The following is a 57,671-nucleotide window of genomic DNA, read 5'->3' on the forward strand; positions in this document are numbered from 1 at the left end:
AACTCTTTACCAACATAGTTTTGATCATGTCAAGACAGTTCTTCATGACAACAGACAAAACGCCTAATTGCCAAGCAACCGATACGAAAAACGACGAGAGCTGTTTTTGCATCAATCGTGACAGTATGGTATATCATCGGACACTCGATGTGCCTGCGAAGATGAATCCTTGTTTCACACAAAAACAGTCAAAAGGACATTTTTTATGAAATGGACCAGAAAAGAAAACGATTATCGGGTACCGCTCAAATCCTGGTGTGAGGACATGGAAACCGAGGCCATGAAGCAGGCCGAAGATCTTGCCCGGCATCCCTCGGTCTTTCGCCATGTGGCCCTGATGCCCGACTGCCATCCCGGTTACGGCATGCCCATCGGCGGGGTGATCGCCTGTACGGACGACATCATCCCCAACGCCGTGGGCGTGGATATCGGCTGCGGCATGGGGGCGGTCAGGACCTCGATTCATGTTTCCGAGGCCGACCGTTTAAGACTGAGGGAACTGATCACGCGCATCCGCTCGGTGATTCCCTGCGGAGAAGGCCGGTCCCACCGGAGCAGTCAGAGCTGGAAGAATCTCGATGAAACGATTGACGATTTCGAGAAACGCGGGTGGTATTCCGGCCATGTCAAAGACCTGGCCGGAAAAAACCTGGGCACCCTGGGCGGGGGCAACCATTTTATCGAGGTCCAGGCCGGAGACGACGAGATGATCTGGCTGATGATCCATTCCGGCTCCCGCCATCTGGGCAACGTGATCGCCAAGTATTATCACCAGACGGCCCTTTTGCTGAACCACAGATCCGGCATCGCCCTGCCCTCCCCCGACCTGGCCTTTCTTCCGGTCAAAAGTCCCGAGGGTAAAAACTACATCCATGACATGAATTTCGCCCTGGCCTATGCCCGGGAAAACCGTCGGCAAATCATGGACCGCTTTATGGATGCCTTTTCATCGCTGTTCCCCCGGGCCGATTTCGATGCGCCCGTCAACATCCACCACAACTACGCGGCCCTTGAAAACCATTTCGGCCGGAACGTCTGGGTCCATCGCAAAGGCGCCACCTCTGCCCGCATCAACGAAACCGGCATCATCCCCGGGTCCATGGGCACCCCGTCCTACATCGTCCAGGGCCTGGGGAACCCCGAATCCTTCATGTCCTGCTCCCACGGCGCCGGCCGGGTCATGGGCCGCAAACAGGCCTCCCGCACCCTGTCCATCCAGGACTGCGACAAGGCCATGGGTAAGGTGGTCTTCGACCGCTGGAGCAAGGCCCGAAAAGGCCGGGGCAAGGGCGAATTCGACCTGGGCGAGGCCCCCCAGGCCTACAAAAACATCGACGACGTCATCACCGCCGAACTCGACCTGATCCGCCCCTTAACCCGCCTCCAGCCGCTTGCGGTGGTGAAGGGGTGATAACATAATTCTTCCTCAACAAGTGCTTCATACATTATGAAAAATATGAGAGCTAAATTTTTTCCGGTATCATCGGCCAAGCATTTCCATTTCCAAGCTGCCCATAACCGTTCGATCCCCAGGCGTATATTGAACCATCTTTTTTTATTGCCAAGGTGTGATATTGACCTGCAGAAATTGATTCCCAGTCCGTATCAGACCCAACTTGAGCCGGAGCCCTCAAACTCGTTGCGGTACCGAGTTGCCCATACGTATTACTTCCCCAGGTATAAATTGAACCATTTGATTTTTGTGCTATGGCATGATCGAATCCAGCGGAAATATCAACCCAGTCATTATCTGTGCCAACGCGGATCGGGACATAATTTTCATTGGTCCATGTACCGATCTGACATCCCCACGTATAAAGAGAACCATCAGTTTTAATCGCTATGGTATAAGCATATCCAGCAGAGACAGATGCCCAGTTCGTATCCGTTCCAATTCTCGTCGGGGAATGTTTGTCATCGGTCGTCCCATCTCCGAGCTGACCGTGATCATTTTTTCCCCAGGCATAAAGGGATCCATCCGTTTTTAAGGCAAAGGTGCAATCAGATACGACAGCGACCGACATCCAGTCATTGTCTGAACCGATGCGAGTGGGGCTATATTTACTTGTTGTTGTCCCATCACCCAACTGACCGCAATAATTATATCCCCAAGAATAAATAGATCCGTCCGATTTTATGGCTGCGGTGTGATCACTCCCGGCGGATACAGCTTTCCAGTCCGTATCCGTTCCGATACGGACCGGAGTGTACCGACTCTCTCTCGTGCCGTCACCGATTTGCCCCAATCCATTATCACCCCATCCGTAAAGAGACCCATCGGTTTTGATGGCGCTGATGTGATGGTAAGCGGCTGAAAGATAAGCCCAGTTGATGTCGGAAACCATAAGCGTCGGTACATGCTTGTCCTCCGTTGTTCCGTTACCAAGCTGTCCATAACCGTTTGCACCCCATGTATAAAAAGACCCGTTCTGTTTGATGGCTCCAGAGTAACAATAATCAGCCGAGACAGATTCCCAGTCGTTATCTTCTCCGATTCGCGTGGGGACATGCAGGTCAAGGGTCGGCCCATTTCCCAGTTGGCCGTACCAGTTATCCCCCCACCCATACAGAGAACCATCGTCTTTTATGGCCAGAGCTCGGTTGATGTAGACTGAAACAAAATGCCAGTCAGTATCCAGTCCTATTTGTGTTGGAACATTATCCCCAGACAAACCGGACTTCTTAAACCCCCATACAAAAAGAGTCCCGTCAGATTTTATCGCGGCGGACTGAGACTGGCCAGCAGTTGCAAAAACCCAGTCTGTGGCGATTCCAATCTGCGTTGGAACATATTTTTGACTATATGACCCATCACCAATCTGACCCCAGGAGTTGCTTCCCCAGGCATACAACGATCCATCTGTTTTTAGTGCCACAGTATGGTCCCAACCGGGTGTGACAGATTGCCAATTCGTTTCATCTCCAATGCGGGTCGGAACATTTTTTGAAATCGTTGTCCCATCCCCTAACTGGCCGACATTATTATAGCCCCAGACATATAGAGATCCGTCTGTTTTCAAAGCAACAGAATGATATTCGCCGGCTGAAATCGACTGCCAGTCCGAATCTCCTCCGATTCGAACCGGGACGTCTTTCGAAACGGTGGTACCGTCTCCAAGCTGACCGAAATTATTATTTCCCCAGGCATAAAGGGACCCATCTGATTTTAAGGCAATGATATAATTCCATCCCGTTGCGATGGCGACCCAGTCACTATCGGTCCCAATCTGCGTCGGAATCCTTTGTTCATAGGTTTCTCCATCACCAGTTTGCCCCCAAGCATAGAGAGTTCCATCATTTTTTAAGGCGACAGTTCCGTATCCGCAGGTTGAGACTGAGGTCCAGTTCGTATCGGTACCGATTCGAGTTGGTATATACCTATTTGTACGTGTACCGTCACCAAGCTGACCTGAATAATTCATCCCCCATGCATAAAGCGACCCGTCTGATTTTATGGCTGCCGTATGATGAATCCCCGCTGAGACGAATGCCCAGCTGGACATTGCCTGGACTTCTGGAGAGGGTGTGCTTTCACCATAATCATTTTCAGCTGTCACGATGTAATAGTAGGTGAATTCGCTGATAAGACCGGAATGAACAAACGAGGTTTCTTCTGTTTCAACCCGGTTACCGTTCTGGGGTGTCACACCGGGCTCATTCCCCCAGTAGATGTTGTACGTTATGGCACCATCCGAGAAATTGCCCCACACCTCATCCCAGGAAACATGGTTCCCATCAGTCTCGGCTGTCGCTTGAAGATTTGATGGTGGTGATGGCGCTTGACCCTCTGGTTCTTTGGTAATGACAATCATTGGTCGGCGTTGTGGGTCATCGTTCTTACTGGATGAAACGCTACCGTTGGTGTTATTGTTTTGCGTCGGAACCAGCTTAATCCCATAATTTGGAAAGTCACCGCGTTGCCAGCCGAGATAAAGATCTGTAATGTCAACGGTATGAAAACCCGTCGCCACAACCGGCTCACCAAAGTCCTTATAAAATTCGGACGAGGGGTTATTCCACAACGTTACAGCATCGGCTTCCCAAGGTTCGACAATCCGAAAAATCTGAAATCCCGGATCGTTACTTGTCGCACTAAAATAGAAAGTGACCGTGGCCTTGATGGTTTCGTCGGCGCTCGGTGCACTGGTAAGATCAAACTCAAATAAATTGTAATAATAATCGGCCCATCCTCCATCATACATGTCCTGCATGCCCGGGCATCCATTTTGGCAATACACGGTCCCATAAACGGTATCCTTGCCCGTTTCAGGTCCAGGTTGAATGACAACGGTATTGGCGCTTTCACAATACCCGCTGCCGTCCGGGTTATACACCAATGAATGGGTCAGCGGGCAATCCGGACAACCATAACCATCATCCCGGCATGTTTTGGGAACACATTCAGTGCCAACAAGTTTTTCACCCTCGGGACAGGCATCCGGTTCATTTTCAGTGGTGACATAAAATGAACCTGTGGCCCCGGCAATATTCAAAATTGTTGCAACGGTTGTAAGATAAAAAGATGACGATGTCACCCGCACACGGACCATGTCGCCGTTATTAACGACTCCCACAGAGTTCACATAGTCTCCACCATTGATCGAATATGTGCCACCGGCCCCTTCAATCGAAATATTGGAGGTAGAATACAATCCGCTGACCGTAATCTCATCTGAAGTAATGACGGAATTGATGGGTACTCCTGTTTGAGCAGTGAAAGAAAAATAATCTTCTGATTTATTGTCAATAGTTTCAATGTGAACCGGGAAATTTTTCCCATCGGTTGTACCGTCTCCAATCTGGCCGTGCTCATTCCCACCCCAGGAATACAGTGTCCCATCTTTTTTTAAAGCGACGGTTGATGATCCACCGGCAAATACAAACGCCCAGTCTGTATCTTCGTCAATGCGTGTTGGGACTGTTTTATTATCCCAGGTTCCATCGCCCAACTGTCCGGAAACATTATAGCCCCACGTATACAGCGTGCCGTCTGTTTTGATAGCGGCCGTATGCATGTATCCGGCGGCCACGGCGACCCAGTCTGTTTCCGTTCCGATCTGGATCGGATTGAGCTTACCACTTGTTGTCCCATCCCCAATCTGGCCAAAAGCATTATAACCCCAGGCATACAGCGAACCATCTGTTTTGAGTGCTACATTGTGCTGACCTGCCACTAAAATTGATTTCCAATCGTTTGAAGACCCAATCTGAGTCGGCTCATATTTGGACACTGTGGTCCCATCTCCAAGCTGGCCATTCGTATTGTATCCCCAAGCATATAGCGAACCATCAATTTTTACAGCCAATGTGTGGAACGATCCCGCCGAAACCGATAGCCAGTCCGTTTCCAACCCAATACGTGTTGGTGTATTTTTATCGTCAGTTGTTCCATCACCAAGCTGTCCATCTGTATTTTGGCCCCAGGTATAAAGTGAACCGTCATTTTTTAATGCCACCGTATGATAGGCTCCAACAGAAACAGTTCGCCAGTCATTGTCTGTTCCAATGCGTACGGGAACAAGTTTATTGATTTCGGTCCCATCTCCAAGTTGGCCGGAATCATTCCCACCCCAGGAATAAAGTGAACCATCATTTTTTAACGCAACGGTGTGGTACATCCCTGCGCCAACATAAGCCCAATCTGTATCGGTACCGATACGTGTCGGAATCAATTCATCATTTCCGGTAGCATCCCCAAGCTGCCCATAATAGTTTGCTCCCCAAGCATAGATTGAACCGTCTGTTTTTATAGCGGCGATATGTTGTACCCCAACAGCAACAGATTGCCACGTATCGTTCAGAATAAGCCTTGGGACATGTTTTTCAACGGTTGACCCATCACCAAGCTGGCCGTAAGAATTATTTCCCCAACCATAGAGTGAGCCGTCCATGGTTAATGCGATGGTATGCCTGCTACCAACTGAGACCAATTTCCAGTTCGAAGCTTCACCAATACGGGTCGGCACATGTTTTTCAACGATTGTCCCATCGCCAAGCTGGCCGTAAGAATTGTCTCCCCATCCATAAAGTGAGTTATCCGTCTTGATCGCTACTGTATATTTTTCACCCGCTACAACGGTTGCCCAGTCTGTATCAACACCAATTCGAATAGGTATATTCTTATTATCAAGCGTTGCATCCCCTAATTGGTCGTTTGAATTATGCCCCCAAGCATATAGCGATCCGTCTGTTTTGATGGCCGCTGTGTGACCATATCCGACAGCAACCGATGACCAATCAATATCAGTTCCAATGAGTGTTGGGACCAATTTATCGTCATTGGTGGCGTCACCTAATTGACCAAAATAATTCAGGCCCCACGTATACAAAGTTCCATTATTTTTGATTGCGGCAGTATGGTATTCACCGGCAGATACTAACAACCAGTCTGAATCATTCCCGATGCGAGTTGGAATATTTTTCCCGACGGTTGTCCCGTCACCGAGTTCTCCAGAATTATTCTTTCCCCATGCATATAAAGACCCATCTGTTTTTAACGCCAATGTGTAGTTATAGCCAGCGGAGACATATGCCCAATCAGTATCTGTTCCTATTTGCGTCGGTGTATCTCTGCCATCGGTAGTCCCATCACCAAGCTGTCCGGAATCATTTGCACCCCACGCATAAAGGGATCCGTTATTTTTTATTGCAACTGTGTGAGAATAACCGGCAGAAACGAGGTTCCAATCTGTATCTGTACCGATCCTTGCTGGGAATAATCTGTCGTTCTTGGTCCCGTCTCCAATCTGATTCCAAAGATTTGAGCCCCAGGAATATAAGGAACCATCTGCTTTTAACCCGACTGTATGATAATAACCTGCGGAGATTGCCATCCACGCCGAACCGGTATCAACCACAAATGAGCTTAAAACTCCACCAATAATCAATGCCGTTGATACAGATGCATTCTGTTCTGGTGACGAGGTAAGTCTGACCGTGACAATATCTCCGTTCGATACACTACCTTCGGAGTTGGTATAGCTTCCGCCGTTCACGGAATACATCCCATCGGCTCCGGATATTGAAATTGAGGCGTCTGCATTGATTCCGCTGACGGTAATCGGATTAGATGTAATCGGTGTGTCTGTTGAAACCCCGGACTGAGACATAAAAATGAAAGCGTCGGGTGTGGTATCTGTCGGCGTGCCAGCCTGCTCTGTCGCTACATTAAAATATCCATTGATTCCCCCAACATTCAGAATCGCTGACACTGTTGTATTATACAAGGATGATGACGTAAGTCTTACGGCTACGGTATCACCATCGGACACTGTGCCGTCGCCAGAGGTAAAGGCCTCCCCATTGATCGAATATGCCGCACCATCTCCAGAAATTGAAATCACAGCAAGATCGTTGATCCCGCTGATGACAATCGAATTCGACGTGGTCTCCGTGCTGATGGACACTCCGGTTTGTGAAACAAAGGTAAAAGCATCGGGGGTCGTATCGACTTGAAAAGGATCTGACACGTTTTGTGTAACGATCAAATCATCAACATAAATGTAGTGGCCTGTATGCCAGCCATAGGTATTCATAAAAATACTCAATGAATTGATCTCAGGCAGAAACGGACCGATATCATATTCGACTTGCTTGACATTGTTGATATAGTATTGTGCAATCCCGGTATCCGGGTCGTAAATTAACTCTTCATCAATCCAGGCATCCCAGACAGGATCAACTTTGTCACTCCAGTTCTCATAGACGTTGGGACAATCTCCCCGTGCATCCTCTTTGAACACCCAAAATCCATGCCTTGGCGTACAAGAGTCGGTTCCTGATGAGCTGTAATAATCATTTTGGTATGTGACACCAAAGTTTAATGGAGAATCAATAGAGTCATTTCCGATATTCATTACGGAGAAATAATAGTTGTTTGCATAATGAATCAAAACTTTTCGTTTAATGCTGATTGGACCGGAATTATACACTTCAAACGGCAGGCATTTAATCCGACCACCTTTATCTGTCTGGTTTTGTTCAAGTTTTAAAAACCCATCTTCTTCAGCCACCCTAACACCCAAGTCGGCAGTAAGGTCCCATTTGCTTGGATCCAGTTGATTGTCATTGAAATCATCCTGAAACAATATAACGGTTGTTATACCTTCCAAACCGGTCGTCACGGTAAATGTACCGGATACGCCCCCGATCGTTAAAGCAGCATTCACGGAACTATCGTAGCTTGCTGAAGACGTCAGCTGTACCGAGACCGTATCTCCATTGTTCACAATCCCCGAGGCACTGGTATAACTTCCTCCGTTGACGGAATACATCCCATCGGCTCCGGAGATTGAAATGGGGGTTTCTGAGTTGATTCCGGTGACGGTAATTTCATTGGATGTAATAAGTGTATCTGTTTCCACACCCGTTTGATCCACAAAGGAAAAGGTATCGGGTGTCGTGTCCTCTGGAGGTGTATAATCCTCTAAGGTTGTCACAGTAAAAAAGCCGGAAACGCCACCAATTACCAAATTAACGGATGACGTCGTATTATATTCCGAGGCTGAAAGCACCCTCACGGAGACGGTATCCCCATTGTTTACCGTCCCGGCGGCACTTGTGTAGCCCCCGCCATTGATCGAATACGTCCCGCCGGCACCGGATATTGTAATCGTTGCGGCGTCATTGACGCCACTGATTGTAATGACATTTGAGGTACAAATAGAATCCAAGCCAACGCCAACCTGGCTGACAAAGGCAAATCCATCAGGGGTGGTATCCGGTTGTTCCGTCGTCACAGTAAATGTATCGGATATCTCTCCGATCGTAAGTGTTGCCGTCACCGCAGTTTCAAACTCTGATGATGAAACCAGTCTCACGCTGACGGTATCGCCATTGTTTACAAATCCGGCAACGCTTGTGTAATCGCCTCCGTTGATCGAGTAGGTTCCAGTTGTCCCAGCTATCGAAATATCTGTGGAAGCATTGATTCCGCTGACGGTGATCGTATTAGACGTGACAGCGGTGTTTCTTGCTACTCCGTTTTGGGCATTAAAAGTAAAGGCATCCGGTGTTGTATCAGTTTGAGTGTTACCCGACTCAGTCGTAACACTAAATATTGCAAGGCTTCCCCCAATTGTGAGAAACGCGGATACTGTTGTATTATAATCAGGAGAAGAGGCCACTCGTACCCTGACCATATCACCGTTAACTACCGTTCCAGGTACATGGGTAAATCCCCCACCATTTATCGAATAATCAGCATTATCGCCCAATATTAAAATTTCTGTTTCGTTGATTAAACCATTGATAGAAATTTCATTTGATGTGACAATTGAGGACCTTAATACATCTGTTTGATCAGTAAAGATAAATTCCGATAAAGCATTTTTTGACCCAATTTTATAGGGAGAAGCTCTCCAAGCCGTGTCATCACCGAGTTGGCCATATTTATTCCCACCCCAGAGATAAAGTAAACCGTCAGAATTTATTGCGGCAGTGTGATCATACCCGGCCGCCGATAATTTCCAATCAATCTCATCACCAAGTCGTTTTGGACCATTTTTATAAATCGATGAGCCATCATCCCCCCAAACATAAAGTGATCCATCTGTTTTAATAGCTGCCGTATGATAATATCCTGTCGAAAGAGATCTCCAATTTGAATCTTCTCCAAGACAGGTAGGGATATCAACAATTGTTCCTATCAATCCTCCAAGTTGTCCGGAATAATTATTCCCCCATGCATAAAGGGAATTCTCCGATTTTATCGCTACGGTAAAGTCAGACCCGGATGATATAAAAGACCAATCGTTATCTGTTCCAATACGTATTGGGAGGATGGAATTTTCTGTTGTCCCGTTACCAAGTTGTCCATTGTCATTACCACCCCACGCATAAATAGAACCATCACTTCTTACTCCAATGGAATGTGTACCGCCACCCGACACGGACAACCAATCTGTTTCCGATCCAATTTGCGTTGGAGTTAGCTTATCGTCTGTCGTTCCATCACCAAGTTGACCAAAACAATTATGTCCCCATGCATAAAGAGATCCATCGCTTTTTACAGCCAACGTGAAGTCGCTTCCTGCAGATACATGAGTCCAATGAGAATTACGATCTATAAGTGTTGGTACATTTTTATCAATACTGGTTCCATCACCAAGTTGGCCAAAAGAATTGTCTCCCCATGAATACATTGAACCATCTGCCTTAATTGCAACAGCATGATACCACCCGGCAGAAATGAAAGCCCAGTCACAATCAGAACCAATACGTGTTGGAATTTTTTTACCAATGGTTGAACCATCGCCCAACTGACTATTTTCATTTAGTCCCCATGAATAGAGACAGCCATTTTCGTCGACAGCAAGTGTGTAACCATACCCTGTAGAAACAGACATCCATTTTTTATCAGCTGTTATAAGCGTCAAGCCATCCTTATTGCCTGTGTTAGAATCTCCGAGTTGCCCATATTCATTACCACCCCAGGAATAAATCGAACCATCATTTGTTATTCCGACAGAATGAAAAGCCCCCGCTGAAACAGACACCCAATTTGCATTCAAGTCAATTTCAGCGGGTGTGTTTCTATTAATTGTCGTGTTATTTCCAAGCTGGCCAGAACTATTATATCCCCATGAATATACCGTTCCGTCTGATTTCAATCCTACAGCATGATAAAAACCTAATGAAATATACGACCAGTCATTATCCTGGCCTATCTGAGTTGGCACAGACTTGAATTGAAAGGTTCCATCACCCAATTGGCCCAGATGATTATCACCCCAGGCATAAAGAGAACCATCGATTTTTATGGCTGCAACAAAATTTTTCCCGATAGATGCCATACGCCAGTCGGTATCAGTTCCGATACGTGTCGGACTATGTTTATCACCAGACGTCCCATCACCAAGTTGGCAATATTTATTGTAACCCCAGGCATATAAACTACCGTCATTCTTGATAGCTATTGAAACGGAGTCGCGGATAGACGCAAAAAACCAGTCAGAGTCATTCCCAATACGTGTCGGATTATAGCGACTAATTGTCGTGCCGTCTCCAAGCTGGCCGTAACTATTCAAGCCCCAAGCGTACAACGTTCCATCTGATTTGATGGCCATAGTGTAATCATTGCCCGCTGAAACTGAAGCCCAATCTGTATCCATACCAATCTGTATTGGAGCATGTTTTTCAAGATCCGTTCCGTCACCCAATTGCCCAACATTATTTGCCCCCCACGCATAAAGAGAACCGTCTGTTTTAATAGCTACTGTGTGATGATATCCTGCTGACACGGATTCCCAGTCTGTATCCGTGCCAATACGTATCGGAACATTTGATGTATTATGCCAGGTTCCGTCTCCAAATTGAGCATAATAATTATTTCCCCACGCATAAAGAGAACCATCTGTTTTTATGGCTACCGTATGTGACTCACCAGCGGAAATAACAGCCCATTTTGATTTGGATGTAACGTTAAAGGAGCCCACAACATCTCCAATGGTCAACGATACAGAGCAGATAGAATTATAATTGGATGAGGATGTCACTTTTACTGTTACGACATCACCGGGGTTCACAGTTCCGTTCAAATCAGTATAGTTCTCACCGTTAATCGAATAAGTTCCATCCTCCCCTGTTATGGAAATAACGGTAGCTGCATTTATTCCTCTTACTTCAATTGGATTTGACGTAATTATTGTATTTAATGCCACTTCTGTTCGAGGGAAAAATACAAAGGCATCCGGTGTCATATCCTCTGGAACGGTATCCGATTGTGTCGTAACGTCAAAGGAGCCATTAACGCCACCAATATTAACGTTGGCTGAAACTGTTGAGTCATAGTCGGGAGATGATGTGAGCCGCACCGTCACCCTGTCACCATTATTGACTGTTCCGACAGAATTTGTATAAGCACCACCATTAATCGAATAGGTAGCATCAGCGCCTGATATGGAAATTATCGATGGGGTGTTGATCCCGCAGATTGTAATTTCATTGGAATTGATAATGGTGAATAGCCCCACACCGGATTGAGACTGAAACGTAAAGACATCCGGAATCGTGTCTGCAGGCAAGGAATCTGATTCCGTAGTAACAGAAAACAAACAGTTGAAATTTCCAATAGTCAAAACAGCCGTTACAGTGGTGTTTTCAGTCGATGCAGATATGATCTGGACACAAACTGTATCCCCGTTTTGAATTGTTCCCGGAGTATTGATAAAGGGTCCGCCGTTGATCGAATAAGCTGCGCTGTCTCCGGAGATGGAAATGGGAGCCGCTCCATCCAATCCGCTCACGGTGACTGTATCCGATGTAACAAACGTGCTTGCCGAAACGTCACCGGGCGATGTAAAGCTGAATGAATCCGGCGTAATATCCAAAGAATAATTGGTTTTTGAACTCATGGTTTTATAATCTATCGGAGGTACCCATTCTCCTGTGAGGGATTGCCCCATGATTTCAAGAAAGTCATTGTATCCTGAAGCAAAGGTGTAATCTGAGCAAATTACATCAAAGCTGTCGGCCCATGTGGGCCGGAATGCCGAAAGAGAATCCGGAAGTTCGGGGAAAACAAGGCTCGTACGTGAGGGCTGGTTGTAGAGAGTATAATGAAAGCGCTTCGAATCCCCGGACTTTGACAGAGTGACATTTATGGCATCGGAATCCGTGTTATTCCCGTTCCATGATATCGTTGGGGTTCCGGTTCCCATCGTTGCCATGGACAAGTCCGTCGGGACAGGCCGACTAAAGTCAACCGTAAATTCCGAAGGCGTTTCCGATCGGCCGTGGAGTCCAATCCATGATTCATTTTCACCATCATCATCCGGGTCCAGCATCAACGTAAGTGAATAGATTAAACGATCCCCAAGTGACGGTATATAATAAGACTCAACCGATGAAGGAAGAGGACCAAAAATCTTTTTTTCATCAATTTCATATCGGCTTGATTCATCGAATGACTGGTTGATTGAATAATAAAAATATGAGGCACTTAAAGGGATATTGTCAAAATTAAAGTTCAGTAAACCGAAATCTATTTTGTCTATGGATAAATCCAAATCCATCCCATCGGTATAAGATTGATCCACAAGAACGCCATACCCCAGGGGGTTGTCATCTGAATCATAGCCGATAACCACAAAGGACAGGGTTCCGTCATCCTGCAAATCATCCTGGTATACCGATATAACAACAGACGAAGAGTCATTGTAGTCCGGATAGCTGTAAGACACACCACTCAATTCCCAATGATCCACCCCAACATGGTCCGTTATATGAATGGTCACTGTACCCACAAAGGTTGGCGGGGTAGAACCTTTGTCATCGACTCGAATAGTCACTTCAGCGAGGTTGACATCATAATATGTCATCAATGAATAGTGGGTCACATTATCGGAACCGATATAACGATAGGTCGCTGTCACGGTGGCGTTTTCCGGAGGATTAGAAAATGTGAATTCGCCGTGATCATCTGTTTCACCGAAAGATACCAGGGAACCATCGGGCTTTCCCAACACAACCACGGCATGGGAAACCTGGTCAGAATCGGAATTCACAACCCTTACGGTAAGAGATCTGGTCTGGATCTCACCGCCCCCTCCGCCGTTATCTCCACCGCCACTGCTCCCGCATCCTGATAAGGCGATCATCAAACCAAAGACCAAGCCCCAAATAAAACACGAGTTATTCAGTAAATGTCTTGTTTTCACGTCCCCCCCATTTTTCATGAACCTTATCGAAAGATCGTCATTGCAGATAGTTAGCGGACAACCGTTGTTGTAAACTCAAAATTAAAAGGCCATGCCCGCTATTGTTTGCGGACATGGCCCTACAGAACACGCTCCCATTCAACCGTTATGTATCGAACGGCACTATTCTATCTGGCACACGTCGATGAAATCAATTTGGCATTGTGCCTGTTCACACCGGTAATGGCGAGGATAAGAGCCACAATGTGGAACGGAAGCAGAAGAACAATGCCAAATCCAAGCGTAATGAATGTAATGAACATCAAAATGACTTCAATTATCGTCATGAAAATAGCTGATGTTGCACCCACATAAAACAGGCCCAGTCCTCCAAATAACAGAGTCAAGACAACAGCCACACCCGTACTTTTTGATTGTGTCAATATAACAGCGGTATCCTTATCCATATTTCCTCCAATCCTCTAATTTAAAATTGTTTATAAATATTTCATGGCTAAAAAACAGTCCGCATCTCAAATTCAGGATAGACAATAAAAGAATTTCAAAACAGCATGTTAAAAACATAACTATCTAAATTCAATCACCATTAATATAATCATACGTTGCCTCTGCTTGGGTTATTTCATAAAATTCGGGAGCAGTAAACGTTCCTTCGTAATAGTCTTCCATAATTTCTAAATGTTCATTATAACTCGAAAAAATTGACGATTTAACAAAACGAACATTTACACTGTCTGCAGCCAATGGTCTGAATTCACGAATTGAATCTGGAAGCTGTGGAAAGACAACACTGTTACGTGTCGGTGGGCAATATAGGCCATAGTCATATTCATGCCCGTTTGAAAAATAATACATATAGATGCTGACATATGACGTATTGGCTCCGCCGCCCCATGATATGTTAGGGCTTTCGGTGCCTACAGCGTCCATAAACGGATCAGAAGGCATAGAGAGTAATTGATTGAAATCGATCAGGAGATTACCAAGATTATCTGACTTTTTGAAGAACACGATACCGTTGTCATAGTCACCCTCGTTATAATAAAGCCTTAGGGAATAAAACCAACTGTCGCCAACACCGGGAATGTAGTTTGCGTCAACAGTTGCTGGTATGGGTACTTGATAACTATCACTAAACCCACCGATGCTCTCTGCTTTTCTTACCGGGGAAATCCCATACGAGATGGAATACGCAGTATCAGGAACATTACTGAAATCAAACGTCACTGATTCAAAGTCTGTATGGTCGATCGATATTCCGAGATCCATATCATCGGAAACAGCGTGATCAAGAAGGACACCGTATCCCACGGGGTTATAATCTGCATCATACCCAATCACCACGACAGAAAAGTTTCCATCGTTCTGAATATGCTCCTCATATACCGTAAAATTTTTGACGTATGAGTTATAAGGGTATCCTGAATCATCCTCCACACCGTATAGATGCCAATATTCCGCACCAACCGAGTTTGTTATCGTCAATGTCCCATTGCCCAGGCCGGTGTAGTCGTATGAGTTTGTTCCATCCTCAACACTCAGCGTGATTTCGGAAACATTGACATCATAATACGCATTCAAAGAATACGAATACTCGGTCTGCCATTCAGGAATGTAGGCAAATGCGGCCGTAACCGTTGCATTGACTGGAGGATAGCTGAACATCACTTCTCCGTTTTCATCGGTTATGCCGTAGTTGACCATTTCTCCATTGGGCGCACCCAGAACCACGGTCGCATCGGGTCGAACTTGGTCATTATCACCCAACACCCGGACTCTCAACGTGCCATCGGTCGTCATAGCTTCGGAACAGGTCGTAGCCGTAAAAATGCATGTTAAAGTTCCAACGGTTATGCTTGTCGATACGGTCGTTTCAGGACTGGTCGATGAAGACATTTGTATGCGCAGGGTATCACCATTTGTCAGGATACGCGTAGCGTCGGTGTACTCCCCGCCATTGATGGAATATTTCCCATCATTGCCTGTGATGGAAACGGCTGTCGCGGCATTGATTCCGCTTACGGTTACTTCGTTGGATGTAATGATCGCATCTCGAAAGACATCGACTTTAGGCGTAAACGTAAAGGAGTTGGGTGTTGTATCCGCTACATCCCCACCCGTTTCAGTGGTTACATTAAATATACCCGACACATCGCAGATTGTCAGTACCGCCGAAACGGCTGCGTTATAATCCGAAGACGAAACCACCCTTAAGCGGACAACGTCTCCGGCAAGAACGATTCCGGTTGTACTTGTAAAGGCATTGCCGTTTATAGAATATGTCAGATGTGTAGAATTTTCTCCTTCGGTATCGGTAATGGAAATGCCTGTAGGCTGGTTTATGCCACTCACAGTGATCGGATTGGATGTTATTAAACTGCTTCGGGCCACCCCGCTTTGGGAAACAAAAGAAAACGCCTCCGGGGTATAATCCATGGCCGCTGATCCCAGCTCCGTGATGACGTTAAATGAGGCCGAAACATTTCCAATGGTCACGATGGCGGATGCCGACATGTTGTTGCTCGATGCAGACGTCACCCTGACACTCACGGTATCTCCGGGAGCGACCGTCCCCGGAGAACGTGTATAGAGTCCTTCATTGATTGAATAACCGATCCCGCCCGAAATGGATATGGATGTCGGTGTGTCAATTCCTCTCACGGTGATCTGATTGGACGTTATGGCCGTAAGCGTCGCAACATCCGTCTGGCTTATAAACGAAAATGAGTCCGGGGTGACATCTCTCGCTCCCCCTTCGAAACCCGTGGTCACGTTAAACGTAACAGAAACGCCACCAACCGTCAGAATAGCGGCCACCGTGGTGTTATAGCTTGAGGACGACGTAAGCCTTACGGCAATGGTATCTCCATTTTTCACGGTCCCTGAAGCACCGGTATAGATGCCCCCGTTCACCGAATAGCTTGCCCCTGTACCTGAAATGATGATGGACGCAGCGCTGTTAATACCAGTCACGGTAATCGTATTTGAGGTAATGATTGTATTTCTGGCCACATCATACAGATCATCAAAGCTGAATGGGTCGGGTGTCGTATCGCTTGAGGTTCCGTTGGACTGTGTTGTCACGTTGAATGAGTTTGACACGCCCCCAATTGAAAGAATTGCTGAAGTGGTCGCATTGTAACTTGACGATGAAACAAGCATCACACTAACGACATCACCATTAGCCACCGTTCCATCGTCATCGGTGTAGATCCCGCCATTGATTGAATAGGCAGCCCCTGTTCCGGATATTACGATCGATGCAGCGACATTGATCCCAGAAACAGTAATCGTATTGGATATGATTTCGTTTTGTATCGGCACATCACTTTGATCAACAAAAGAAAATGGGTTCGGGGTCGTGTCTCGTGTAAGAATCGTTCCTTGATCCCCGTCATCATTTCCACCGCCACTGCTTCCGCATCCTGAAACATTGATTAACACCCCAAGTGTAAAAAAAATCAGAAATCCGACCCTAAAAATTGGCCTAAGCATCCCCACCCCCATATCATTGACTGAATTTAGACTGAATTTAGTACTTCATGATTGTAAATTACGAAAACATTAACGTGGTAGGCATTGTATCCATTATAAATCAACGTCCACCAAGATATCTAAGGGAACAAGTGAAGCAAGATCAATCGCTTTTTTGATTATTTGATTTTATATATGAACATTGTTTGAATTTATTAATTAAGATATTGCAGATTGTCAATCATTCGTATATACATAAAATAATAAACCATTCTACTATTATTTTTTTAGAACATTCTATTTTGAATCAGGAATTTTAGAATGAAAAAGTATAGAAGCCAGTTCTCTGAGGCGATAAATCGGATGTTTCCTACCGTTGAATCGTATGAATCGTTTAAAAACAGCCATCATTCTGAATTAACAGAACAGATCATGGATCGACTTCTCGCATACGCCCATATGTTCAACTACATTCAAGAAAGACGGGAGGCCGAGCTGGTTCAATGGATTAGAGCATTATCCATGTCGCGCAATACGGATCATTTGAATTATGTTGTTTTTTCAGATGCTATCGCGACGATTGCACAGGGTGCTTCCGTCAATAATCTGGTTGACTGGCTGAATGTTGTCGCAGAGGATCTTGGGTTTCCTAAGGTTCAAGCCTCGATGATTACTCGACTGAAACAAAACAGCCAATTCAGAACAATCCGCCAGCAGTTATTGATGCGGCTCATCGCGTTTTGGGTTGGATTGAAACGTCCTCAATTACCCTATACATATCAGACATTAACGGGTACACCCACCGACACTCACGCAATTGTTGAAGAAGAAGCCGACGAGGATGAAGGCGTCCGTCTGGATCTGACATTTCAAAAACATGGTGAGATCATTGATTTTCAAATGATAGAATGGCTTAAAAATGAATTAAATCACATCATTCATGACATGAATCTTTTCATTGTTGTTGGGAAAAAAGTTTTATTTCAATCGACAACGACTGCAAGTCTTAAAATCAAAAAGGCAAGGGGCCCATCCCTCGAACCCCGGCTTTATTCTCAAGCCATGCGCCATGCTCTTGTGATCGCTCATCAAATTATCACTCGATGGGCCATATCCCCGTTTAATAGAAAACAGATCCCAATGGTTGTGGGAATTGCGGCGGGTAAATTTACAAAACTATCCTCTCAGCTTCAGTACGTGATTGATGCAAATCTTCCTGAAAATCACACCATCCGCTTGACCGATTTTGCAAAGCTATGCATCGGTATGACTGACGCAAAAATTATCTTTCACTCGAAACCAGAGACATACAAAACGCCCCATGGCGATTTATCAATATGGGTCATCAAGCATTTCTGGTTTCTATATTTCGATTTCATACCTCAAATGCTTGACCGGGATATGATTCCTGTTGACATCGTTTCCTATGAACATTTCCAACAATCCATTCATTTTCCAAACATTGAACCCACTTCGATAAACGGAACGGCCATTTTATTCGCATTACGAAAATTTCCTCAAAATGAAACGCTCATCATCGAAACGGCAAAGGTCTGCCTCGCAAAACGGATGTTCCAGGAGTCGAACACCATCCTCTCAAGCGTTTTCGCATACAACCCTTTTAACCCGGTGGCACGATCTCTTCGCATGCTCATCTATTTGAACATGGCCATGGAACAGAAGGACATGTCTGTGTTTGAATTATATTTTGAAAATGCGAAAAAAGAAGGTGACTTTGTTTTGAAGTACTGCCCTGAAGATGAAGAGATCTGGTGTGAATACGGTCTTCTTTATTGGACTCGTGCCATTTATATTCTCAGACAACTTCGAACCCATGCCATAAAAAATCAGCCTGAACGGCTTGCATTCAAAGAACGCCTCCTTTCGGATTTCAAGGAGGCGGAAGACTGCTTTCAAAATGGAATGATTTTTTCTCCGACGGTCAACCGTCCAGGATTTTGGATTGTCCATCTGAAAAGCCTCCATGAACTGATACGTCATGATGAAACGATCACGGAGTCAACCACAGCCATTCAAGACACCCTGGCAATCTATTCATTCGAAAGTACAAAATTTTTCATATCTCTGGGCTGGATAGAGCCGGCGGTATTGGAGATAACGAACAGTCAAGAGATCATTTCCCATCTTGAAGCATTCATAAAACGTATGAGCCAAGCCATTCAAACCTATGACGGTTCCGTTCATCTTAGAATGTACAAGCCGAACGTATCCTACTCCATTGCGACCGTTCTATGGGATTTCAGCCCTCTGATTACGGTTGGAATTGCAAAATCAACGATGGAATGGCTGGAAAAGGCCCGACATCAGGCAAGACAGCTTTGTGAGACCAATACAGGAATTTTTTCTATTATTTCATGGTATTCACACATCCAGGACCCCATCCATTTTATCGATTGTGTCACCAGTGCCATCAAAAAAATTCACGACTTCGTCGACACCCATCTCGACAAAGCCGATGACTATCTAATCGATAAGGATCGCCTCGATGGTTTTAAACTTTTCCCACTGTTTTTTGATGAAGACATAAAATCGGGCATTCTGTTTCAATAAAAAAACGGCTTAAAAAAAGGCCCGGACATCCAAAAAAAAGGAGGTCCGGGCCTTTTGGGTTTCAGGGTGTTTCACCGGTCGGTCATGGCGATGGGCGTTGCTTTCTATACCCGATCAGGCCAGATCGAAGCGGTCGAGGTTCATGACTTTGGTCCAGGCGGCGACAAAGTCGGTGACGAATTTGTCTTTGGCGTCTTCGCAGGCATAGACTTCGGCGATGGCGCGGAGCTGGGAGTTGGCCCCGAAGACCAGATCGACCCGGGTGCCTGTCCATGTCGGTTTACCGGTAGCGCGGTCAAAACCTTCGAAGACCTCGCTGTCACCGGGTGACGGTTTCCATTCCGTTCTCATGTCCAACAGATTCACGAAGAAATCGTTGGTCAGGGTCTCCGGACGGTCGGTGAACACGCCAAAGCAATTGCCCACGTTGGCGGCAAGGGCGCGCATACCGCCGACGAGCACCGTCATTTCAGGGGCGGTCAGGGTCAGAAGCTGGGCCTTGTCGAGCAGCAGATCCTCGGACCTGACGGCGAATTTTGCCTTGAGGTAGTTGCGGAATCCATCGGCCACCGGTTCGAGCACGGCGAAGGATTCCACATCGGTCTGGGCCTGGGTGGCGTCTGTCCGGCCGGGTGTGAAGGGAACCGTCACGGCATGACCGGCTTTTTTCGCGGCCGCCTCCACGGCGGCGCAGCCGCCCAGAACGATCAGGTCGGCAAGGGACACTTTTTTGCCGCCCGACTGGGCCGCGTTGAATTCTTTCTGAATGCCGGAAAGGCGTTCGATGACCGCTCCCACGCCGGCCGCCTGGTTGATGGCCCAGTCTTTCTGGGGAGCGAGCCGGATGCGGGCGCCGTTGGCCCCTCCGCGCATGTCGGACCCCCTGAACGTGACCGCCGAGGCCCAGGCCGTGGACACCAGCTGGGAAACGGTCAGGCCCGATGCCAGGATTTTGGCCTTGAGGGCTGCGACATCCTGATCGTTAACGAGCGCATGATCCACGGCAGGCACGGGATCCTGCCAGATCAGTTCCTCGGACGGGACCTCGGGACCCAGATAGCGCGAACGAGGCCCCATGTCCCGGTGGGTCAGTTTGAACCAGGCCCGGGAAAAAGCCTCGGTGAAGGCCTCGGGATTGTCGTGGAACCGCCGGGCGATAGGCGCCAGGATTGGATCGAACTTCAGCGACATATCGGCCGTGGTCATCATGGGCCGGTGTTTTTTTGAAGGGTCATGGGCATCGACGACCATGTCCTCGTCGGCGACATCCTTGGCCAGCCACTGATGAGCCCCGGCCGGACTTTTGAGCAGTTCCCAGTCGTATTTGAACAGAACCTTCAAATACCCCATGTCCCACCTTGTCGGATTCGGTTTCCAGGCGCCCTCGATCCCGCTGCTGATCGTATCGCCGGCCTTGCCCTTCCCAAATGTGCTCTTCCAACCGAGGCCCTGATCTTCGATGGGAGCGGCTTCGGGTTCCGGACCCACATGGCTGGCGGGACCGGCGCCATGGCATTTGCCGAAGGTATGGCCCCCGGCCACCAGGGCCACGGTTTCTTCGTCGTTCATGCCCATCCGTGTGAAGGTATCGCGGACATCCCGGCCCGACGCCACAGGATCCGGATTGCCGTTCGGCCCTTCCGGATTCACGTAGATCAGCCCCATCTGGACCGCGGCCAGGGGGTTTTCAAGATCACGGTCGCCGGAGTAGCGCTTGTCCCCCAGCCATTCGGTTTCCGTTCCCCAGTAAATATCCTGCTCCGGTTCCCAGACATCCACCCGCCCGCCCCCGAAGCCGAATGTCTTGAGCCCCATGGACTCCAGAGCGCAGTTCCCGGCGAGGATCATCAGATCGGCCCAGGAGATTTTGCGGCCGTATTTTTTCTTGATCGGCCAGAGCAGCCGTCGGGCCTTGTCGAGGTTCACGTTGTCCGGCCAGCTGTTCAGGGGCGCCAGGCGCTGGGAACCGGACTCGGCTCCCCCGCGGCCGTCATTGGCACGGTAGGTGCCTGCGCTGTGCCAGGCCATCCGGATGAAGAGGCCGCCGTAGTGGCCCCAGTCGGCAGGCCACCAGTCCTTGGAGTCCGTCATCAGGGCGTAGAGGTCTTTCTTGACGGCTTGAAGATCCAGTTTTTTGAATTCTTCGGCATAACGATAATCCTCCCCCATGGGATTGCTCTTGGCGGAGTGTTGGTGAAGCATGTTGAGATTCAGCTGGTTCGGCCACCAGTCCTTGTTCGAGGTGCCTTTACCGGCAGAGGCCATGGATGTTTTTCCCGTAACCGGGCATTTGTTAGCGTCGCTCATCTTCGACTCCTTTCAGGTTTGAGTTCAGATCATTGACAAAACGTTACCGAACGTAGCGGGAAACGACGATCGGCATAGGAAATAAAGAACGATTATTATCATAAGACGCCGCGCCGGACCGCCTGGAGTGGATGACGCGGATCGATCGCCGGCCGGCTGTTGTCGGTCAACCGGCAAGGGGAAGGAGGAATGGTCGGGGGGAACCCGGTAAAACGTCGGCACCGCGAGTCACCCGGATGGACCATGATGTTTTCCCTCAGCGTCGAACAGTTCAGGAAGCTTATCAGAAAAAAACCGGGTGTGAAAGATTTTCCTGATATCCTGTCAGCCGATGGCCTTAAAAACCGTTCAGATCAGGATACGCCATGACGGTCACAGCGAACGGGGCATGCGACAGATCAGATGGAATCGGGTCAAGACCATCAGAGCCGAGGCCGTCAGACCGGCGAAGAGCCCCAGCCAGACGCCGGTGACGCCCATACCTGAGGTGATGCCCAGCACATATCCCGCGGGGATGCCGATGATCCAGTAGGCGATAAACGTCATCAGGGTGGGGATTTTCATGTCCATGATGCCCCGAAGCATGCCGATGCCCACGGTCTGGGCCCCGTCGGAAATCTGGAAGACCGCCACGATCAGAAGAATGCCCGCCGTGATGCGGATCACCTCGGGATCGGTCACGTAGAAACCGGGAAGGACGGTGCGAAGGCCGATAAAGGCCAGGGCGAACACGGCCATGAACAACGACACCAGGGCCAGGGCTGAAAAACCGGCCATCCTTGTCTCACCGATATCCTGCCGTCCCAGGGCCGTCCCCACGCGCACGGTGGCGGCCGAAGACACGCCCAGGGAAATCATGTAGGAAATGGAGGCGAGGTTCAGGGCGATCTGATGGGCCGCCAGCTCAAGGGTTCCAATCCAGCCGATAACCAGCGAGGCGCCGGCGAAGGAACTGACTTCAAACACATACTGGAAACCCGCGGGTACGCCGATGGAAAGCAGTTTTCGGATCATGGCCGTATCGATGGTTCGGTATCTGAGGCTGGGATCGAAGGCTCTGAGGGACGGGCTTCGGGCAATGACAACAACCATGGCCACAGCCATGAAGGTTCGGGAGCTGAAGGTTCCCAGGCCCGCACCGGTGAGGCCCATGGCCGGGAAGCCGAGGTTGCCGAAAATGAACACCCAGTTGGCAAACACATTGACGAGGTTGGCCAGAAGCGTGATGACCATGGCCGAGGTGATCACGCTCAGGCCTTCGGCGAACTGTTTGTAGGTCTGGAACACCATGACCGGGACAATGGACAGGCCCAGCATCTTCATGTAGATCCCGGCGGGCTGGACGATTTCAGGGGGCTGGTTCAGAAAGCGGATGCTGTCGGCCAGCACAAAGGTCAGCATGAAAAGACCGATCGATGTCACAAGATTGACCAGAAGGCCCTGCCTGAGCACCACCCCGCAGCGGGCCTTGTCCCCGGCGCCGAAGGCCTGGGCCACCAGGGGCGTGACGGCCATGGAGACGCCCAGCCCGAAGACCAGAACCAGAAAAAAAAGCACCTGGGCCACGGCTGAAGCGGCCAGGGGTACGGTGCCCACCCGCCCGACCATCACACTGTCCGTCACCCCCATGAGCATATGACCCAGCTGGCCGACGATCAGGGGAACGGAAAGACGGAAGGTGTGACGGATATGGGTGATAAAACCCATGGGTTGATATTGAGTCATGAACGGTTCGGGCTATGACACACGAATTTCGACGATACTGTTGACCGCTTCGGCATATCGTTTCAATGACCGCAGACTGGGCAAGGGGTGACCGGATTCAAGACGCGCAACGACCGACTGTGTCGTTCCCATCCGTTTTGCAACCTGTTCCTGTGTCATACGGGCCTTCATCCGCGCCTGAATCAATTGTCTGGCCAAAGAGAACTCATCTTCAAGCCGAACATATTCACTCACGAAGTCTTTGTCTTTAAGGAGTTCATTTTTTAAATCCGACATCTTTTTACCCATTTTTGACCTCCTTCAATCTGGAAAGCGCAAGGGCTATTTCCTTCGAAGGTGTTTTTTGACTTTTTTTGACAAACACACGAAGTATCACAACCCGCCTGCCTACCCGGGTAACATACAAAGCACGAGCGATACCTGATTTACCCTTGCTTCTAATCTCCCATAGTTTTTCCTGAACATGCCGCACATACGGCATCCCAAGAAATTCAAGGCCATGGGATTCAATCAATTCCGTAATGTGAACCAGACGCGCCTGAAGATCTTTGGGGAGTCCTATGAACTCATCCACAACGGTGTCATTCAGAAATTCAACGGTCCAATGATTCAACATGGGGATACTATAGCATTATTGCGATATTTATTCATTTGTTTTTTCCAAATTCTCAAACACTCCCCTACTTCACCCGCTTGAGAAACGGTTTGCGACCGTTGTTTTTCGGAGCGACCGTGGCGGGTTTGCAGACGGTGTCCACGGCTTTTCGTCCCAGAAGGGCCCGAAGTTCGCGGAGCAGGTCGGGACCCACATTGACCTTAAAGGCGTCCGACAGTTCGATGACGGTTTCCGATTTTTCAGGCAGGGTCAGGCGTGCGTAAACCTTGCAGGCGCCGGGATGACGTTTGAGGATCTCCAGAACCCGGGCGGGTTTGTCCACATCCTCCGGGGCGGTGCCGATGATGATCTGAAGATTGGCGGACCATTCCTCGGAGGCCTGTTCAAGGGGAACCACCTTGTCGGCCAGGATACTCAATCCCTTTTCTTTTTTCTGGGCCTGGCCTTCGACAATCAGGGCGCTGTCCGTGACGAACAAATCAGAGGTGGTCTCGAAAACGGAAGGAAATACCACCACTTCCACACTCCCGTACATGTCCTCCAAAGTCACGAAAGCCATCTGATCGCCTTTTTTGGTCCAGATGGTCTTGATGGCGGTCACGATACCGCCGAAACGGACGGCCTGGTCGGCTTCCAGTTCATAAATGGTCGCGCCGTTCACCGTGGCAAATTTTTCAAGCACCGAAGCAAAACGATCCAGGGGATGTCCGGAGATGTAAAATCCCAGGGACTCCTTTTCAAGTGTCAGGCGATACTTGTCGTCCCACTCATCCATGTCGGGCAGCGTGGGAGCGTTCAGCGACAGCTCGTTGCCCTGGCTGTCGCCGAACAGGCTCATCTGCCTGTCGTTCCGTTCGCGCTGCACCCTTTGGCCGTGTTCCAGGGCGTCCTCGAGCACCGCCGCCATCTGGCTGCGTTTGTGGCCGGTGGAATCAAAGGCCCCGCATTTGATCAGGGCTTCGACCACCCGCTTGTTGACTTTGCGAAGATCAACGCGCTCGCAGAATTCGAAGATCGATGAAAATACGCCCTGCTTTTCCCGGTTTTCGATGATGGCGTCGATGGCCCCTTCCCCGACGTTTTTAACGGCCACCAGACCGAACCGGATCTCGCCGTTGATGACGGCAAAGGCTTTCTGGCTCGCGTTCACGTCCGGGGGAAGGACCGTGATATCATGGCTCTTGCACTCGGCGATGAATTTCACCACCCCGTCCACCGAGTTCATTTCCGAGGTCAGGAGAGCCGCCATGAACTCCACGGGATAATGGGCCTTGAGAAAGGCCGTCTGAAAACAGACCAGGGCATAGGCCGCGCTGTGGGACTTGTTGAATCCGTAGCCGCCGAATTTCTCCATCAGATCGAAGATCTCTTTGGCCTTGTCCTCGGGGTGTTTGTTGGCGACGGCCCCTTTCATGAACAGGTCCCGGTGCTTGGCCATGTCCTCGGCAATCTTCTTGCCCATGGCCTTCCTAAGACCGTCGGCGTCGGCCATGGTGTAGCTGGCCAGGACGCTGGCGATTTTCATGACCTGTTCCTGATACAGGATGACGCCGTAGGTTTCCTTGAGAATGCCTTCCAGTTGTGGCAGCTGATATTCAACGGGTTCCCGGCCGTGCTTGCGGTTCACGTAGGCGTCGACCATGCCGCTGTCCAGGGGGCCGGGACGGTAGAGGGCAACAAGGGCGGTAATGTCGTTGAAGCATTCGGGTTTCAGGCGGACCAGCAGTTCCTTCATGCCCGAGCTTTCAAGCTGGAACACGCCGGTGGTGTCGCCGGAGCTGAGCAGCCGGTAGGTTGCCGGATCGTTGAAGTCCTGTTCGAGAAGGTCCGGGGGTTCCTTGCCCTGCTCCTTGATCAGACGCAGGGCGTCGTCTATGACCGTGAGGTTCCGCAGACCCAGGAAATCGAATTTCACCAGCCCGATTTTTTCCACCCGTTTCATGTCGAACTGGGTGACGATTTCGTTGTTTTTACCTTTATACAAGGGCAGGTATTCGACCAGCTTCGTGTCCCCCACCACCACGCCCGCCGCGTGAACCGAGGCATGACGGGTCAGACCTTCGAGCACCAGGCTCACGTCGAACAGTTCCTTGTATTCCTGGCTCTGGGAAAGGTCGGCCAGCTCGGGAACCTGCTTCATCGCATCCCCGAGTTTGATGTTCAGGGTGTCGGGCACCAGTTTGGCGATGCGTTCCGATTCGGGAAGGGGGATGTTCAGGGCCCTTGCCACGTCCTTGAGCACGGCCTTGGCCTTCATGGTCCCGAAGGTGGTGATCTGGGACACGTAATCCCCGCCGCCGTAACGTTCGGACACGTATTTGAATACTTTGTCGCGGCCGTTGATGCAGAAGTCCACGTCGATATCCGGCATGCTGATACGGGCGGGGTTCAGGAAACGCTCGAAGATCAGGCCGTGCTCGATGGGGTCGAGGTCGGTGATGTTCATGGCGTAGGCCACCATGCTGCCGGCGGCGGACCCGCGCCCCGGCCCGATGGGGATGCCGTTTTCCTTGCCGTAGCGGATGAAGTCGGCCACGATCAGGAAATAGCCGGGGAACCCCATCTTGATGATGGTCTTGATTTCGTAGTCCAGCCGTTCGTCGTAGACCGTCCGATCCAGATCCGGATGTTTGGCCAGAAGGTAGTCCATCCGTTTTTTAAATCCGGCCCGGGCCTGTTCCTCGAAAATCTCATCGGGGCTTTTGCCCGAGCCGTCGTCGAAACGGGGAAAGTGGTAAGTCTTGAAATCAAAATCCACATGGCAGCGGTTGGCGATGTCAACGGTGTTGGACAGAGCCTCGGGGTGCCGGGCGAAGGCTGAGGCCATCTCCTCCCGGGACTTGAAATAAAGCTGATCGGTGCCGAATTTGAACCGTTTGGGATCGTTGATCGTGTTGCCGGTCTGGACGCACAGCAGGATCTCGTGGGCCCGCACATGATCCTTGTCCAGGTAATGGCAGTCATTGGTGGCCACAAGGGGAATGGACAGGCGCTTGCTCATGTCGTAGAGCACTTCGTTGGCGAAGGTCTGCTCGGGAATTCCGTTGTCCTGGACCTCCAGGAAGAAATTGTTTTCCCCGAAGGTTTTCTGGTAAAACCGGGCAACCTCGTCGGCCTCCTCCAGCCGACCCCGTCCGATCAGGCGGGGAATTTCTCCGGCCAGACAGGCGGACAGGGCGATGATGCCCTCGCTGTGATCCTTGAGGATGTCCTTGTCCAGGCGGGGTTTGTAGTAAAACCCTTCGGTCTGGGAGATGGTGGCCAATCGGCAGAGATTTTTATAACCGGTGTTGTTCTCGGCCAGAAGCACCAGATGGTAGAGCCCGGTGCCGTCCTCCGGCCGGGATTTGTCCGACATTTTCCGGGGGGCCATGTAGGCTTCACAGCCGATGATGGGCCGGATGCCCGCTTTCACGGCATATTCGTAAAACTCCAGAACCCCGAACATGGTGCCGTGGTCGGTGACGGCCACCGAACTCATGTTGTATTGTTTGGCGCGCTGAAACAGATCTCCCAGGCGGATGGCTCCGTCAAGGAGGCTGTACTGGGTATGGAGGTGCAGATGAACGAAGTCGGGTGTATTCTCGGTCATATCACGGTATCCTGAATGGGTTGGTCGTCATGCAGGACATTTATCCCACAGACCCCCTGAAAACACAACAGGGAAAACCTTGTTCAGGCTTTCCCTGCGGTTGCGGCACACGATCATGTAATTAAACATGAAATCAGGTGATTATACTTGATGGGCACGCTTTGTTTTGTCCATCCTACGGTCAAAACAAGGTAGGATGGGCAAAGCGCAGCGTGCCCATCACGGTGATGACTCAGGCTTTATTCCAGACGGTAGTTGGGCGCCTCTTCGGTGATGATCACGTCATGGACATGGCTTTCACGGAGACCGGCTCCGGTGATGCGGACGAAACGGGCTTTTTCCCGAAGTTCTTCGATGGTGCGGCTGCCTACATATCCCATGCCGGCCTTGAGGCCGCCGATAAGCTGATACACGTTGTCGCCGATGGGCCCCTTGTAGGGCACCCGGCCCACGATTCCTTCGGGCACGAGTTTCTTTTCCTCTTCGTCCTTGTCGCCCAGGTAGTAGCGGTCCTTGCTGCCGGCCTGCATGGCTTCGAGTGATCCCATGCCGCGGTAGACTTTGTAGCTGCGACCCTGGTAGATAATCGTTTCACCGGGACTTTCGTCGGTTCCGGCGAACAGGCCGCCCAGCATCACACTGTGGGCCCCGGCACCGATGGCCTTGACCAGGTCGCCGGAAAACTTGATGCCGCCGTCGGCGATAATGGGAACACCGGACTTGTTGGACACGGCCCGGCAGTTCATGATGGCGGTCAGCTGGGGAACACCGACGCCGGCCACAATACGGGTGGTGCAGATGGAGCCCGGACCGATGCCGACCTTGACCGCGTCCACACCGGCGTCGACCAGGGCCTGGGCCCCTTTGGCCGTGGCCACGTTACCGGCCACCAGTTCGATATCCTTGAAGGCGGCTTTGAGTTTGATCACCGAGTCGATGACGTTTTTGGAATGACCGTGGGAGGTGTCGATGACCAGAACATCGGCGCCGGCCTTGAGCAGGGCTTCGGCCCGCTCCATCATGTCCGGCCCCACGCCGATGGCGGCGCCGGCCCGGAGACGGCCCATGGAATCCTTGCATGCGTTGGGGTATTTCTTGATTTTTTCGATATCCTTGGTGGTGATGATGCCGGAAAGCCTGCCTTCGGCGTTGACCACCAGAAGTTTTTCGATACGGTGCTGGTGCAGGAGTTTCTTTGAATCGTCCAGACTGATGCCTTCGGGAACGGTCACCAGGTTCTCACTGGTCATCACGTCGCTGACCTTTCGGGTCATGTCGGTTTCGAAACGCAGATCACGGTTTGTGACGATGCCCATCAGCTTATCCCCGATGGTGACCGGCACGCCGGAAATCCGGTAATGGCTCATCAGCTTCTGAACGTCCCCGATGGCCGCGTCCGGCGCCACCGTCACCGGATCGATAATCATGCCGCTTTCTGATTTTTTCACACGGTTGACTTCCATGGCCTGGGTTTCGATGGGAAGGTTCCGGTGGATGAAGCCGATTCCCCCGGCTCGGGCCATGCTGATCGCCGTCCTGGCCTCGGTGACCGTGTCCATGGCGGCGCTGACAATGGGTATGTTCAGGGAGATGTTCCGGGTCAGGCGCGTGGTGGTGTTCACGTCGCTGGGAAGAACATCGGAATAATTCGGCAGAACCAGGACATCGTCAAATGAAAAGGCCTCTTCCGGGGGTATGATGTTCATGAATAATCCTCCATCATGAATTTGAAGTGGGTATGTATAAAACTGCCCGGTCTGATCATGGGTTCCTGTCATCCGGGCAGATCGTTTCTCTATAATGAAATATGGTGTTTATTAAACAATTTAAAGGCACTCTTACTAAAAGTAGGAACTTTAATCAATCATTATTTTGAGGGACAACAGGGCCTTTATCCCGTCCCGGCATCCACCCTGTTTGTGACGGTACAGGCGCAACCATGTGGCGATACGTAGCGCAACCGTGGCGCCATAAATCATAAACGTAGCGCTACGAAAGGGGGCGTTGTTCATATCGGTTCTACACGGACGGCTGGAGATTGCCGGCAAAATCATGTACAATGCCGTGCAGATCTGTCTTTTTGTGATCCCCATGCCGCCACGGCACGATTCGTGATACACAATCGAAAGAACCGTATTACCCCATGACACCCAACAAGGAGGCGCGCACCATGTGGACCCTGCTCGGAAAAATCAACAAAAACCTGATCATCGCCATTCCCCTGATGATGGTTCTTGGATTCGCCTACGGCCTGTTCATGCCGGTGGATTTTCTGAAAAGTCTGATTATCCCCCTGACCTTTCTGATGGTGTATCCGATGATGGTCACCCTCAAAATCAAAAAGGTACTCGAGGGCGGCGATGTCAAGGCCCAGGTGGTGACGCAGCTGATCAACTTCGGAATCATTCCCTTTCTCGCCCTGGGCCTGGGGCTCGTTTTTTTCAAAAATCAGCCGTACATGGCATTGGGGCTTCTTCTTGCAGGCCTGGTGCCCACCAGCGGCATGACGATTTCATGGACCGGCTTTGCCAAGGGGAACGTGGAGGCGGCGGTGAAAATGACCGTCATCGGTCTGACCCTGGGCTCTGTGGCCACGCCTTTTTACGTGAAGTACCTGATGGGAGCCGTTATCACGGTGAATATGGCTCTGGTCATCAAACAGATCGTCATTATCGTCTTCATTCCCATGGTCGCCGGGTTTCTGACCCAGCAGGCCCTGGTCAGAAAATTCGGACAGAAGGAATTTCAGCAGCAGATCGCCCCGCGTTTTCCGTCCCTGTCCACCCTTGGGGTCATCGGCATCGTGTTCGTGGCCATCGCCCTCAAGGCCCAAAGCATCGCCGCGTCGCCCCAGATGCTGGCGTACATCCTCATTCCCCTGGTGCTCATCTACCTGGCCAACTTCCTGCTGAGTACCCTTTTGGGCCGCCTGTTCTTTGACCGTGACGATGCCATCGCCCTGGTCTACGGCTCGGTCATGCGGAACCTGTCCATCGCCCTGGCCATTTCCATCAACGCCTTTGGAAGCGAAGGGTCGAGCGCGGCCCTGGTCATCGCCATCGCCTACATCATCCAGGTCCAGTCGGCGGCCTGGTATGTCCGGTTCACCGACCGGTTGTTCGGGCCTTACCAGGCTCCGGCGGAAACGACGGAACCCTCCGCCCCGGTTGCGGAAGGTACCGTCGGCATCACCACCATGGTGCCCGAGATCAAACGGATTCTCTACGCCACGGACCTGTCCGAATCGGCCCGGCATGCGGCGCGCTATGCCTGCAGCATCGGCCACCGTTACCAGTCCCATGTGACGGTTCTCCATGTGGTGTCCGACATCATCGACGAGTATTCAAGGGATGCCGGTTTTGACATCAGGGAACACATCGGCGAGAAAAAATGGGCCGAACTCAACGAGCATGAGATTGCGACGGCCAGAGACATCATCACCCGGCGCATTCAAAAAACCGCCGAACTCGTCACCCGGGAAATCCCGGTCTGCCCGATCTCCGAAGGCGACATCCGGGTCGAGATTGGAAACCCCGTGGACATCATTACGAACCTTGCCGAAAACGGCGATTACGACATGGTTGTCATGGGAACCCACGGCCACGGGGTGTTCAGCGACGTGCTGACCGGAAGCGTGGCCGGCGGGGTGATCAAACGCTGCACCAGGCCGGTTCTGGTGGTGCGACTGCCTGCGTGAGTGAGTGACAGGCACGGACACACGGACATTCACTGACGAGCACGGTCAGGCGGACCGTTTATCGGCTGCGGATGATCGTGTCGCCCACCTGACAGTTCAAATGCCCTGCGATGACAGGGCATTTGGCTTTGAGAAGAAAGACGATGGGCCGATCCAGATCGGAGAGGCTTTCATAATTACCCTGGCCCTTGGCGATGATCAGGTCCGCCGCATCAAAGGCCGCCTTAAACGCATCGGAGCAGTCGGAAAGCACGGTTCCCGGCGCGTCGGAGCCGTTGTCGATCACCGGGACGCAGGCGGTCATGCCGGTCTGTTCGGCGTCATCCATGGTGATATCGTTGATCACGGGGCGGCCCCGGACCACGAAGGTCACCCGGCCGTTGGGCAGGGTTTCGATCAGCAGACGATCAAAAACAATTTCCCCCGCATTGTCTCCCAGATACAGAATCCGGCGGGCACCGTTGACCCGCTTCTCAAAATCCCGCACATCACCGGCAAGGGGACCGCAAAGGGCATGATCTATGGTGGTGTGAATCAGATCGCCATCGATCGCGGCATTGACGCCGAAATCGATGATGTTGCCGGCAATGGCCAGGCGCACCGCCGTGTCGAAGGGATCGTTTGAATCGAGGATTCGCTTCCGCAGTGACGGGTAAAGGCCCAGGGCAAAGGCGTTGAACCTCTCCTTGACCGGACGATAGGGATCGTCACAGCCGCAGCAACGGCGGATGATCCGGTGGACGTCCCGGGCCATGACCGGCGGAGGCACGGAAAGATCCATCTCACTGACCGCTTTGAGCACCTCACGGAGCACCCGTTCGATGACGGCATCCTCCTCGGTAGCGAATCGGGCGGCCTCCAGGGCCTGGCGGACAAAACAGGGAATGCAGTCGTGGCTGCTTTGCATAGAAATCAAAACCTTTCCCTACCCCGATGCGTGTGACGGGACGGACGTTGGTCGTCAGGTACATGGTCAAGGGATATACGCCCATCGGCCGGCGACTTCAAGACGTGAATGAACCCTGAGATAAAAAAATCCCCCCGATTTGCAATGGCTGAAATCGGGGGGATATCGTCAGGCCGGGTGAGACCTGTGTACGTTTTTAAAAAAAATTGTACTGGGCACTCATCTGGAAGCGGTTCAATTCACCGTGGCGGCCGTCTTCCTGCTCTCTTGCGCCATAAATGTATTCAATCCCCAGATCGACCGTGGGAACAGGGCTCCAGATCAGGTTGGCATGGGCCGACTGAATGGTTTCGTTCGCCGAGGCGGCAACCCTGTCCAGGTTATTGTCGGCCTGTCCGAAGGAATAGATGAGGCTGGATCTCAGACCGTCTTTCCACATGTGACGATAGGCGACAAACCCGCCCCACTGGTCCAAAGCGTCAAGATGATCGCTGCCGTCCATCATGGCCCCGGCAAATCCCGTGTTCATGTAGCGTCCCAGGGCATTGCCGTACATCAACTGAAACCGGATGTCGTCCTTTTCCATCACCGGAATCCGCCCGCCGGCCATCACGGCTCCGCCCCAGACATCGTCGTCATCGACGCCGTCGTCACACCGAAGATTTCGAATCATAAGGCCCACCGAATAGATACCCTTCCCGGCCCTTATATTGGCGCGGGCGATCATATCCGGCAGAGTATCGTCATCCACGGCCTGCTTCGATGCCGTCAGGTTGTCGTAATATGTGGTTTCGGGATTTTCCAGAGAAAACTGCAGGGAACCAAAGGACATGGGCTCGGTCCAGCGCACCTGGGCCTGACGGATGAAAATCGCTGCGGCGGGCCCGCCGAAATCCAGGGTCTCCGGAATGGACTCGACCACCTGAAAGGTTGTCCAGGTCTGACCGGCCAGCACCTTTCCCAGTTGTCCATAAAAATGACGGAGCCTCAAGGCGTAGGAATTGCTGACGGTCTGGTCACCACCAGCCCCGAAAAAATCCCCTTCGAAAAAGGTGGTCAGCTTCCCATAATCCGTATTCGATGCCGTGGCAATGTTGATGCGGCTCTGCCTTGCATGGAGGACTGTCTGGTTTTCCTCCAGCACCGCTGAACTGTGCAGAGGAACGGTCGTCGGACCGTAAAACTGATCAAAGGCGCTTTTATCCCCGGCGCTCACGTCGCTGTAAACAAGATCCAGCTTGGCATAACCCCCGATCCGGATTTCGGTGTCAGCGCCGGGAAGCTCGAAATACCCCTTGGCCCCGGACGTCCTGACCGAAGAACCGGAAGCCTGTTTTTCAAGGGCTTCGACTTTTTTCTGAAGGGCCTCGATCTGCTGCCTCACATCAGAAGAATCGTCCGCAACCGCCGCCTGCCCCGACAACAGAATCACGTTTGCGGCCAGCACGGCGGCCATCAGAATCGACCCGAGGATTTTTCTCTTACACACAACCATATGTTTCTCCTTAATTTTTAGTGACGATTGCGGGACGTACCGGTCTGGAAACGCCCCTTTCCGTATTTCACTCGCCAAGCGGCAGTTTTTTGAACCGGCCGCCGTGGACGATGGGGTCGCCCTTGTATCCCAGTTTCTTGAAATCGATGTAGTCCGTGGCATCGATCAGATGGCGCACATCCCTGCCCCGGGATTCGAGGTAGCTGAAATCCGTGCCTTTGTGGGCCAGGGCCGTAAAATCCACGTTGCGATTGTCCTGGTGGCAGCGGTTGCAGGTCTGTTCACCCTTCAGGCTGTCGTGGCACTGAACGCAGGACAGGGCCATGGAGGCGGGCATGACCTCGTGTTCCACGCCCCAGTACATCCAGGTTTCCTTCCAGGCGTACTCGCCGCTGAACGGCAGGTTCGCCGCCTTCATTCCCTCGGTAAAGGCCTTAAGCCAGTCCAGGTTGGCCCAGAAGGCCGTGGTGTCGTTCTTGTCCCGGGGAAACAAATGGGGCGCAAGGGCATAGCGGTTGACCGCATCAAAGGCCTGGATGCCCTTCATGATCTTGAAGGGACTGATCTTGGCCGTGGGGTCGTTTTTGGATCCAAGGGGTTTTGTGATGTAGATCACCGGGTCATCGAGATTGACCGCATCACCCAAAAGGGTCCGTTCATAAAACCCGTTGTGCCAGGCGTAGTCGGGCCTGGGTGACTCGGCCCAGACGAATTCGCCTTTCATGTAATTGTATTCCGGCATGCCGTATTTGTCCTTGGTGACAGGACGGTTTTTATCACCGGCTTTGGACCAGTCCCACCAGATTTTGGTGGGTTTGCATTTGGCATACACCGGCGAATGGCAGGTGTTGCAGGCCAGGGTTTCACCGTGTTTGTTCAGGTGATGGTCGAGCATCGCGTTGCTGTGATGGGGCCGTTCGGTATGACAGGATTGACAGGCCACGCCACCTTCGACCACCGGCACCGAGGAACTGCTTCCGGCGATCTTGTGATTCCGGGTTTCATGGCATTCCGTGCAGGTCATGTCGTAACCGCCCATGTGGACATCGCAATTCCGGGAGGGTTCAAGCAGAAACTCCGACAGATCCGCGTGCTTGACGCCGTCCCCTCCCCCGCCGCTGAAATGGCAGGCTCCGCAGCTTTTCCGGCTGGTATGACCCACATGGTTCGCCACATGGACCAGATCCACCGAGGGATCAGGCATGCCGGCCGCCGGCGGTGCTTTTTTGTAGGTGCCGGTGGTATCGTGACAGACCAGGCAGTCGATTTTCGTCATATCCCTGAAATCAAAGGTGTCGTCCTTCCATCCATAACCCGCGTGGCAGGAGGTGCATCGCGGTTCGTTGCTTGCGAAGCTCACGCAGTAGTTGTTGAACACCGTGGTGGCTTTGCCGTGCTGGATATCGTTCCGGTGGTCCACGGTTTTGGGCGACGGCCCTTTCCAGAGCCAGTGGGCCGTTTTCAGCATGTCCTCCCCGGCCTGACTGTGGCAGCGAAGGCATTCGGCGGTCACCTGTTCGGGCTTGGGATTTTCGGGAAGATTCACATGCCGGGCGTGATCGGGCACGTTTTTCTGATGACAGCCCGTACAGGTCACGGGGCCTTTGTCCATTTTTTCATGGCAGCCCATGCACTGGCCGTGGTAGGCGGCCTTGAGCCCCACCCGTTCCGGATGGTCCGGACGGAAAGACTCCTGGTGGCAGGCCGAGCAGCGGGTGGTCTCGAGGGCCGCGGGATCGGTCGGCCTGTAATGGTGGCAGGCCGAACAGTCCTTTGTGACCGCCGCATGCTTGGCGTGCATGAACCGCACGGGTCCGTAATCATCTTCCTGTCTTTTGATGACGGGGCTGTCCAGCAGAAAATAGGTTTCGGACATATCCGCGATGGAAAGCCCCGCATCGATCAGATTCTGACGACGGCAGATCAGGCATTCCTCGACAAATTCGGAGACAAAGGGCACCGTTTCACGAGCCCGTTCCCGGGCCGTTCGCTGATCAGGGGCATACCAGCGACCAAGGGTTCCGTCGGCCTTGAGTTCCCGTCCCACATCATTGATATCGTGGGGAACATCAGCCAGGGCCGTTTGGCGCTCCCTGTCCGGCGCCAGGAAAAAAAGCGCTGAGAACACCACCGTGATCACCATAAGAACCATGATTTTATGTATTTTTTTCATCGGGTCACCTCCGTATCCGGACGACTGAACACCGGCAGGAATGTGATGATAACCCGGTACAGAAACATCAGGGTGGCGATCAGCCCGACGGTCACCATCACCTCACCGATGGACGGATAGTAAAGACCGTCACTGATGGGCGGACGGTAGCCCACCACAAAGACATTGATCCGGTTCAGGAGCACCCCGAACACAACAAGGGCGCAGGCCGTGAACAACCCCCGCCGGGAGGCTCTGACCCGCCGAAAAGAAAGAAGGACAAACGGCACAATGACCCCGAGACCCATCTCCACCAGAAAGGCGTTGGTCTGATAGGTTCCGTCAAGCAGATAGACAAAGGTTCCCCGGACCATCATGTCTCCGATCTTGAGGATCATATAAAAACCCAGGAGGAAGACCGTGAAGCGGGACAGCGGGGAGAGCACCTCCATTTCCGGATCGAGATCCATCGAACTGGTGGCGATGGTGGCCTCGACCACCACCATGGGGTAGCCTACGGTAATGGCGGAGGTCAAAAACATAAGGGGCAGAATCGGCGTATACCAGAGAGGATGCACCTTGGTGGGAGCGATCAGCATCAAAGACCCCAGGCTGGACTGATGCATGCACGAAAGCACCACCCCTGCGATGATGAACATCCACATGATTTTGCCGAGCACCGCGTCGGCTCCGTGAAGAAACGCATCGATGGGCTTGTTGAGAATACCGAAAACGCCGGGCAGATTCACCCTGCCCTTGAATTGTTCGATCACGGCGGGCAGAAACTCGATGTACAGCACCGTGAGGTAGAACATCACGCACATGGCCACTTCGAACAGCACCGAATTGGGGTTCCAGTGGAGCATGGGCTTCCAGATGGCCCAGGAACGTCCGATGTCCACCATCAGGCCAAGCACCACAAAGGTATAGCCGAGCATGGCGGTCAAAAGGGCGGGGCGTACCACCGGTTCATAGGCATGGCGTCCCAGAATGTGGGCGAGAAAAGCGGTCGTGAACCCACCGGCGGCAAGAGCCACGCCGGAGGCCACGTCCACCCCGATCCAGAGGCCCCATGGCCTTGCCGTGGACAGGTTGGACACATAGCCGATGCCGCCCACAAACCGGGCAATGATCACCACGGCGCCACTGAGCATCAAGGCAGACAATACCAGGACTCCGGGGGTCCAGAACGGTTTTCGAAGCGCATATGGGGTGTGGCTCATGGGCGACCTCCTTTGTCATCCTCAGGCGTGTGGGGAGTCTTGTTTCTGAATTTCAGCATCAGGGCCGAAAGGATGCCGTACAGGGCGATGGGCGACCACAGATAGGAGAACAGCGAATGCTGGACGGTCTCCGACAATTTCGGCATGGGTTTGTCCGGAAGATCGATAAACCCCGTTTTGCGGAAGGGAACCCCGGAAATATACAGCCAGGACGTCCCACCCACCTCGTGTTCACCATAGATATGGTCGATGTAATCAGCCGGATGCCCGGCGATCCGTTTCCGGGCCAGATCGAGAAGTGTGCTTCGTCTGCCGAAAGTGATGGCCTCCACGGGGCAGACGGCGGCGCAACCGGGCACTCCCCCCTCCGTGCTGATGCGTTCGAAACAGAAGGTGCACTTCATCACCTTCGGGGTGATGGGATCATGGTACTCGTAGGCGGGAATCTCGAAGGGACAGGCCACCATGCAGTAGCGGCAGCCGATGCATTTGGTCACATCGTAATGAACCGCCCCGTTCTCTTTCTTGGTCAGGGCCCCGACAATGCAGGCCGAGGCGCAGGCCGGATCCTGGCAGTGCATGCACTGAATCTTGACAAAGGTGGGGGCGAGCTGATTGCGTGCATCGATTTTTCCGGAATAATAGCGGTTGACCACGGTAAAGGCCTTTTCGTCGGGCCGCCGTTTGGTGTCGAGGACCGTCAGGTTGTCAAAAGGGATGACCGGTTCCGGCAGATGGTTGACCTCGTTGCAGGCCTCTTCGCATTTGCGGCAGCCCAGACAGCGATTGAGGTCCACCAGGCAGCCGAAAGGATCGGGCGGGGCCTTGGACTCCCAGGCATTTGCCCGCCGTTTGCTTCCGAAAAGGAGAGCCCCTGCCCCACCGGAAATTGCGAAGAACTGTCGACGATCCACCTTCATACATCCTCCCTCCATGATTCCACGCGGCACCTGTCTTCGGACGCGGGCTTAGGGCGTCGTGGTCCGCCTTCCGCCACCGTGTCGTTTCCCGGTTCCCATTTCATGGACCGTGCCAGGGTCCGGCTGAACCGGAATCCGGAGGGCAATGAACATCAATTCATTGTAATCATGGTCAATAGACGTTTCGTCGATGTGATGGTAAAGGGCGTCACGCGGCACCCCACCCTGCTTCATAGCGCCACAGGGTGGCGCTATGAAGTGTTTTGTGGCGCCACGCGACTTCATCATGAAGATCGATTCACTCTCTGATCATTGGAATGATCTGTCGATCAGATATTTTTGTTTTTATTATGGTGAATCAGAATTCAGGGACTGAAGCCGGGACTGGATCCGGTGAAACCGGGATTCGGTAATAGGGTAGAAACAGATGATGAGGATGGCGATGATCTGGCAGAGGCAGGGCACCAGGGCATAGAGAATTTTGAGTGCAAAAATCGTCATGTCGTTCTGGGCGGTATCGGGGGCGTAGCCGGTGCGGCCAAGCAGCCACAGGCCAAGGCCAACACCCAGGGCGGCGGCCAGTTTTTTGGATACGGACCACAGGCCGATGTAGCGGCCTTCCCGCCGCTTTCCGGTCATCAGTTCGTCGTAGTCGATCACGTCGGCCTGGATGGACGACGGCAGGACCAGCCCTGCGCCGAACCCGATGCCCGAAACGGCCACCAGCACCCCGTAAATCGCTTCATCGCCCGGCCCGAGGAAAAACACCCCCAGGAAGGCCAGGGTATTGATCACCATGGCGCCGATCCAGGCCGCCTTCTTCCCCGTTTTGCGGGACAGCCCCACCCAGAAAGGAATAAAGGCGACGCCTACCACGAAATACAAAGCCAGAAACAGTTCCGCCCGGTCTGAATGCAGCACGTATTCGACGTAATAAAGGATCAGCGTCGCCGGCAGGTTGCTGCCCAGGGAGCTGACGGTAAACGCCGTAAGCAGAATCACAAAAGGACGGTTCCGGAACACCCCGGCAAAGCCGGACCAGAAGGGGTCTTTCCGTGAGGCTGCCGCGCGATCTTTTTCCCGGACCCGCCACACGCAGAGGGCCGCGGCGGCAAGGACCAGGGGCCCGTACACCAGGGCCAGGGCCGTGAACCGTGCGCGCTCATGGACCGGCAGCCCCAGAAGGCCAAGGACCAGCGTCGACAGAGCCGGAGAGGCGGCGGCAAACAGGGTGCCGACAATCAGAAAGCCGTCCCTCAATCCGAAAAGGGTGGTCCGTTCATGATAGTCGCTGGTCAATTCCGGGCCAAGGGCTTCATAGGGCACGATGAAAAGCGTCCAGAAAAGGAACAGGGAAAACAGCCACCCGGCAAAGCGAATGACCTGCTCGCTGCCCGGAGACTCCGTCGGCGTAAACAGAAAGTACAGCGAAAACGATAGCCCCACCGCCCCCAGGGCGATCAGGGGACGCCTCCGTCCCCAGGGAGTCCGGATCTCATCGGAAAAATGACCGATCAGAGGGTCCGTGACCGCATCGAACAGACGGACCGCCATCAGAAGAACCCCCACGACGGCGATATCCATGCCCACCGTATCCGTATAGAATTTGGGCAGGAATACGTAGATGGGAATCCCGATGACCGCCAAGGTAAAGGCCGGAAAGGCATAGAAAAGACGGACGGACCAGGGAACCGTTCCCTTGGCGGCCGTCATGGTTTTACTCCGAGAAGCCGGTCCCGGAAGTCGGGATCGATGGGTTTTTCACCCAGCCACACGCCGAACAGGGCGCGGGCGAAATCCAGCCCTGGAAGCGTTCCCGCCACCGTTCCGTTCAGGGCAAGCTGCGTCCCCCGGTCGGGATGGTAATAAAGGGAGTAACGGTCGTTGGGTTTCACATCGGCATACAAAGCGTTCAGAGCATTCAGCCGGTCTTCGATGGATGCAAAGGTTTTTGCGTCAACGGCATCCTGAATGCTTCGGGTGGTGGCCTCTGCAAAATCACCGGCCGAAATGGACACCTTGTACTCGAGAACCAGGTATTTGGGCACCGGCCCCAGCGCCTCGGCCGCCGGAGTGTTCGCCGGCAGGTAAAAGGCCCCGGCATAGCCCTTGACAATAACCAGATACCTCTGAAGGGCGGCCCCTGTGAGAAAAAGCCGGGTCCCGTCCAGGGTGACGCTTCGAGGGAAGGTACTGCCGTCCACACGCACGGTGTCACACAGGCCCTTTACGGGAATCAGGCACAACAGCAAAAAAAGGCACAGGATATGTGGGAGGCGGTATCGGTTCATGGTCGTTTCTCCCTGCCCATGGTTTCCAGGGCCTCGACAAGCGCATGGCGATCCGTCTCCGTTTCGCGGGTGCGCCTTAACACATGGGTGATCCGCGGCGTTCGGTCCAGCCAGAAGAGGCCGCTCGACAGACCGGCCTCCGGGGCCTGGGCCAGCCAGACCAGGGTGTCGGCCCCCTGTTCCGGCGTTCGCAACACCGGATCGGTGAGCCGGTAAAACTCAGGCAGGGCTTCTTTGATACCGGGGGTCCTCACCCAGCCCGGATGCATGGCGTGAACCGTGATGTTTTTGGGCGAAAGCTCACGGGCCCAGAGTTCCGTCAGAATGACCAGACCCCGTTTGGCACGGGCATAAGCCTTTGCCCCGTCGTAGGGTTCGTTTCGGAACTGAAGGTCGTTTGTCACAATGCCCTGGGTGTACATGCCCCCGGAAGATACGTTGATGATCCGGCCGGCCCCCGAAGCCTCAAGGGCGGGAATCAGGCGGCGGGTCAGGGCATAGGGGCCGAGCAGGTTCACGGCGAAACATCGTTCAAATCCTTCGACCGTTTCCTGTCGGTCCGGATAAAGGGCCCCGGCATTGTTGATCAGGACGTCAATCACCGGTTCCTCGGTCATCAATGCATCGGCCAGGCCATCGATATCCCGGAGCAGGCTCATGTCCGCCGTGAACAAACGGATGGATTCGTTGCCGGTTTCATGGACCATGCGGCGACGGACCGCCTCCGCCTTTTCCGGATTTCGCGCAACCAGAATCAGCCGCGCACCCCGGTGGGCGATCATGCGGGCCGCGGCAAGGCCGATGCCCGAGGTGGCCCCGGTGATCACAACGGTCTTGCCCGAGAGGGACGAAACAACAGGAGCCCAGCGCCGCCGGGCCCAGGCGTAACCGAACCGTGTAAACGAAGGCAGGCCGCCCACCACCGTGCGATCGAGCAAAGCGGAAAGCCCGCCGACTTCAGGAACCGTTGGTTTGCGGTTGAAGGCGTCTGCAAGACCGCTGACCGCCGCCGTGCCGATGCGTTCAAGAAGGGGCCGGAGCACCCTGGCCAGGTGAGCACGCCCCCCCTTAAAGCTCAGGTCGGCCCGATACTTGATCCGGGTCTTTTGGGGTCCCACAGCCTCGAAATTCAGGGTATCCACGGCGGAAAAGGACTGCCCTCGGCCCTCAAGGACGATTTTCGACGGTTTTTCGAGGACTGTAAGGGTATAGGTCATGGAAACGGAAAAGGGTCCGTAGGCCAGATCGAGTTCATAGCGCGTGCCCACCGCCGTTTTCCCCGGCGTGATCTTCCGTGCCCGGACAACACCGGGGTCCCACTCTTCGATGGTTTTGAAATCACTGAGGTAATCAAACACCTCATCGATGGGCCTGTCGGCGATGACGACTCGTTTGAGGGTCAGGGTCATGTCGGCTCCTTTCGCGTGAATGGCTGGGAATGCCGTTCACCCGTGGGGTTGAAAGGTTAGGTATTGAAGAACATGATCATCAAATTTCGAAATGCAACGAAGGACCGAAAACTTTTCTTTTCTCCGGTTTTTGTTTGTATTTTACGATCGGCATGATAAAATTCCCCGCATTCCAAATCGCTCAGACGATCCGGACATCACCGATCGCCCTTTGGCCGGATTGAGAGCCGCATGAATATCACACATCAAGTCACGGGAGACACCATGAACGAGAAGATGACCATAGCCGTCATCGGAGGCGGCGTGTCGGGTGTGACGGCCGCTTATCTGCTTCAGGACAGGCACCGCATCACCCTGTTTGAAAAAAACGATTACGTGGGCGGGCATACCCACACCGTGACTCTGCCCTCGGGACCGGACCGGGGCCTTCGGGTGGACACGGGATTTATCGTGATGAACGACAAAACCTATCCCCTGCTGACCCGTTTTCTCGATGCCCTCCAGGTAAAAACGGAGAAAACGGACATGTCCTTCAGTTACTACTGCCGCAAAACCGGGTTCCAGTACGGATCGTCCAGCCTTGACAGCGTCTTCGCCCAACGGTCCCATCTGGTCAGCCCCAGGTTCTGGATGTTCCTGAAAGACATCCTCCGTTTCTTCAAAGAAGCCCGGAAAGGGCTTGAAACCGGGGCGTTCAAGGGGCTTTCCCTGGAAGACTTCCTCAGATCCAAAGGGTTTTCGGACCTGTTCCGGGACAACTACCTCCTGCCCATGTCCGCGGCCATCTGGTCGGCCTCCTACAACGACATGGCCGAGTTTCCCATGGAAGCGTTTGCCCGGTTCTATGAAAACCACGGGCTGTTGTCTGTGAACGACCATCCCCAGTGGTACTATGTTTCCGGGGGAAGTCGCTCATACATCGACGCCTTCCTGGCCCAGTTCCCCGGAACGGTGGAAACCTCGTCCCCGGTTCGGTCCCTCTGCCGCAATGAAAAAGGCGTGACGGTGCGCCTTTCAGACGGCAGCAGCCGGGATTTCGACGGCGTGATCATCGCCGCCCACGCGGATGAGGCCCTTTCCCTGCTCGAAGACCCCTCGGATTTGGAAAAAGAGCTGCTCTCGCCCTGGCGCTATTCGAAAAACGAGGTGATTCTGCATACGGACACCTCGTTTCTGCCGCCCAACATCAAGGCCCGGGCTTCGTGGAACACCATCCGCGAAGACATCCAGACCGACGCCTCACCCATCACCGTCACCTATGATATGACACGGCTCCAGAAGCTCAACACCTTAAGGACCTACTGTGTGACCCTGAACCCCTGCACGCCCGTGCCCGAGGCCCAGGTGATCGATGCCATGGTCTACACCCACCCGATTTTCGATGCCGCAGCCACGGCCACCCAGAGCCGGCTCGATCAGCTGAACGGGCGGAACAACACCTGGTTCTGCGGCGCCTATTTCGGATACGGTTTCCATGAAGACGGGGTCCGGTCAGGGGTGAACGTGGGCAAACACTTTGGAGTGAGCCTGTGAATTCGACCCTGATCAAGGCCAAGGTCTTCCACCAGCGGTTTTTCCCGGCCCGGCACGGATTTTCCTACCCGCTATCCCTGTACTGCCTGGACCTGTCCGAACTCACGGCCCTGGACCGGGGTGTGACCGGCTTCGGCTACAACCGCATGGGGATCGCCTCACTTTACGACCGGGACTACCTGGACGGTTCCGTCACCCCCCTTTACGACCGGATTCGCGCCCGGCTCGTTCACTGCAACGCCCCGTCGACCATCGACCGCATCATGCTGGTCACCTCGCTGCGACGGTTTTCCGCCGTGTTTAACCCGGTCAGCTTCTACCTGTGTCTGGACAAACACCGGGACCTTATCTTTGCGCTGGCCGAGGTCAACAACACCTTCGGCGAGCGCCACCTTTACCCCCTGAAACCGGAGAAAAAGGGGAGCGCCCACGAGGCCTCCGCCGAAAAGGTGTTCCATGTGTCCCCGTTCAACACCGTTTCCGGCACCTATGATTTCCGTTTCGGTCCTCTGGACAAGGGGCTTGCCGTCCGTATCGTGCTGTCGGTGGACGGACGAAAAAAATTTGTGGCGTCGCTGACAGGCGACATGATCCCCCTCACCGGAAAAAACCTCGCCATGATGTGGCTGAGACATCCGTTTACCCCCCACCTGACCATGGGGAGAATCCTTAAAGAGGCCGCCGTGCTGTTTTTCCAAAAGAAACTGCCCTACATTCCCAAGCCCGTATCCGTCCACCCGAACACGGTGCACAAAGAACCCTCGAACCTTCTTCAGAAAATCGCCCGGACCCTGTTCATCCGGGGTCTTTCCCGGATCCGCCGGGGCTTTATTTCCGTCACCTTTCCCGACGGCAGCCAACGGGTCTTCGGTGATTCGCATTCGCCGCACCGGGGCGAGCTTCGCATTCTGGATGATGATTTTTTCCCCCAGGCGGTATTCCGGGGGGATATCGGCTTTGGTGAAGCCTACATGGACGGCCTGTTCGAAACCCCAGATCCGGCAGCCCTGGTGGGCGCCCTGGTCCTGGCCTTCAGCGGCGGCAGGATTTCCGGCCGGGTGTCGGCTTTTCTGCGGGGTACCCTTGAACGGGTCATCTCCCGCGTGCCCGCCAATTCCCTGCGTGAAAGTCCCCGGAACATTAAGGCCCATTACGATATCAGCAACCCCTTTTACCGTTTGTTCCTCGATGAGTACATGGTCTATTCGTCCGGGATCTTCGATTCGGACGAGGACTCGCTGGAAGAGGCCCAGCTCCGGAAAATCCGGAACATCATCGCCAAGGCCGACATCCGGGAAAGCGACCATGTCCTTGAAATCGGGTCGGGCTGGGGGGCTTTCGCCTTCACGGCGGTCCGGGACACCGGCTGCCGCGTGACCACCCTCACCCTTTCCAACGAGCAGCATGAGTGGGTGTCACAAAAGGTGAAGGAACTGGGTCTCGAAAACCGGATCGAGGTTCTTTTAAAGGATTACAGGACCATGACCGGCCGTTTCGACAAGATCGTATCCATTGAAATGCTCGAAGCCGTGGGGCACCGATATCTGGGGACCTTTTTTTCCCGCTGCGACGCCCTGTTGAAACCCGGAGGACGTGTGGTTGTCCAGGTGATCACCCTGCCGGACCAGGAATATGCCGCCTACCGCATGCGCGTGGACTGGATCCAGAAGCACATTTTCCCCGGCGGCCACCTGCCCTCGCTGACGGCCCTGTGCCGGGCCATGACCCGGCGCAGCTCCCTGATCGTGGATCACCTGGAAAATATCGGTCCCCATTACGCCGTCACCCTCAAGCACTGGCACCGCAGGTTCACGGAAAACCGGGACCGCATCGCGGCCCTGGGGTTCGACGACCGTTTCATGCGAAAATGGGAATATTACCTGACCTCCTGCGAAGCCGTCTTCCGGGTTCGCGGTCTTGAAAACCTTCAACTGGTGCTGCGCCGTCCCTACGAATAAAGACGACGGCACCCTTGCTAGACGTCCTTCTGCATGGGAATATCCCATTTCTTCATGTATTTCCAGATGGCGGCTCGGCTGAGACCGAGCTGTCGTCCGGCTTCTGCCTTGTTCCAGTCGCCGGCCTCGAGGATATCGATCAGGCGGTCCCGTGTCAGGGTTTTTCGATCGGCCCTGGCCTGGGGGGCATGGAAGGGCTCGTCGAGAACCGGCAGGCCTGGCGCCCCGTCGCTTCTTCTGATTTCCACGGGCAGGTCGATCAGGTCGATATGGTCACCGGTGGAAAGAACAAAGGCATGCTCGATGGCGTTTTCCAGTTCACGCACATTGCCCGGCCAGTTGTAGTCCAAAAGCACCCGCATGGCCGACGGGCTCACGGAATTCATGGTCTTTCCCGTTTTTTCATTCTGAGCATCCATGAAATGCTGAACCAGAAGCGGAATATCCGTCTTCCGATCCCGCAAGGGGGGCAAGTGGATGGGAAAAACCTTGAGACGGTAATACAGGTCCTCCCGAAAAAGCCCTGCATTGACCAGAGATAAAAGGTCCTTGTTGGTGGCGGTAATAATACGGATATCGACCTTTCGCTTTTTGGAGTCCCCCACCCGCTCCACTTCCCGTTCCTGAAGCACCCGAAGTAGCTTGACCTGAATGAAGGGACTGATTTCCCCGATTTCATCGAGAAAGATCGTTCCGCCTTCGGCTTCCTCAAACCGACCGATCCGATCCCTCAACGCTCCGGTGAAGGCCCCCTTCACATGGCCGAACAATTCGCTTTCAAGCAGGGATTCGGACAGGGCGCTGCAATTCACCGTCACAAAGGGATTGTCTTTTCGTCTGCTGTTGTAATGGATGGCACCGGCCACCAGCTCCTTGCCGGTCCCGCTTTCCCCCTGAAGCAATGTGGTGGCATCGCTTGCGGCGGCGGCCTGAATGGAGATGAACATTTTTATCATGGCCGCGCTTTTCCCGATGATCCGATCGAACTGATGGACCTCTCCGAGCTTGCGGTTGGCCTCCTCGGCTTCCCGCCGGGCCCGGTACAGTTCGGTCATATCCGTGATGGTTTCGACCACGGCCCGCTCGCTCCGGGTGTCATCGCGGTACACCCGTGCGCTTTTCACCACCGGAATCTCGTGGCCGTCCTTGTGACGCAGAAAGCATTCTTTCCCGTCCAGGTTGCCCTTGTTGAAAATATTGCATTCACCGATCCCGCTGGGGCAGGATTTTCCAAAACAGAGGTCAAACCCGATGATGCTGCACGGTTTGCCGATCACCTCGTCGGGACTGTACCCGGTGATCCGCTCCATGGACGGATTCCACGATGTGATGCTGCCGTGTTCATCGACGGTAAACACTCCGCCGGCCATGGCGTCCAGTAACAAATGGGCGATACGGGCATATTCCATTATCATTGTCCTTTCCTGTGATGGATGGTTCACGTGCGCCACCATAGCGCCACCTTTCGCAACCCATGCGTATTTGTAGCGCCACCAACTGTGCCGTGTCAACGATCATGTTGACCAACGCGCAGGCCATTCATCGAAAACAGCCGCGCTTATGACAATGAATACAGCAACATACATTCCATATTTAAAAAAAATGTTCATGTTTCAAACCCTGGCACGCGAATTGATATTCCAGTAGGTCAACGCGGCGCCACAATGAGCCGCACAACCAATGCTTCAGGGGGTTTTCCATGAACACGCCATCATTCAAAGATATCGCCGTCGTCGCCTGCGGGACCCTTCGTATGGAGCTCACCGCCCTCAAGGATCAGGGATTTCTGGACACGGAGCACCTTCTTTTCACCACGCCCGGCCTGCACCAGGATCCGACTGAACTCGAACGTCAGTTGACGGCCCTGGTAAGGAAAGGAAAGGAGCAGGCTAAGGCCGTTATCGTCGTCTATGGGGGAAAGTTCTGCTACGTGAATGTCAACGAGCCTCTACGGACCATGCAAACCGTCATCGACGAGTTGGGGCCCGACGTGTTCCGCATCGAGGCCACCCATTGCATGGACATGATCGCCGATGAAACCGAACGCGAAACCATCGCGCAAGACATGGTCGGCGGAGAAAAGGTGTTCTGGATGACGCCCGGCTGGGTTCGTTACCGACCGCTCGTGTTCAAAGGCTGGGACAAAGGCCTGGCCAACGAAAACTTTCCCCGGCATACCGGAGGCGTCATCGTCCTGGATACCCTGGGTTATCTGGATCGTTACATGGAGGAGCATCCGGAGGATTTCCTGGAATACTGCGACTGGATGGGGGTTCCCATGCAGGCCTCTTCCCGGCCCCCGGACCGGTTGAAAGCGCTGCTTTACGAGCAGCTGAAACGGTGGGAGAAAAGCCGCGTCGCTTCGCCGGAAAAATAAAAAATAAATTTTATTAAAACAAACGATTAAACAAAAAACCATCAATCAAAACATCAGGAGGTTTACCATGAAAAAAATCGCTCTTATCATCGCCGTTATGATCACCCTGCCCACGGCAGCCTTTGCCGCCGACTATATCGCCGGAACGATTCAGGGGGCGAGCTACGTGTTCAACAAAACCGTCCAGCCCACCGGCGCCAATGATCCCAAGGTGGTTCTCGAGCGCGATTTCGTACTCCAGGCCGCCGACGGCAAGGCTTATTTCCTGCCGAATGTGCCCCGGAGCATGAAAACCAAGGCCGTCAACAACGAGGTTCGGGTTTACGGGGACATGAAGGACAACGGAACAATTTTCGTTCACCAGATCACCATGAAATACGGCAAGGAGTATATTCCCCTGTGTGACTGGGACAAAAAAGCCGAGGAAAATGCATCCAACTAAGTACTGAAAAACCCAAGGCTCCTTCGTCATAGTCGAAGCCAGGCACCCCCTTCCGATCAGGCATGACCGGAAGGGGGTTGCTTTTTTATGCCCGGCCGATCTGTTTTTTCATGTAATCGTTCAAGGCTTCCTGAACCGCGCCGGCCGCAAGGGTCGTGCAATGCAGATCCTCTTTGGGCAGGGTGCCGATCTTGCCCAGCACCGCCTCGGCGTTGATTTCGGCAATATCTTCCGGTTCACGGCCCAACGTGAGTTCGGCGGCGAAGGAGCCGCAGATCTGACTGGAGGCGCAGCCGTCGGTGAAGTAAGAGGCCCGGGCCACCCGGTTGTTTTCGAATTTCAAGTAAATTTCCATGGTGTCTCCGCAATCCCCACGAACCCGTGACTTGCCGTCCGCATCATTCATCCGGCCGTTGAACCGGGGGTTGCGCCACCTGTCAAAGCCCTGTTCGCCCAATGACGCTTTGGCTTCATCGAAAATCTCTTCCTGCAATTTGTCCAAAAAATCATCCAAATGTCCCATGGTACGCATTCTTTCCTGTTGTCGTTAGACTGAAAAACCCCCCGGTTTATGAGCCGGAGGGTTATGATCCATCTTACAAAGACTGCGAAATCAAGCGTTTCGACCGGATTTACCGCCCATGCCCCGGCCGCCGCCCATGCCGCGACCGCCACCGCCTCCGCAACCTCTTCCGCCCCCCATACCCCGACCGCCGCCGCATCCTCTTCCGCCGCCCATGCCGCGGCCTCCGCCCGTACCCATGCCCGGGACGTTTGTTGCGGCAGGGCCGGAGGAGAGGCCGGCCTTCTCACCGACCGTGGCCCCGGTTGCCGGCGTGAGGGTTTGCGCCTTGAACCGCTCGACCGCGTCACGCACCGTCCCGTCCTGACCGGCATAGACCGCGATGCCGGCGGCATCGAAGGCCTTCGCGGCATTGGGTCCGCAGTTTCCGGTCAGTACCGCCTTCGCACCCTTGGAAGCGACAAAACTCGCCGCCTGGATTCCTGCACCGCCACTGAGTTCCGCGAAGTCATTGGCAAAGGCCTCGGTGTCCAGGGTGTCCGTGTCCACCATTACAAAATACGCACAGCGGCCAAAACGGGGATCGATCCCCGCATCCAGATTCTTTCCTGTTGAACTTACGACAATCTTCATCATTCAAACCCCTTTTCCGGTTGAAGAAATAACAATCAGGCAGAACCTGCCCGGTACCAAAGAAGACAGCAAGTAGCGTACCATGGGGGCGCACTCGAGAAGTTATATATGTATTAGCATAAAATTCAAAGTTTTGTATTAACAAACCTAATGAATCAAAGGAAATAATTCAACCGACAAAGCGTTGCAAAGGAAAGACGGAATCACGACAAAACGTTGCATTGATGCAACCCTATCGTTCGATGCCGCAAAGGTATCGGGGGTTGCCTCCGGACCTTAAAAAAATGCGGCCCGACCGTATGCGCGGCCGGACCGCAAGCGATCCTGAACGACGGGGGAGACTCACCGGGACATCAGAGGGCGCCGGATGAATCCAGTGCGAAAACGACAACCTGACGCATCATTTTTTCGCTGAGGGATGTGGGGACATGGAGGTCCAGTCGTTCAAGATACGGGAGGGCCGTTGGAGACGGTTTTCTGACCATGGATTTCATCAACCCGCCCAGGGTGGAAAACCTGCTTCGGGTGAGGGACGCCTTGAACTGCTTGAGGGCTTTGCCGATCACCAGTTCCTGATCGGTCAAATCGGTCCCGAAGGGAAAGGGTTTGAAACAGTTGTCCGCCTTGAACGGCCCCATCATGGATGCGAGCCGTTCCGGGGTGTTGTGCCTGAACTGCTCGGGAATCTGATAGGATTCCGGGATCTTCCCCGCCTTTTTGGCTTGGGCCAGCAGATCTTCCTGAAACCGCGAGTCCGTGACGTTCAGGATGGCGGCGATCACTTCCCGATCAGATTTTCCCAACAGATCGGCGATGCCGTATTCGGTGACCACGATGTCGCGAAGATGCCGGGGCACGGTGGTATGGCCGTAGTTGAACACGATATTCGACAGGGTTTTGGCCCCTTTCTGACGGGTACTGCGGATCATCATGATCAGACGGGCGTCGGGCAGAGCGTGGGCCATGGACACGAAATTGTACTGACCGCCGACCCCGGAGATCACGGTGCCGTTTTCAAGGCCGTCGGAGCAGACATTTCCCAGGATACTCAGAATCATCCCGGCGTTCACAAACCGTGCGTTTTTGCGCTGAAGGGCCCGAAGACGTTCATCGCCGTAAAGCTGGTTGACCTTGGCCACCCCGGTCATCTCGAACTGCCTGCGTTCATCCTCGTTCATGGCCCTTAATTCCTCATAAAAGCCCTTGGAGCCGATGAAGAACCCGCCATGGATCAGGACCCCGTTTTTCAGACGGTCCCCCCGGCATTGTTCGGCCACCTTCCGCCTGTTCTCCTCATCCCTGAAATCGGCAGACCAGGAGGCCTTGCCGTTGACGATCCGATAATCCCTGTAATCAAGATCCTCACGAAAAATGCCGAAGCGTTTCAGGGTCCGGAAGCCGTCTTCGGTCAGGACCGGACTGTAGGGCTTCTGCTGAAGAAGAATGTCCACGGCCTCCGGCGTGAGTGTTTCATCGAGTCCGCCCTCGTTGATCAGTTTCTGGATGGAGGCATCGTCGTAGACCCGCCGCTTGATGATGCCTGCCTTGTAAAGGTTGATAAAGACCTCCACCAGCATTTCCGTGGCGCCGTAGAGGCCCTGGTCAAAGGCATCCCTGCCGCCCACCTGGTCGATGACGGACCCGAATTTTTCATCGATGCCCGAGGAGGAAAGAAAACGCCGGTAAACCGCAGGACGGCTGTGGCGCAGGATCAGGGCATTTGCGATGGCATCGCCCAGGGTGCCGATCCCGATCTGAAGGGTTCCTCCGTCCTTGACGAGGCTGCTCACATGCATGCCGATCATATGATCCTGAACACTTACCGACGCCCGGGGCACACTGAACAGGGGCAGATGGTAGGCCTCGTCTTCGAGGATCATGTGAAACCGTTCGGGCCCGGTCACGGCGTCGCCGTACATGAAGGGCAGGTTCCGGTTCACATGACCGATATGAACCGCGGGCTTCCCCGCCCGGCTCTGTTCCATCATGTAGTCGGTCAGTTCCCCGATGTCGGCATTGCAGCTGTCACTGTAAAACACCTGCCCGCCCTCTTCCCGCTTGGCGACCTGGTGGCAGTATACGTTGATGCCGTTTCGAATCAGATCGCGGACCACGTGGGTGTAGTTCGAACTGACGTATTCCTGCTGGGCCCTGGGCACATTGACGAAACTTCCGGCCTTGCAGAAGAATTCCCGGACCGAGACATTTGCCGGCAGGGCGTTTCGACGAAGATCCACCATGTAATCGAAATCGGGAATCCCGTTCCAGATGCGGCCCACCAGGGGCTCCATCATCCTCCGTTCGAGATCGCTTTTCCAGCCCGGCTTTTCAAGGGCCAGGGCGGTGATGATGGTCAGGTTGACGGAGGGGTCCTGTTTGGCCCGCCGGTACAGTTCGTTGATCACCGGATGGGATTTGCCCAATGCCAGGGGCATCCCGAACACAATGGTTTTTCCCACACGGCGGATCATCTCATCCACGCAGGCTGTGACATCGTTGTAATACAAGGGTTTCGATTGATCCATCGTTCCTGATCCTTTCGTCTGAACGGTTGAATGGCCGCTCCGGTAACGGGTGTTCCGAAGCGTAACGCTGTTCAGATACTTACCCTGTTTCAAAAAAGGAAAAAATCCGGTGATGACCGTATTGGCCGTCGGTCGGACGCCGAGGGTTGGATAGGTCAAACGCCTAGGCGGTTTCGATGTGGTTGATTTTTTCGTTACGACAGGATAGGTTAAATAACCCTTAATAATTATCCAGGCATGTTTTCATTCTTTCAGTCTCACAGTCATTAATAAACATCTATGGTCAGCGGGAGGCGAATTGATGACCTCCATTAAGACTCCGAAAATCAAAAAAGCCGCCAGGCCATCGAAGGGGAATGACGACATACTCCAACCCTTTCTGACCGTCTTGGACGTCATACTTAATTCACTGAGAGAGCCTCTGCTTCTCCTTGATCACGAACTTAAGATCATCAAGGCCAACCAGGCCTTCTACCAGGCCTTTGACGTCAAGCCTGAACAAACGGCGGGTGTTATGATCTACGATTTGGGAAACCGTCAGTGGGACATTCCCGCCTTGCGGAAACTGCTTGAAGAAATACTTCCCTTGAATACCCAGTTCAATGACTATGAAGTGGAACACAACTTCGAAACCATCGGTCACAGAATCATGCATTTAAATGCACGGCGTTTTTACGACAAACCGGACGGGGTTCGAATGATCCTGTTGTCCATCGCAGATGTAACTGAACGGGAACACCATAAACGCAATCTCGAAGAGCTTGTCAGAAAACGAACGATGGAACTCGTATCGGCACGGGAAGATGCGGAAAAAGGTAAAGTCATCGCCGAAAAAGCCCTGCACGAAATCAAAAAACTGAAAAACCAGCTTGAAGCCGAGAGAGCCTACCTCCAGGAGGAAATCAAACTGGAGTACAACCATGAAAACATCATCGGGCAGAGCGACGCAATCACATATGTACTTTATAAAATCGAACAAATAGCACGAACTGACACCAACGTGTTGGTTCTCGGTGAAACGGGCACCGGAAAGGAACTGGTGGCTCGGGCCATTCACGCCCTCAGCCATCGGAACAACAGGGCACTTGTCAAAGTTAACTGCTCAACCCTGCCCGCCAACCTCATTGAAAGTGAATTGTTCGGCCATGAAAAAGGGGCGTTCACCGGGGCGATGGAAAGGCATCTGGGCCGATTTGAGATCGCCGACGGAGCGACGATTTTTCTCGATGAAATCGGCGAGCTGCCCCTGGAACTCCAGCCCAAGCTGCTTCGGGTGATTCAGGACGGTGAATTCGAACGCCTGGGCGGCTCGCGAACCATCACCGTCAATGCCCGAATCATCGCCGCCACCAACCGGAATCTGGAAGAAGAGACCCACAGGGGACGATTTCGGGACGATCTCTGGTATCGTATCAATGTGTTTCCCATCACCATGCCGCCCCTCCGGGACCGCACCGAGGACATCCCTCTCCTTGTGGATTATTATGTCAGGCGAATCGCCAAGCGCCTGGGCAAATCCATCGGCATCATTCCGGCCGGCGTGATGCAGGATCTGAAGGCCTATCACTGGCCGGGCAACATCCGTGAACTCGAAAACGTCCTCGAGCGTGCGGTGATCAACTCGTCGGGACCCAAGCTCCACCTGGCCGATAACCTGAATATCCCCTTCAGCAGCCTGAAAAATGACCACAAAACCCTGGAAGCGATCGAGCGTGACCACATTCTCCGGGTTCTTGAACAGACCCGATGGAAAGTGAGCGGAAAAAACAGCGCATCGGAAATCCTGGGTCTTAACCGAAGCACCCTTCGGGCTCGTATGCGGAAGCTCCACATCGACCGTCCCTGATGGTTCCGACGGGCCTTGGCCGTCGGTCATATGTGACCGATTGGACACATGTGACCAGAAAAGACTCCGGCCAACACCAGTCCGACCCCTTCCATCCCCCGGATTCCAGCACATAAGGCCATGATACGACCCTGGCATGAAGATTGAAATACTGTCAGTTTGAATCGTCCGTGTGCCTTCCCTTGTCACCCCCCATGCACAGGTCAATGTTTCATGCTGAAAACAATGAGAGGCCGTTCATATGATCATCCTCAGAATAACCATCAACGTCATTCCTGAAAAATATCAGGAAATGCATCAAACCCTGATGTCAATGGTTGAATCACCCGAAGGGGGTTACGGCGGCCTGAGTTTTGGCGTTTATTGCGATATCGGAAACAAATATCGGTTCACCCTAATTTCGGAATGGCAGGATCGAGATACCCTGACTCATTTCCTGAAATCCGACCGGTTCAGCGTGATTCTCGGAACCCGGACCCTTTTGAGGGAGTCACTTGGCCTGACCATCCTGACCGTCCTCGACAGTGAAGGTCTGGAAACGGTTAAAAACATCAGAAATACAAAAATTTATGGAGAACAATATAATGAAGATCCTTATGATATATCCCAAATTCCCTGAAACCTTCTGGTCATTTACCTACGCCCTGAGTTTCGTCGGGAAAAAAGCAGCGTTCCCCCCACTGGGATTGCTCACCGTGGCGGCCCTGTTGCCCGAAGACTGGCCGAAACGGCTGGTGGATCTCAATGTGAACTCGTTAAGTGACAAGGATCTGGCCTGGGCCGACATGGTCTTCATCGGCGGCATGGCCGTACAGCGCGCATCGGCCCGTGCTGTCATCGCCCGCTGCAAGGCCATGTCTGTCACGGTGGTGGCCGGGGGACCGCTGTTCACGTCGGAGCCCGATGACTTTCCCGACGTGGACCACCTGGTTCTCGATGAGGCGGAGTTGACCCTTCCTCGTTTTCTGGCCGATCTTGAACGGAAAAAACCAAAACGAATCTACCGGTCCGAAGGCTTTTGCGATATGTCAATGACCCCGGTTCCTCTGTGGTCGCTGGTTAAAATGAAGCGCTATGCCGCTATGAGTCTCCAGTTTTCACGGGGCTGTCCCTTTAACTGTGAATTCTGCAACGTGACCGCCCTGTTCGGCCACCGGCCCCGTATCAAAACTCCGGAGCAGATCATTGCAGAGCTTGACGGGATTTATCGATCCGGCTGGCGCAACAGCATTTTTTTTGTCGACGATAACTTCATCGGTAACACCGCTTACCTCAAAGCCTGTCTCCTGCCGGCCCTGATCGACTGGCACAAAGACAAGAAAGGATGCGTGTTTTTCACCGAAGCCTCGATCAACCTGGCCGATGACCCCGAACTTCTGTCGATGATGGTGAAGGCCGGTTTCGATACGGTTTTCATCGGAATCGAGTCACCCGACGAGGTCTGCCTGACCGAATGCCATAAAAGTCAGAATAAAAACAGAAATCTCCTTGAAAGCGTGTCTGTCATTCATCGTTCGGGATTGCAGGTGATGGGCGGGTTCATCGTAGGGTTTGACAATGACAAGCCTTCGATTTTTCAGCGCCAGATCGATTTTATTCAGAAAAGCGGTATTGTGACGGCCATGGTGGGCATGCTCCAGGCCCCTCCGGGCACACGCCTGTTTGATCGTCTTCAGCGGGAAAGCCGGGTGACTCAAACATTTTCCGGCGATAATGTGGACGGCTCTACCAACATTATCCCAAAGATGGGAATGGAACGCCTTTCGAATGGCTACCGTGCGATTCTCAAACAGATCTATTCCCCAAAAAACTATTATCAGAGGGTTATCACCCTGCTCAAGGAGCTTAAACCGCCCGAAATCAACCAGCCACTCAATGTGCAGCGGTTTCTGTCGATGTTCCGGTCCGGAATTCGGCTCGGAGTCTTGGGGAAAGAACGATTCCATTATTGGAAACTGCTGTTCTGGGCGCTGTTGCACAAACCCAAGCTGATGCCGGTGGCCATCACCTTGTCCATCTATGGCTACCACTACCGAAGGATCTGTGAACGGCATTTCAATTTAAAACCGATGCATGGCTTTAAGACAAGGATAACGGTATGAAATTATTCAATATCAATAAACAGATCGAGAAAAAGGCAAAAACCGTCTATCCTGAAACGATACCATCGCAGTATGATCAGAAGCGTGTCGTTTATCAAGGAGGAGCGAACATGAAAATCAACAGGAGGAGCATCGATGTCCGCCGCCTGGCCGCCGTGTTGAAGCACTTGAATGACATCATCACCATTCAGGATCTAAACGGAAGGCTTCTGGCATGGAACAAAAGCGCCGAGCGCTTGTACGGATATACTGAATCAGAAGCACTCACGATGAATATCTCACAACTGATTCCTGAAGGCAGTCAACCAAATGGCCTGGCCTACATCGATCCATCTGACCCCAAAGGGCATGCCGATTCATTTGAATGCCAAAGGCTAACAAAAAGCGGTGACATTATAGATATATGGATTGTGACCACATATTTGAAAGACGATTATGGCAACATTGATTCCATTGCCACAACAGAGAGGGACATAACCCGGATTAAAACCCAATTGATTATACAAGAAAAAGAATTGAAGACACTGAAGGGGTTACTGCCTATCTGCGCTAATTGCAAAGAGATCAGAGACGATGAGGGTTACTGGCATCAAATCGAAAGCTACATAAGGGATCATTCCGAAGCTACGTTCACGCATAGCCTGTGTCCCAAATGTATTGAAGCATTGTATCCCGAATTTAATCTGACGAAAAATCAGGAATAAGAATAATGGGATGAATTCCATACGTGGCTTGACAAGATGCCAAATACCCCAAGGAAATAACGGAGAAAAAAATAAAAGGCACAAAAAAATTATGAAAAATCAAATAAAAACAGATAGTATGGAACAGTTGCTTTCTGATGCCGACAAACTCATTCAACAGATCCATTCCGATGTGATAAAGGAAATAGATGAAAACAGCCGCCTGCAATTTGACATTCACTGTCTTCAATTGGAAAGAATCAAATCAGAAATGCACGAAAAAAAATAAAAAAAACTCATTCCAGCGCCGAGGGTATTCACGAAGCCATTCTGGACATTGTCAAGTCGATGCAGGATTGGAAAAAAAAAACGCCTCTGATGGACCGTTGCTGTTGACAAAGGTCTTACGGGCTGCGCAAGGTCCTCATTTTAATTAATTCTGTGGCCGCAAAGTTTACAGAAGCGGGCGTCGGGGTCGTGGAGGGTGCTGCCGCAGCCGGGGCAGACCCGGAAGGGTTTGGCCTGATCCCCGATGGCCCGGGTCAGTTCGGCGGTGACGATGCCGGTGGGGATGGCGATGATGCCAAAGCCCAGAATCATCACCACGGTGGCCAGGGCCTGACCCAGTCCGGTCTGGGGGGAAATATCGCCGTAGCCCACGGTGGTCAGGGTCACCACGGCCCAGTAGACGCTGATGGGAATGCTGGTAAACCCGTTGGCCTTCCCCTCGATAATGTACATCAAAGCACCGATGATGGTGACAATGGTCAGAACGCTGAAGATAAAGACGATGATCTTGCGCCGGCTGGCGGAAAGGGCTTTGATGAGCAGTTCGGCTTCACCGATGTACTGGGCCAGCTTCAGCACCCGGAACACCCTCAGGACCCTCAGGACACGAATAACCAGAAGATATTGGCCGCCGGGAAAGAACAAGCCGATGTAGGTGGGAATGGTGGCCAGAAAATCGATGATGCCGAAAAAGCTCAGCGCATACCGAAGGGGCTTTGCCACC

At 52.8% G+C, this 57,671-nt stretch carries 35 protein-coding genes (1 of these 35 running past the window's edge); 13 read left to right on the forward strand and 22 right to left on the reverse strand.

What is annotated here, in order from left to right:
- Positions 1–209, forward strand: a 209-nt coding sequence (locus ACYQ11_RS15180; RefSeq protein WP_459924654.1) for a hypothetical protein, incomplete at its 5' end; no start/stop codon positions are given.
- On the forward strand, positions 206–1,411 hold the full coding sequence (locus ACYQ11_RS15185; RefSeq protein ID WP_459924655.1) for an RtcB family protein: 1,206 nt from the start codon (positions 206–208) through the stop codon (positions 1,409–1,411). The genes ACYQ11_RS15180 and ACYQ11_RS15185, both read left to right, overlap by 4 nt.
- Before the next feature lie 52 nt (positions 1,412–1,463).
- On the opposite strand, the gene ACYQ11_RS15190 is transcribed toward ACYQ11_RS15185, so the two are convergent.
- The 3 genes from ACYQ11_RS15190 to ACYQ11_RS15200 form a co-directional block, all read right to left on the reverse strand.
- Complete coding sequence (locus ACYQ11_RS15190; protein ID WP_459924656.1) at positions 1,464–13,373, reverse strand: RCC1 domain-containing protein; 11,910 nt, start codon at positions 13,371–13,373, stop codon at positions 1,464–1,466.
- A gap of 452 nt (positions 13,374–13,825) precedes the next feature.
- Positions 13,826–14,104 (reverse strand): hypothetical protein, encoded by a 279-nt coding sequence (locus tag ACYQ11_RS15195; protein ID WP_459924657.1) that lies wholly within the window; start codon positions 14,102–14,104, stop codon positions 13,826–13,828.
- 130 nt (positions 14,105–14,234) lie between these two features.
- Entirely contained in the window at positions 14,235–17,153 is a 2,919-nt protein-coding gene (locus ACYQ11_RS15200) for a beta strand repeat-containing protein (RefSeq protein ID WP_459924658.1), read from the reverse strand.
- Between the two features lie 300 nt (positions 17,154–17,453).
- On the opposite strand from ACYQ11_RS15200, the gene ACYQ11_RS15205 reads away from it, so the two are divergent.
- Positions 17,454–19,703, forward strand: coding sequence for a tetratricopeptide repeat protein (locus tag ACYQ11_RS15205; RefSeq protein ID WP_459924659.1), 2,250 nt, complete (start codon positions 17,454–17,456; stop codon positions 19,701–19,703).
- 114 nt (positions 19,704–19,817) lie between these two features.
- Here the strand turns inward: ACYQ11_RS15205 and katG are convergent, their stop codons facing one another.
- From katG to guaB, 6 genes are all read right to left on the reverse strand, one after another.
- Positions 19,818–22,010, reverse strand: a complete 2,193-nt coding sequence (katG, locus tag ACYQ11_RS15210) for a catalase/peroxidase HPI (protein WP_459924660.1) — start codon at positions 22,008–22,010, stop codon at positions 19,818–19,820.
- A gap of 372 nt (positions 22,011–22,382) precedes the next feature.
- Entirely contained in the window at positions 22,383–23,735 is a 1,353-nt protein-coding gene (locus tag ACYQ11_RS15215) for an MATE family efflux transporter (RefSeq protein WP_459924661.1), read from the reverse strand.
- A 12-nt stretch (positions 23,736–23,747) separates the two neighbouring features.
- Positions 23,748–24,023, reverse strand: coding sequence for a helix-turn-helix domain-containing protein (locus ACYQ11_RS15220; RefSeq protein ID WP_459924662.1), 276 nt, complete (start codon positions 24,021–24,023; stop codon positions 23,748–23,750).
- Positions 24,016–24,309, reverse strand: coding sequence for a type II toxin-antitoxin system RelE/ParE family toxin (locus ACYQ11_RS15225; RefSeq protein ID WP_459924663.1), 294 nt, complete (start codon positions 24,307–24,309; stop codon positions 24,016–24,018). Before ACYQ11_RS15225 ends, ACYQ11_RS15220 begins: the two co-directional genes overlap by 8 nt.
- A gap of 106 nt (positions 24,310–24,415) precedes the next feature.
- Positions 24,416–27,943, reverse strand: a complete 3,528-nt coding sequence (dnaE, locus tag ACYQ11_RS15230; protein WP_459924664.1) for a DNA polymerase III subunit alpha — start codon at positions 27,941–27,943, stop codon at positions 24,416–24,418.
- 239 nt (positions 27,944–28,182) lie between these two features.
- Positions 28,183–29,649: an IMP dehydrogenase gene (guaB, locus tag ACYQ11_RS15235; protein ID WP_459924665.1), complete on the reverse strand. Its 1,467-nt coding sequence runs from the start codon at positions 29,647–29,649 to the stop codon at positions 28,183–28,185.
- Positions 29,650–30,086: 437 nt separating this feature from the next.
- Here guaB and ACYQ11_RS15240 point away from each other — a divergent pair, with 437 nt between their 5' ends.
- Complete coding sequence (locus ACYQ11_RS15240; RefSeq protein WP_459924666.1) at positions 30,087–31,640, forward strand: universal stress protein; 1,554 nt, start codon at positions 30,087–30,089, stop codon at positions 31,638–31,640.
- 58 nt (positions 31,641–31,698) lie between these two features.
- Here the strand turns inward: ACYQ11_RS15240 and ACYQ11_RS15245 are convergent, their stop codons facing one another.
- The 8 genes from ACYQ11_RS15245 to ACYQ11_RS15280 all read right to left on the reverse strand — a co-directional run bounded on the left by ACYQ11_RS15245 (position 31,699) and on the right by ACYQ11_RS15280 (position 42,037).
- Positions 31,699–32,547, reverse strand: coding sequence for a damage-control phosphatase ARMT1 family protein (locus ACYQ11_RS15245; protein ID WP_459924667.1), 849 nt, complete (start codon positions 32,545–32,547; stop codon positions 31,699–31,701).
- A gap of 196 nt (positions 32,548–32,743) precedes the next feature.
- On the reverse strand, positions 32,744–34,042 hold the full coding sequence (locus ACYQ11_RS15250) for a DcaP family trimeric outer membrane transporter (protein ID WP_459924668.1): 1,299 nt from the start codon (positions 34,040–34,042) through the stop codon (positions 32,744–32,746).
- Between the two features lie 67 nt (positions 34,043–34,109).
- Positions 34,110–36,215, reverse strand: coding sequence for a tetrathionate reductase family octaheme c-type cytochrome (locus ACYQ11_RS15255; protein ID WP_459924669.1), 2,106 nt, complete (start codon positions 36,213–36,215; stop codon positions 34,110–34,112).
- Positions 36,212–37,417, reverse strand: a complete 1,206-nt coding sequence (gene nrfD, locus ACYQ11_RS15260) for an NrfD/PsrC family molybdoenzyme membrane anchor subunit (RefSeq protein ID WP_459924670.1) — start codon at positions 37,415–37,417, stop codon at positions 36,212–36,214. Before nrfD ends, ACYQ11_RS15255 begins: the two co-directional genes overlap by 4 nt.
- On the reverse strand, positions 37,414–38,337 hold the full coding sequence (locus tag ACYQ11_RS15265) for a 4Fe-4S dicluster domain-containing protein (RefSeq protein ID WP_459924671.1): 924 nt from the start codon (positions 38,335–38,337) through the stop codon (positions 37,414–37,416). The genes nrfD and ACYQ11_RS15265 overlap by 4 nt, the downstream gene beginning before the upstream one ends.
- 348 nt (positions 38,338–38,685) lie before the next feature.
- Positions 38,686–40,050, reverse strand: coding sequence for an MFS transporter (locus ACYQ11_RS15270; RefSeq protein WP_459924672.1), 1,365 nt, complete (start codon positions 40,048–40,050; stop codon positions 38,686–38,688).
- Complete coding sequence (locus tag ACYQ11_RS15275) at positions 40,047–40,628, reverse strand: chalcone isomerase family protein (protein ID WP_459924673.1); 582 nt, start codon at positions 40,626–40,628, stop codon at positions 40,047–40,049. The genes ACYQ11_RS15270 and ACYQ11_RS15275 overlap by 4 nt, the downstream gene beginning before the upstream one ends.
- Complete coding sequence (locus tag ACYQ11_RS15280; RefSeq protein ID WP_459924674.1) at positions 40,625–42,037, reverse strand: SDR family NAD(P)-dependent oxidoreductase; 1,413 nt, start codon at positions 42,035–42,037, stop codon at positions 40,625–40,627. The genes ACYQ11_RS15275 and ACYQ11_RS15280 overlap by 4 nt, the downstream gene beginning before the upstream one ends.
- A 264-nt stretch (positions 42,038–42,301) precedes the next feature.
- On the opposite strand from ACYQ11_RS15280, the gene ACYQ11_RS15285 reads away from it, so the two are divergent.
- On the forward strand, positions 42,302–43,570 hold the full coding sequence (locus ACYQ11_RS15285; RefSeq protein WP_459924675.1) for an NAD(P)/FAD-dependent oxidoreductase: 1,269 nt from the start codon (positions 42,302–42,304) through the stop codon (positions 43,568–43,570).
- Positions 43,567–45,528, forward strand: a complete 1,962-nt coding sequence (locus ACYQ11_RS15290) for a DUF1365 family protein (protein ID WP_459924676.1) — start codon at positions 43,567–43,569, stop codon at positions 45,526–45,528. The genes ACYQ11_RS15285 and ACYQ11_RS15290 overlap by 4 nt, the downstream gene beginning before the upstream one ends.
- 17 nt (positions 45,529–45,545) lie before the next feature.
- Here ACYQ11_RS15290 and ACYQ11_RS15295 read toward each other — a convergent pair whose 3' ends face one another.
- Entirely contained in the window at positions 45,546–46,943 is a 1,398-nt protein-coding gene (locus ACYQ11_RS15295) for a sigma-54 interaction domain-containing protein (RefSeq protein ID WP_459924677.1), read from the reverse strand.
- A 284-nt stretch (positions 46,944–47,227) separates the two neighbouring features.
- On the opposite strand from ACYQ11_RS15295, the gene ACYQ11_RS15300 reads away from it, so the two are divergent.
- Positions 47,228–47,905: a DUF1638 domain-containing protein gene (locus ACYQ11_RS15300; protein WP_459924678.1), complete on the forward strand. Its 678-nt coding sequence runs from the start codon at positions 47,228–47,230 to the stop codon at positions 47,903–47,905.
- A gap of 67 nt (positions 47,906–47,972) precedes the next feature.
- A complete protein-coding gene (locus ACYQ11_RS15305) occupies positions 47,973–48,347 on the forward strand; it encodes a hypothetical protein (protein WP_459924679.1) in 375 nt (124 codons plus the stop codon).
- Positions 48,348–48,432: 85 nt separating this feature from the next.
- On the opposite strand, the gene ACYQ11_RS15310 is transcribed toward ACYQ11_RS15305, so the two are convergent.
- The 3 genes from ACYQ11_RS15310 to ACYQ11_RS15320 all read right to left on the reverse strand — a co-directional run bounded on the left by ACYQ11_RS15310 (position 48,433) and on the right by ACYQ11_RS15320 (position 52,028).
- Entirely contained in the window at positions 48,433–48,870 is a 438-nt protein-coding gene (locus ACYQ11_RS15310) for an iron-sulfur cluster assembly scaffold protein (protein WP_459924680.1), read from the reverse strand.
- Positions 48,871–48,960: 90 nt separating this feature from the next.
- Positions 48,961–49,506 (reverse strand): NifB/NifX family molybdenum-iron cluster-binding protein, encoded by a 546-nt coding sequence (locus ACYQ11_RS15315; protein ID WP_459924681.1) that lies wholly within the window; start codon positions 49,504–49,506, stop codon positions 48,961–48,963.
- Positions 49,507–49,856: 350 nt separating this feature from the next.
- Positions 49,857–52,028, reverse strand: coding sequence for an acetyl-CoA hydrolase/transferase C-terminal domain-containing protein (locus tag ACYQ11_RS15320; protein WP_459924682.1), 2,172 nt, complete (start codon positions 52,026–52,028; stop codon positions 49,857–49,859).
- Between the two features lie 301 nt (positions 52,029–52,329).
- Between ACYQ11_RS15320 and ACYQ11_RS15325 the strand changes: the two genes are divergently transcribed.
- From ACYQ11_RS15325 to ACYQ11_RS15345, 5 genes are all read left to right on the forward strand, one after another.
- Positions 52,330–53,874 (forward strand): sigma-54 interaction domain-containing protein, encoded by a 1,545-nt coding sequence (locus ACYQ11_RS15325; protein ID WP_459924683.1) that lies wholly within the window; start codon positions 52,330–52,332, stop codon positions 53,872–53,874.
- Positions 53,875–54,115: 241 nt separating this feature from the next.
- Positions 54,116–54,493 carry an antibiotic biosynthesis monooxygenase family protein gene (locus tag ACYQ11_RS15330; RefSeq protein ID WP_459924684.1) on the forward strand — a complete coding sequence of 126 codons (378 nt, stop codon included), beginning with the start codon at positions 54,116–54,118 and terminating at the stop codon, positions 54,491–54,493.
- Positions 54,471–55,976 (forward strand): B12-binding domain-containing radical SAM protein, encoded by a 1,506-nt coding sequence (locus ACYQ11_RS15335; RefSeq protein WP_459924685.1) that lies wholly within the window; start codon positions 54,471–54,473, stop codon positions 55,974–55,976. Before ACYQ11_RS15330 ends, ACYQ11_RS15335 begins: the two co-directional genes overlap by 23 nt.
- Positions 55,973–56,680, forward strand: a complete 708-nt coding sequence (locus ACYQ11_RS15340) for a PAS domain-containing protein (RefSeq protein WP_459924686.1) — start codon at positions 55,973–55,975, stop codon at positions 56,678–56,680. Before ACYQ11_RS15335 ends, ACYQ11_RS15340 begins: the two co-directional genes overlap by 4 nt.
- 10 nt (positions 56,681–56,690) lie before the next feature.
- Positions 56,691–56,948, forward strand: coding sequence for a hypothetical protein (locus tag ACYQ11_RS15345; RefSeq protein WP_459924687.1), 258 nt, complete (start codon positions 56,691–56,693; stop codon positions 56,946–56,948).
- Positions 56,949–57,088: 140 nt separating this feature from the next.
- On the opposite strand, the gene ACYQ11_RS15350 is transcribed toward ACYQ11_RS15345, so the two are convergent.
- A protein-coding gene (locus ACYQ11_RS15350) for an ion transporter (RefSeq protein ID WP_459924688.1) crosses the window boundary here: on the reverse strand, positions 57,089–57,671 show its 3' portion. The gene runs 224 nt beyond the window's last position; the window shows 583 of its 807 coding nt (coding positions 225–807); its start codon lies beyond the right edge, outside the window — the gene reads right to left on this strand; the stop codon is at positions 57,089–57,091.

The organism is Desulfatiferula olefinivorans (genome assembly GCF_054657895.1).

Coding starts and splice junctions, on each gene's coding strand:
- ACYQ11_RS15285 (WP_459924675.1), top strand. CDS start 42,302: ATGAACGAGAAGATGACCATAGCCGTCATCGGAGGCGGCGTGTCGGGT.
- ACYQ11_RS15215 (WP_459924661.1), bottom strand. CDS start 23,735: ATGACTCAATATCAACCCATGGGTTTTATCACCCATATCCGTCACACC.
- ACYQ11_RS15335 (WP_459924685.1), top strand. CDS start 54,471: ATGATATATCCCAAATTCCCTGAAACCTTCTGGTCATTTACCTACGCC.
- ACYQ11_RS15305 (WP_459924679.1), top strand. CDS start 47,973: ATGAAAAAAATCGCTCTTATCATCGCCGTTATGATCACCCTGCCCACG.
- ACYQ11_RS15185 (WP_459924655.1), top strand. CDS start 206: ATGAAATGGACCAGAAAAGAAAACGATTATCGGGTACCGCTCAAATCC.
- ACYQ11_RS15340 (WP_459924686.1), top strand. CDS start 55,973: ATGAAATTATTCAATATCAATAAACAGATCGAGAAAAAGGCAAAAACC.
- dnaE (WP_459924664.1), bottom strand. CDS start 27,943: ATGACCGAGAATACACCCGACTTCGTTCATCTGCACCTCCATACCCAG.
- ACYQ11_RS15220 (WP_459924662.1), bottom strand. CDS start 24,023: ATGGGTAAAAAGATGTCGGATTTAAAAAATGAACTCCTTAAAGACAAA.
- ACYQ11_RS15280 (WP_459924674.1), bottom strand. CDS start 42,037: ATGACCCTGACCCTCAAACGAGTCGTCATCGCCGACAGGCCCATCGAT.
- ACYQ11_RS15195 (WP_459924657.1), bottom strand. CDS start 14,104: ATGGATAAGGATACCGCTGTTATATTGACACAATCAAAAAGTACGGGT.
- ACYQ11_RS15255 (WP_459924669.1), bottom strand. CDS start 36,215: ATGAAAAAAATACATAAAATCATGGTTCTTATGGTGATCACGGTGGTG.
- ACYQ11_RS15295 (WP_459924677.1), bottom strand. CDS start 46,943: ATGATAATGGAATATGCCCGTATCGCCCATTTGTTACTGGACGCCATG.
- ACYQ11_RS15300 (WP_459924678.1), top strand. CDS start 47,228: ATGAACACGCCATCATTCAAAGATATCGCCGTCGTCGCCTGCGGGACC.
- nrfD (WP_459924670.1), bottom strand. CDS start 37,417: ATGAGCCACACCCCATATGCGCTTCGAAAACCGTTCTGGACCCCCGGA.
- ACYQ11_RS15320 (WP_459924682.1), bottom strand. CDS start 52,028: ATGGATCAATCGAAACCCTTGTATTACAACGATGTCACAGCCTGCGTG.
- ACYQ11_RS15250 (WP_459924668.1), bottom strand. CDS start 34,042: ATGGTTGTGTGTAAGAGAAAAATCCTCGGGTCGATTCTGATGGCCGCC.
- ACYQ11_RS15310 (WP_459924680.1), bottom strand. CDS start 48,870: ATGGGACATTTGGATGATTTTTTGGACAAATTGCAGGAAGAGATTTTC.
- ACYQ11_RS15205 (WP_459924659.1), top strand. CDS start 17,454: ATGAAAAAGTATAGAAGCCAGTTCTCTGAGGCGATAAATCGGATGTTT.
- ACYQ11_RS15240 (WP_459924666.1), top strand. CDS start 30,087: ATGACACCCAACAAGGAGGCGCGCACCATGTGGACCCTGCTCGGAAAA.
- katG (WP_459924660.1), bottom strand. CDS start 22,010: ATGAGCGACGCTAACAAATGCCCGGTTACGGGAAAAACATCCATGGCC.
- ACYQ11_RS15265 (WP_459924671.1), bottom strand. CDS start 38,337: ATGAAGGTGGATCGTCGACAGTTCTTCGCAATTTCCGGTGGGGCAGGG.
- ACYQ11_RS15275 (WP_459924673.1), bottom strand. CDS start 40,628: ATGAACCGATACCGCCTCCCACATATCCTGTGCCTTTTTTTGCTGTTG.
- guaB (WP_459924665.1), bottom strand. CDS start 29,649: ATGAACATCATACCCCCGGAAGAGGCCTTTTCATTTGACGATGTCCTG.
- ACYQ11_RS15330 (WP_459924684.1), top strand. CDS start 54,116: ATGATCATCCTCAGAATAACCATCAACGTCATTCCTGAAAAATATCAG.
- ACYQ11_RS15345 (WP_459924687.1), top strand. CDS start 56,691: ATGAATTCCATACGTGGCTTGACAAGATGCCAAATACCCCAAGGAAAT.
- ACYQ11_RS15200 (WP_459924658.1), bottom strand. CDS start 17,153: ATGCTTAGGCCAATTTTTAGGGTCGGATTTCTGATTTTTTTTACACTT.
- ACYQ11_RS15245 (WP_459924667.1), bottom strand. CDS start 32,547: ATGCAAAGCAGCCACGACTGCATTCCCTGTTTTGTCCGCCAGGCCCTG.
- ACYQ11_RS15270 (WP_459924672.1), bottom strand. CDS start 40,050: ATGACGGCCGCCAAGGGAACGGTTCCCTGGTCCGTCCGTCTTTTCTAT.
- ACYQ11_RS15325 (WP_459924683.1), top strand. CDS start 52,330: ATGACCTCCATTAAGACTCCGAAAATCAAAAAAGCCGCCAGGCCATCG.
- ACYQ11_RS15315 (WP_459924681.1), bottom strand. CDS start 49,506: ATGATGAAGATTGTCGTAAGTTCAACAGGAAAGAATCTGGATGCGGGG.